Annotated in this window: 51 protein-coding genes, 1 tRNA gene and 1 riboswitch (2 of these 53 running past the window's edge); of the genes, 5 read left to right on the top strand and 47 right to left on the bottom strand. The window is 41.2% G+C overall.

The window, feature by feature from the left end; translation table 11 throughout:
• The 20 genes from KCX82_RS06460 to KCX82_RS06365 all read right to left on the bottom strand — a co-directional run.
• Positions 1-238, bottom strand: partial view of a BMP family ABC transporter substrate-binding protein gene (locus KCX82_RS06460; protein ID WP_227017629.1) — the 5' end (the start) only. It extends 875 nt beyond the left edge of the window; the window shows 238 of its 1,113 coding nt (coding positions 1-238); it begins with the start codon at positions 236-238; its stop codon lies off the left edge, out of view.
• Positions 239-420: 182 nt separating this feature from the next.
• Positions 421-993: a xanthine phosphoribosyltransferase gene (locus KCX82_RS06455; protein WP_227017628.1), complete on the bottom strand. Its 573-nt coding sequence runs from the start codon at positions 991-993 to the stop codon at positions 421-423.
• A 258-nt stretch (positions 994-1,251) separates the two neighbouring features.
• On the bottom strand, positions 1,252-2,004 hold the full coding sequence (locus KCX82_RS06450) for an amino acid ABC transporter ATP-binding protein (RefSeq protein WP_227017627.1): 753 nt from the start codon (positions 2,002-2,004) through the stop codon (positions 1,252-1,254).
• Entirely contained in the window at positions 1,991-2,716 is a 726-nt protein-coding gene (locus tag KCX82_RS06445) for an amino acid ABC transporter permease (protein WP_227017626.1), read from the bottom strand. The genes KCX82_RS06450 and KCX82_RS06445 overlap by 14 nt, the downstream gene beginning before the upstream one ends.
• An 18-nt stretch (positions 2,717-2,734) precedes the next feature.
• Positions 2,735-3,565: a transporter substrate-binding domain-containing protein gene (locus KCX82_RS06440; RefSeq protein ID WP_227017625.1), complete on the bottom strand. Its 831-nt coding sequence runs from the start codon at positions 3,563-3,565 to the stop codon at positions 2,735-2,737.
• A gap of 89 nt (positions 3,566-3,654) precedes the next feature.
• On the bottom strand, positions 3,655-4,461 hold the full coding sequence (locus KCX82_RS06435; RefSeq protein ID WP_227017624.1) for a mycofactocin-coupled SDR family oxidoreductase: 807 nt from the start codon (positions 4,459-4,461) through the stop codon (positions 3,655-3,657).
• A 120-nt stretch (positions 4,462-4,581) separates the two neighbouring features.
• Complete coding sequence (locus KCX82_RS06430) at positions 4,582-5,106, bottom strand: carboxymuconolactone decarboxylase family protein (protein WP_227017623.1); 525 nt, start codon at positions 5,104-5,106, stop codon at positions 4,582-4,584.
• 278 nt (positions 5,107-5,384) lie between these two features.
• Positions 5,385-5,849 (bottom strand): chemotaxis protein CheX, encoded by a 465-nt coding sequence (locus KCX82_RS06425; RefSeq protein WP_227017622.1) that lies wholly within the window; start codon positions 5,847-5,849, stop codon positions 5,385-5,387.
• Positions 5,846-6,265, bottom strand: coding sequence for a bacteriohemerythrin (locus tag KCX82_RS06420; RefSeq protein ID WP_227017621.1), 420 nt, complete (start codon positions 6,263-6,265; stop codon positions 5,846-5,848). The genes KCX82_RS06425 and KCX82_RS06420 overlap by 4 nt, the downstream gene beginning before the upstream one ends.
• Positions 6,266-6,367: 102 nt before the next feature.
• On the bottom strand, positions 6,368-7,939 hold the full coding sequence (locus KCX82_RS06415) for a ClC family H(+)/Cl(-) exchange transporter (protein WP_227017620.1): 1,572 nt from the start codon (positions 7,937-7,939) through the stop codon (positions 6,368-6,370).
• A gap of 105 nt (positions 7,940-8,044) precedes the next feature.
• Positions 8,045-9,841 (bottom strand): hypothetical protein, encoded by a 1,797-nt coding sequence (locus KCX82_RS06410; protein ID WP_227017619.1) that lies wholly within the window; start codon positions 9,839-9,841, stop codon positions 8,045-8,047.
• A gap of 68 nt (positions 9,842-9,909) precedes the next feature.
• Positions 9,910-10,854 (bottom strand): hypothetical protein, encoded by a 945-nt coding sequence (locus KCX82_RS06405; protein WP_227017618.1) that lies wholly within the window; start codon positions 10,852-10,854, stop codon positions 9,910-9,912.
• Positions 10,855-11,989: 1,135 nt separating this feature from the next.
• A complete protein-coding gene (locus tag KCX82_RS06400) occupies positions 11,990-13,006 on the bottom strand; it encodes a PDDEXK nuclease domain-containing protein (RefSeq protein ID WP_227017617.1) in 1,017 nt (338 codons plus the stop codon).
• A gap of 93 nt (positions 13,007-13,099) precedes the next feature.
• On the bottom strand, positions 13,100-14,269 hold the full coding sequence (locus KCX82_RS06395) for a hypothetical protein (RefSeq protein WP_227017616.1): 1,170 nt from the start codon (positions 14,267-14,269) through the stop codon (positions 13,100-13,102).
• 196 nt (positions 14,270-14,465) lie between these two features.
• A complete protein-coding gene (locus tag KCX82_RS06390) occupies positions 14,466-15,653 on the bottom strand; it encodes a Wadjet anti-phage system protein JetD domain-containing protein (RefSeq protein WP_227017615.1) in 1,188 nt (395 codons plus the stop codon).
• Positions 15,654-15,679: 26 nt separating this feature from the next.
• On the bottom strand, positions 15,680-19,042 hold the full coding sequence (locus KCX82_RS06385; RefSeq protein ID WP_227017614.1) for an ATP-binding protein: 3,363 nt from the start codon (positions 19,040-19,042) through the stop codon (positions 15,680-15,682).
• Complete coding sequence (locus tag KCX82_RS06380) at positions 19,020-19,700, bottom strand: DUF4194 domain-containing protein (RefSeq protein ID WP_227017613.1); 681 nt, start codon at positions 19,698-19,700, stop codon at positions 19,020-19,022. The genes KCX82_RS06385 and KCX82_RS06380 overlap by 23 nt, the downstream gene beginning before the upstream one ends.
• Positions 19,697-21,079 (bottom strand): Wadjet anti-phage system protein JetA family protein, encoded by a 1,383-nt coding sequence (locus KCX82_RS06375; protein WP_227017612.1) that lies wholly within the window; start codon positions 21,077-21,079, stop codon positions 19,697-19,699. Before KCX82_RS06375 ends, KCX82_RS06380 begins: the two co-directional genes overlap by 4 nt.
• A 77-nt stretch (positions 21,080-21,156) precedes the next feature.
• Positions 21,157-23,190, bottom strand: coding sequence for a UvrD-helicase domain-containing protein (locus KCX82_RS06370; protein WP_227017611.1), 2,034 nt, complete (start codon positions 23,188-23,190; stop codon positions 21,157-21,159).
• Positions 23,172-25,178 (bottom strand): ATP-dependent nuclease, encoded by a 2,007-nt coding sequence (locus KCX82_RS06365; protein ID WP_227017610.1) that lies wholly within the window; start codon positions 25,176-25,178, stop codon positions 23,172-23,174. Before KCX82_RS06365 ends, KCX82_RS06370 begins: the two co-directional genes overlap by 19 nt.
• 413 nt (positions 25,179-25,591) lie before the next feature.
• Between KCX82_RS06365 and KCX82_RS06360 the strand changes: the two genes are divergently transcribed.
• On the top strand, positions 25,592-26,728 hold the full coding sequence (locus KCX82_RS06360; RefSeq protein WP_227017609.1) for an IS3 family transposase: 1,137 nt from the start codon (positions 25,592-25,594) through the stop codon (positions 26,726-26,728).
• A gap of 199 nt (positions 26,729-26,927) precedes the next feature.
• On the opposite strand, the gene KCX82_RS06355 is transcribed toward KCX82_RS06360, so the two are convergent.
• Positions 26,928-27,014, bottom strand: a tRNA-Leu gene (locus KCX82_RS06355).
• 98 nt (positions 27,015-27,112) lie between these two features.
• A complete protein-coding gene (locus KCX82_RS06350; protein WP_227017608.1) occupies positions 27,113-27,685 on the bottom strand; it encodes a hypothetical protein in 573 nt (190 codons plus the stop codon).
• 315 nt (positions 27,686-28,000) lie between these two features.
• Here KCX82_RS06350 and KCX82_RS06345 point away from each other — a divergent pair, with 315 nt between their 5' ends.
• A complete protein-coding gene (locus tag KCX82_RS06345; RefSeq protein ID WP_227017607.1) occupies positions 28,001-29,752 on the top strand; it encodes a sensor histidine kinase in 1,752 nt (583 codons plus the stop codon).
• Positions 29,753-29,771: 19 nt separating this feature from the next.
• Here the strand turns inward: KCX82_RS06345 and KCX82_RS06340 are convergent, their stop codons facing one another.
• Positions 29,772-30,203, bottom strand: a complete 432-nt coding sequence (locus tag KCX82_RS06340) for a hypothetical protein (RefSeq protein WP_227017606.1) — start codon at positions 30,201-30,203, stop codon at positions 29,772-29,774.
• Positions 30,204-30,398: 195 nt separating this feature from the next.
• On the opposite strand from KCX82_RS06340, the gene KCX82_RS06335 reads away from it, so the two are divergent.
• Positions 30,399-30,989 (top strand): flavodoxin family protein, encoded by a 591-nt coding sequence (locus KCX82_RS06335; protein WP_227017605.1) that lies wholly within the window; start codon positions 30,399-30,401, stop codon positions 30,987-30,989.
• Between the two features lie 120 nt (positions 30,990-31,109).
• On the opposite strand, the gene KCX82_RS06330 is transcribed toward KCX82_RS06335, so the two are convergent.
• The 4 genes from KCX82_RS06330 to KCX82_RS06315 all read right to left on the bottom strand — a co-directional run bounded on the left by KCX82_RS06330 (position 31,110) and on the right by KCX82_RS06315 (position 35,639).
• Positions 31,110-32,489 (bottom strand): NAD(P)/FAD-dependent oxidoreductase, encoded by a 1,380-nt coding sequence (locus tag KCX82_RS06330; RefSeq protein WP_227017604.1) that lies wholly within the window; start codon positions 32,487-32,489, stop codon positions 31,110-31,112.
• Positions 32,490-32,660: 171 nt separating this feature from the next.
• The gene (locus KCX82_RS06325; protein ID WP_227017603.1) at positions 32,661-32,957 is read right to left on the bottom strand and encodes a LysR family transcriptional regulator; all 297 of its coding nucleotides are present in this window, start codon (positions 32,955-32,957) and stop codon (positions 32,661-32,663) included.
• Between the two features lie 26 nt (positions 32,958-32,983).
• Positions 32,984-33,928 carry a thioredoxin-disulfide reductase gene (gene trxB / locus KCX82_RS06320; protein ID WP_227017602.1) on the bottom strand — a complete coding sequence of 315 codons (945 nt, stop codon included), beginning with the start codon at positions 33,926-33,928 and terminating at the stop codon, positions 32,984-32,986.
• Between the two features lie 129 nt (positions 33,929-34,057).
• Positions 34,058-34,162: riboswitch (glycine riboswitch) on the bottom strand.
• Between the two features lie 70 nt (positions 34,163-34,232).
• Entirely contained in the window at positions 34,233-35,639 is a 1,407-nt protein-coding gene (locus KCX82_RS06315; protein ID WP_227017601.1) for an alanine/glycine:cation symporter family protein, read from the bottom strand.
• Positions 35,640-35,869: 230 nt separating this feature from the next.
• Here KCX82_RS06315 and KCX82_RS06310 point away from each other — a divergent pair, with 230 nt between their 5' ends.
• Positions 35,870-36,043 carry a hypothetical protein gene (locus KCX82_RS06310; RefSeq protein WP_227017600.1) on the top strand — a complete coding sequence of 58 codons (174 nt, stop codon included), beginning with the start codon at positions 35,870-35,872 and terminating at the stop codon, positions 36,041-36,043.
• 69 nt (positions 36,044-36,112) lie between these two features.
• Here KCX82_RS06310 and KCX82_RS06305 read toward each other — a convergent pair whose 3' ends face one another.
• From KCX82_RS06305 to KCX82_RS06220, 18 genes are all read right to left on the bottom strand, one after another.
• Positions 36,113-37,276, bottom strand: coding sequence for a glycerate kinase family protein (locus KCX82_RS06305; protein ID WP_227017599.1), 1,164 nt, complete (start codon positions 37,274-37,276; stop codon positions 36,113-36,115).
• Between the two features lie 28 nt (positions 37,277-37,304).
• Complete coding sequence (locus tag KCX82_RS06300; RefSeq protein WP_227017598.1) at positions 37,305-38,420, bottom strand: C4-dicarboxylate TRAP transporter substrate-binding protein; 1,116 nt, start codon at positions 38,418-38,420, stop codon at positions 37,305-37,307.
• Positions 38,421-38,490: 70 nt separating this feature from the next.
• Positions 38,491-39,831: a TRAP transporter large permease gene (locus KCX82_RS06295; protein WP_227017597.1), complete on the bottom strand. Its 1,341-nt coding sequence runs from the start codon at positions 39,829-39,831 to the stop codon at positions 38,491-38,493.
• A 2-nt stretch (positions 39,832-39,833) separates the two neighbouring features.
• Positions 39,834-40,364 carry a TRAP transporter small permease subunit gene (locus tag KCX82_RS06290; RefSeq protein ID WP_227017596.1) on the bottom strand — a complete coding sequence of 177 codons (531 nt, stop codon included), beginning with the start codon at positions 40,362-40,364 and terminating at the stop codon, positions 39,834-39,836.
• Positions 40,365-40,445: 81 nt separating this feature from the next.
• Entirely contained in the window at positions 40,446-40,841 is a 396-nt protein-coding gene (locus KCX82_RS06285) for a 4Fe-4S dicluster domain-containing protein (protein ID WP_227017595.1), read from the bottom strand.
• Entirely contained in the window at positions 40,838-42,676 is a 1,839-nt protein-coding gene (locus KCX82_RS06280; RefSeq protein ID WP_227017594.1) for an aldehyde ferredoxin oxidoreductase family protein, read from the bottom strand. The genes KCX82_RS06285 and KCX82_RS06280 overlap by 4 nt, the downstream gene beginning before the upstream one ends.
• A gap of 4 nt (positions 42,677-42,680) precedes the next feature.
• The gene (locus KCX82_RS06275) at positions 42,681-43,676 is read right to left on the bottom strand and encodes an amidohydrolase family protein (RefSeq protein WP_227017593.1); all 996 of its coding nucleotides are present in this window, start codon (positions 43,674-43,676) and stop codon (positions 42,681-42,683) included.
• 52 nt (positions 43,677-43,728) lie between these two features.
• Positions 43,729-44,001 carry a MoaD/ThiS family protein gene (locus tag KCX82_RS06270; protein WP_227017592.1) on the bottom strand — a complete coding sequence of 91 codons (273 nt, stop codon included), beginning with the start codon at positions 43,999-44,001 and terminating at the stop codon, positions 43,729-43,731.
• Positions 44,002-44,208: 207 nt separating this feature from the next.
• The gene (locus tag KCX82_RS06265; RefSeq protein WP_227017591.1) at positions 44,209-45,318 is read right to left on the bottom strand and encodes a C4-dicarboxylate TRAP transporter substrate-binding protein; all 1,110 of its coding nucleotides are present in this window, start codon (positions 45,316-45,318) and stop codon (positions 44,209-44,211) included.
• Between the two features lie 107 nt (positions 45,319-45,425).
• Entirely contained in the window at positions 45,426-46,763 is a 1,338-nt protein-coding gene (locus tag KCX82_RS06260) for a TRAP transporter large permease (protein WP_227017590.1), read from the bottom strand.
• On the bottom strand, positions 46,760-47,293 hold the full coding sequence (locus tag KCX82_RS06255) for a TRAP transporter small permease subunit (RefSeq protein WP_227017589.1): 534 nt from the start codon (positions 47,291-47,293) through the stop codon (positions 46,760-46,762). The genes KCX82_RS06260 and KCX82_RS06255 overlap by 4 nt, the downstream gene beginning before the upstream one ends.
• A 58-nt stretch (positions 47,294-47,351) precedes the next feature.
• Positions 47,352-48,044 carry a cyclase family protein gene (locus KCX82_RS06250; RefSeq protein WP_227017588.1) on the bottom strand — a complete coding sequence of 231 codons (693 nt, stop codon included), beginning with the start codon at positions 48,042-48,044 and terminating at the stop codon, positions 47,352-47,354.
• Positions 48,045-48,309: 265 nt separating this feature from the next.
• Positions 48,310-49,281, bottom strand: coding sequence for a cyclase family protein (locus tag KCX82_RS06245; RefSeq protein ID WP_227017587.1), 972 nt, complete (start codon positions 49,279-49,281; stop codon positions 48,310-48,312).
• 119 nt (positions 49,282-49,400) lie between these two features.
• Positions 49,401-51,197 carry a sigma 54-interacting transcriptional regulator gene (locus KCX82_RS06240; RefSeq protein WP_227017586.1) on the bottom strand — a complete coding sequence of 599 codons (1,797 nt, stop codon included), beginning with the start codon at positions 51,195-51,197 and terminating at the stop codon, positions 49,401-49,403.
• A 364-nt stretch (positions 51,198-51,561) separates the two neighbouring features.
• The gene (locus tag KCX82_RS06235; RefSeq protein ID WP_227017585.1) at positions 51,562-52,533 is read right to left on the bottom strand and encodes a transketolase family protein; all 972 of its coding nucleotides are present in this window, start codon (positions 52,531-52,533) and stop codon (positions 51,562-51,564) included.
• Entirely contained in the window at positions 52,527-53,393 is an 867-nt protein-coding gene (locus tag KCX82_RS06230) for a transketolase (RefSeq protein WP_227017584.1), read from the bottom strand. Before KCX82_RS06230 ends, KCX82_RS06235 begins: the two co-directional genes overlap by 7 nt.
• A 33-nt stretch (positions 53,394-53,426) precedes the next feature.
• On the bottom strand, positions 53,427-54,203 hold the full coding sequence (locus tag KCX82_RS06225; RefSeq protein ID WP_227017583.1) for an SDR family oxidoreductase: 777 nt from the start codon (positions 54,201-54,203) through the stop codon (positions 53,427-53,429).
• 23 nt (positions 54,204-54,226) lie between these two features.
• Positions 54,227-55,012, bottom strand: a complete 786-nt coding sequence (locus KCX82_RS06220; protein WP_227017582.1) for an SDR family NAD(P)-dependent oxidoreductase — start codon at positions 55,010-55,012, stop codon at positions 54,227-54,229.
• A 461-nt stretch (positions 55,013-55,473) separates the two neighbouring features.
• Here KCX82_RS06220 and KCX82_RS06215 point away from each other — a divergent pair, with 461 nt between their 5' ends.
• On the top strand, positions 55,474-56,295 hold the full coding sequence (locus tag KCX82_RS06215) for a sugar phosphate isomerase/epimerase family protein (RefSeq protein WP_227017581.1): 822 nt from the start codon (positions 55,474-55,476) through the stop codon (positions 56,293-56,295).
• A gap of 380 nt (positions 56,296-56,675) precedes the next feature.
• Here the strand turns inward: KCX82_RS06215 and KCX82_RS06210 are convergent, their stop codons facing one another.
• Both KCX82_RS06210 and uvrC read right to left on the bottom strand, forming a co-directional pair.
• Positions 56,676-56,984, bottom strand: a complete 309-nt coding sequence (locus tag KCX82_RS06210; RefSeq protein WP_227017580.1) for a DUF1292 domain-containing protein — start codon at positions 56,982-56,984, stop codon at positions 56,676-56,678.
• A 78-nt stretch (positions 56,985-57,062) separates the two neighbouring features.
• On the bottom strand, positions 57,063-57,671 hold the final stretch of the coding sequence (gene uvrC, locus KCX82_RS06205) for an excinuclease ABC subunit UvrC (protein ID WP_227017579.1). The gene runs 1,248 nt beyond the window's last position; 609 of the gene's 1,857 nt are visible here — the last part of the coding sequence; its start codon lies off the right edge, out of view; its stop codon occupies positions 57,063-57,065.

Genomic DNA, 57,671 nt, shown 5'->3' with positions numbered 1-57,671 from the left:
TTTCTGCTGTTAATGTAGCAACTTTTCCGTCAAAATAATCTTCCATAGCCTGTCTGCCACGATCCTGAGCTTCGGAGAAACCGCCATCAGATTTAGGTCCGATATAAATGAAACCAACGGTCAGTTCCGGTTCACCCTTTGCAGTTGGATCTTCTGTGTCGTTTCCTTTTCCGCCGCAGCCAGTGAAAGATGATATCGCCAGAACAAGAACAAGTAATACTGCTAAAAACTTTTTCATAACATTTTTCTCCTTCGTAAATTAATGGGCTGTTTAATAAAATTTATGCCTTATTATAACCTTGTCTGTCTATACTCGTAAATAGATTCAGGCAAAAATCTTTATGTTTTTCGCCATAAAATACATTTAAGTTCGTATATAATCGAACGTTATGTAAAGTTTTTATGTTCTATGTTCGTTTTCTATAAAAAATTGATCTTACCTTCCTTTATTGAGTCAATGATGGCAAGAGATTCAACGTGATACCCTTTTTCCTTTAACCGATGGCTGCCGCCTTGAAATCTTTTCTCGATTACCGCACCGATTCCCACCAGCTCAGCACCTGCCTGCTTTACTAACTCGGCCATTCCTATAGCAGCCTCTCCATGTGCAAGGAAATCATCCAAAATCAGGATCCTGTCTTCTTGTGAGATATATTTTTTAGATACCTTTACGATGGATGTTATGCCTTTGGTAAAGGATTTGACCTCTGCACCGTAAAAATCTTCCGTCATCGTGTTAGGCGTGGCCTTCTTCGCAAATACCACCGGTACATTTCCGAAGTATTTTGCAGCCATACAGGCAATCGCAATACCGGAGGCCTCCACAGTCAGGATTTTCGTCACACCCTGCCCATGAAATCTTCTTTCAAATTCCTTTCCGATCTCATCGACCAAGGCTACGTCGATCTGATGATTCAAAAAGGAATCTACCTTTACTATTTCTGTTCCGATGGCAACACCATCTGCCTCAATTCTATCCTTTAAAGCCTTCATTTAATCCTCCAAATTCGCTCGCCTGAGATTGTCTGCGAACTGCTGCTGTCTATAGTATGTCCTATGAACATTGAATCATCCTGCTCATAGGAACCAGTTACAAAAAATACAGTTTTATTCTACAGAAAATCGGGGTGAAAATCAAGAATATTGTCAAATTAAATCTAAGAATGTCACAGCAGCATTCGTTATATCCTAATTTATGGATTCAAAAAAATCCGCAGAGAAATTTCTGCGGATTTTCCAAAGTTCTTATTTCTAGATATAATAAATGGACCTTTGAATAAAATGGTCGATAAATTTTCTGGTCCTCTCTTCCCGGGGGCTTGCAAAAAATTCGGATGCCGAGTTTTGTTCCACGATCAGGCCTTCATCCATAAAGACAATCTTGTGAGCCACATCTTTGGCAAACTCCAGCTCATGAGTCACGATGATCATGGTTACCTTTTCTTTTGCCACATTTCTGATTACCTGGAGAACCTCCTGCACCAGCTCCGGATCTAATGCCGATGTAGGTTCATCAAAAAGGATTACCTTTGGGTTTAAAGCCAAGGCTCTTGCTATGGCTACCCTTTGCTGCTGCCCTCCGGAAAGTCCGTAAGGATAATGGTGTGCCCTGTTTTCCAACCCCACTTTTCCCAGAAATTCTTCTGCTATTTTCATGGCACCCTTTTTGTTCATTTTCTTTACCGTAATCAAGGCTTCCGCAATGTTCTCGATGGCCGTTTTATTTGCAAATAAATTATAGTTCTGAAATACCATAGCAGTATTTCTTCTTGCAGCCAGCAATTTTTCCTTGGTAATATGATGCGCATCAATCACCAGATCGTCCAGCTTCAGGATCCCATCGGAAGGGGTTTCCAGTAAATTGATACATCTCAGCAACGTGGACTTCCCGGATCCGCTGGGCCCGATAATGGCAACGGTTTCTCCTTCTTTTACAGAAAGATCGATGCCCTTCAGCACGTGATTTTTCTTAAAATGTTTATGCAGATTCTTAATTTCTATCATTCTGCACACCTCTTTCATTTCTGCGCAGCCGCTTCTCCAGAAGCGCCATCAGGCGTTCCAAACCAATACAAATTACCCAATAGAGCAGCGCTGCCACAATATAGGCTTCTAAAATTCGTGAAGTCCTTCCTCCTACAATTTTTGCCAATCCCATGATTTCCGGAACGGAAGCGGCAAAAGCCAAAGAGGTATCTTTCAACATGGCGATAAAGTGGTTTCCGATATTCGGCAAGCCAACTTTCAAAGCCTGGGGAAGGATGATCCTCTTCATGCTTTGATAAGTGGTCATTCCCACAGAATAAGAGGCTTCCAGCTGTCCCCGGTCAATGGATAAGATGGCGGCTCTGATGGTCTCTGTCAGATAAGCTCCTGCATTCAGGGCAAAAGCCACGTAGATATAATAGATCGCAGGAATGAAGGAAATGTCCATAGCAGTGCCGAACTCCGCATTGACCGCCCTCAATACGATGGGTATTCCAAAGTAGGATAACATGATCTGCACCAATAAAGGAGTCCCTCTCATAAAAGAGATGTAGACTGCCGTTATTTGCTTTAATACTGGGATGTTATAGATTTTGATCAGCGCTCCGCAAAGACCGATCAGGATCCCGGCTGAAAAAGCGATCACTGCAATGCTGAGGGATACCGGTATTCCCTTAGCAATTGCCGGAATGGATTCTATTGCATAAGAAACATCGAATATCCCTTTCATTTTTCCCTCCGCTGTCGTTTATTTTGTATAGTCTACACCAAACCATTCGATGGATAGTTCGGATAATCTTCCGCTTTCGAGAAGTGTGGCCAGAGCCGCGTCTACTTTATCTCTAAGCGCTTTGCCTTCGTCATTTTTCTGGAATATGAAGTAAGTAGGATCTGCTGCGATTCTTTCTCCAACTACGTCAATTTCAAGTCCCTGTACTTCCGCTTTATCCTTTGCCATAATAGGATCGTTCACCGTTGCATCGATACGTCCTGTTTGAATATCTTCCAGAATGGTTACGATATCCTGCTCGTAATATTTGATGGTCAGAATGTTTCCGTTTTCAGCATTCCAGTCCTCTACCAAACGGGTAAAGGAATCCCCTACCGTAAGTCCAATGGTTTTTCCCTGCAGATCTTCCAGGGACTGAATGTCGGTACGGCCTTTTTTCACGATGATCTGAGATACGCAGGTAAAGTATGGATTTTCTGTCAGGTAGTACTTTTCTACTCTGTCAGGGTTGGAGGTGATCTGGTTGGCTAACATCTGGAATTTATTCGCATCCAGGCCTACAAAAAGGCTGTCCCATGGGCCGGCTACAAAATTAAATTTTAAGCTGTTGTCAACTTTTTCAATCTCTCTGAGTACCTCCAGGTCATAACCCGTCAGGGTTCCGTCTTCAGCCGCAAAGCTGAAAGGATTATAGGTTCCCATGGTTCCTACGTTGATGACATCCTGTCCCTGAGCATTGCCATTTTCAGAATCATTCTTTGATTCTTCTGCACCGCCGCAGGCTGCCAGACCAAGTGTGAGTACGAGGATGAGTAATGCAATAATTGGTTTTTTCCACTCTTTTTTCATGTTTCTGTCTCCCTTTAACATTTTTTAGATAATATTCTTCTATTTATAAATTTCATTTATATTTTACTTGCTGCTGTGTTTTTTCAATCCTATCTTGTAAGAAGACCTGCATCCAGAACATATTGGCTTCCGGTAATATATCTTGCTTTTTCACTGGCAAGGAACAGGACGGAATCTGCAACATCTTCCACCTCAACCCAGGGCACAGGCAGCAGGTTTCCGGCTGAACGCTCGGCAATTTCTATTGGGGTAGATCCTTCAAGCTCCGCCAGCCCGTCATTCATAGGGGTATTCACCCCGGTAGGATGGATGCTGATGACCCGGATATTATATGGAGCCAATTCTATGGCCTGGGATTTTGCCAGGCCTACAAGGCCATGCTTGGATGCGGAATAATGTGAAATCCGGTTCATCCCTCTGAGACCGGCAACTGAGGAATTATAGATGATTACGCCGCTTTTTTGATGAATAAGATGCGGAATGACATATTTGGATGTCAGCCAGCTCCCCTTCAAATTGATATCAATCATGGCGTCCCATTCTTCCTCGGTTAATTCGTGTGAGGATCCATAGGCACAGATACCGGCGTTGCTGAAGAGAATATCAATGGTACCAAAGGATGTAACCCCATTTTCCACTGCTCCTTTGATATCCTCTGCATTTCTCACATCTCCGGCAAAGATTTCAATCCTGCCGCCCAGCTCCAGCACTTCATCTTTTAAGCGCTCCAAATCTTCATTAGAAGAACGGTTATAACTAGGGTAAGCGATTTTTTCTCCAAGGTCGAAGGCGATGATGTTAGCACCTTCCTTTGCGAATGCCAGGGCGACACCTCTTCCCTGTCCTTTTGCAGCGCCCGTTATAAATACCGTCTTATTCTCAAATTGTTTTGTCATAGGTCACGATCTCCTTGTTTTTTTAGTAATTTTTGTTGTTTTCTGCCGCTTTGTATCAGGCTCCGGATCTATCGCTTTTTATCAGGCTCCGGATCGATCGTTTTTTATCAGGCTCCGGATCTACCGCTTTGTATACGGTACCAGTTCTTCATCCAGTTCCACTTTCAAAGCGGTGTTAATCAGATTGGTGGCTATCATTATGCTGCCAAATGCAGTTAAGGCAACGATTTCTTCCTCATTGAAGAATTTCTTTAGTTTTGAAAAAAGTTCTTCGGAAATTCTATGGGGATTGGAGACCAAAGCCCTGCCGTATTCGATCACTGCGCTTTCCTTTTCTGTAAAAGCAAAGGAATAAAAATCAATTTTCAAGTCATCCAGAATTTGCGCGAAAAAGGTAGAACAAATCAGGCAGTCGTTTTCCGTAGAAATGGCATAACAGAAAAAATTGACTCCTCTTTCCCCCAAAAACGGTTTCACCACATCTCTCAATGTGTACCATTCCATCAGGGCTTTATAGGCAGGCACCGAATGAAGCAGTGTTTTCTTCATATTCGTGATTCGCCCGTTTCGTTCAATCTGATCTTCAAAATGCTCTTTTACTTCTTGGGAAGCATCTTCATAATTTACTTGTGATATGTAGGCCATTTCCCATTTCCTTTCTATTTTTATTTCATAGTATTCCCATATGTATTATGTATTTCGATTATAACTGCCCCCTGGACCTTTGTCAATAGCTTTTATCGTATTCATATAGAATTAATATGATATTTCTTCGGATGTTTTGCAAAGCAATGTGGACGTCCTTTTGATTTCCGTAAATATATCGCTGAAAGCGATATTGACTACATAATAAAAAAGCACCCTTTGGCAGTGTGCTCCATCCACACTGCTAAAGGGTACTTCCTAAATTTGCTTTTTAATTTCTAATTGTTGCTTGTATCTACTTTTAATCTTAATTCTACATTACCGATAGGAGTTTTCATTCTGGTTTGATAGACAGGACATTGGCTGCTCTCCTTATCGGAATTGTTTCCTTCCATAAATTTAGGAGGAAGGATATCACAGATGACTTTCTGCTGGGATAAATCGGTCAGGGCATTCCCGCTGATAATGTTTGCCAGTTCTCCGATTGCGGATTTTACAAATTCATCAATTTCATCGAATTCCATGCCGCACATGGTCTTTACGATTTCCAGGGTAGTATCCTTGGGAAAGCAATAGAGAATTTCCCCGGAATAGTCTCCGATAATGCCTATTGCAATTTCAACATTGCCTTGGGAATTTTCCGAAAATGCTTCTGGCGTATCCTCCATTACATCAATATCTAACAAAAGCTTAAATGTTTGACATGCTGCTTTTGAAAAAGGGGCAAGAATATTTTGGCTCATTTTAATTCCTCCTGTCTCTTGGCGTATTCAGCGATTTTTTGATCCGCGGCTGCCACGTGATTGATCAGCCAGGTCAGCAATTTTCCGGCAAATTGCTGCATCAGTTCTTCCTTGCAGCCTTCTTTTTCGTATTGCTCAGAGACAGAAACAACATAGGCAACCATATCGTTATGTATTTTGCGGTGTTCTTCACGCCCCGGGTATCCGATTTCATCCTGATAGGCCTCTTCATCTTGAAAATGCGTCACCACATAATCCTTCATGAACGTCAGGGTATCATTTACTTTTTCTACTTTCTGCTCCCATTTTTGTTCCGATCGCAGGGTCTTCACAAAAGTACTTACACGGCGGAAAAGCTCTTCATGCTGTTGATCAATGACTGAAACTCCTACTTTGTATTTTTCTTTCCAAATCATGTTGTCATCATTCCTTTCTGCGTTATTTTCTTCATCTCCAGAATATATACACAGCAATCAGGCTCTTAAAACAGTAATCTGAAATTCAATAGTACTCATTTTCTACAAGGAAGTAATCTTTCTAAGGCATTCTCTGGTATTAGCCTCTTCTTTGATGCTGGTTAAAAACACCAGGTAGTCCTCTGCCATTATCTTTGTATCTCCTTTGGGGATCAGTTCTTTCCCTCTGCGCTTTACAGCGATTAAAAGACAATTCCGGGGAAGTTCCAATTCCTTGACAAGCCTGCCTTCGGCCGGAGCCCCATGGTGAACAATCATTTCAATCGTGATCCTTTTGCTGTCATCATGTTCTCCTTCCACAACTTCCTTTTCTTTCAGCATATTCTCCAACAGCGTTTCATAAATCGGCTTACTCTTTAATAAGTCAGCTACAATAAAAGCAACTACCGAAACGACTGTAAGAGATAAAAGCTGGTGAAATGAACCCGTCATTTCGATCAGCAGAATGACCCCTGTGATTGGAGCTCTCACAATTGCAGTAAAATAGCCGGCCATTGCAAGTACCACGAAATTGTAAAACAAACCGGAATCAAAGCCGAGATAATTTATTGCAATATTTCCAAAGACTGCACCTATAATAGATCCCAGAATCAGCAATGGAAAAAAGATTCCGCCAGGAGCACCCGATCCAAAACTTATCATGGAGAATAAAAATTTCACTGAAAAAATGATTAATAAAAATAGAATTCCATTTTCTAGCTGAAGCTCACCGATGATATGATGTCCTCCGCCCAATACCATAGGGAAAACCAGTCCTATAATACCTGCGCAGACAAATGGTATCACGGGCCTCCTTTCAGCAGTCAGCCATTGTGCTTTCTTATATAGTTTTTGGGTATACACTAAAATATAATTATAGAAGGCACCCGCTGCTCCCAGCGTTGCGCCTATCAGAAACAGGTACCAGTAACCTGACAAGGGTATGCTGCTATCGATCGTAAAATGAAAGATTGTTTCGGTTCCGAAAATCAATTTAGAGATAAAATCCGCAACAATTGCAGACACCATCGTTGACAGCAGGATGACCGGCGAAAAATATTTAAAAATTTCCTCAAGAGCAAACATAGTACCAGCTAAAGGAGCGTTGAATGCAGCGGCAAGCCCTGCGCTTGCGCCGCTGGCAATCAGAATCTTTTTCTCTGTTCTCGAATTAGCCAGCTTATCGCCTATGCCCTGGGCTACACATGCACCTAATTGAATGGAGGGTCCCTCCCTGCCTAAGGATAATCCTGCAAGAATAGAGATTGCTCCTCCTAAAAATTTCGCAATCAAAGTACTCAGCCAACTATTTTTAAAATATCCTAACAGAAGACCTCTTACTTGCGGAATGCCGCTTCCGCCGATCATGTGGTATTTTGAAGTTAGCATACCGATAAAATAACCTGTCAGACCAAGACCTGCAAAGACCAGCGGTAAATAGGCCATATGTGCTCTAAGTAACGCATAAAATTGGAAGGAATACTCCTCTGCCTGTGTTAAAACGATTCGGTACAGACAGGTTACGATCCCTGCCAGGATACCAACCAGAATGCTTTTCAATAAAATAGACTCTTTTTTAGAGTCAATATTGATTACCGCCTTGTAATTATTATGATATTGAACCTTATGTAGCATTTTATTATCCTGTCCTATATTCCATTAAAAGAAAAATACACAAAACTATAGCTTCAGTATACCACAGCTATTGAATTGACTCAATCTGTAACATGTTTGCAATGATTATGTATCAAAATTTTCAAAGGTTACGATTTTACCGGCTTCGTCAATATAGAAGTTTGCTTCGTATACACTGTTTATGAAACTATACTCAGCGTTGTCATTATACTGCTTTATGATCGCAGCCTCGCCGACCCCGCACTTTTTTGCGTACTGCCTTGAGGACAGCACATTGCCAGTGTCACAATCGTAATACCAAACGGTCCTGTGTCGTCCGCCTCCTGCCTCAGCGATGCCATAAGCTTCGTTTATCACAAGGGCAGCAGCGCCTTTCCTTGTGTGCACCTCGTAATCAACCGAATATTCAGCCAGCCTTTCCTTGTAAAGCAGAGAATAATCTCCCGCTTCAAATTGGCGGATTGCTTCCAGATGGTGCTCCAGATTGGTATTTGAGTTAATGGCATCCCCATTGCAGACATTGTCCGAAACCCTCGGCAATTTGATATTGACCCGGGAGATATATGGCTCCCCTGTGTTCCAGGACATTCCTATTTTCTCCCAGGGCAGCTCTATTTCTCTGGAAAACGCCGCAGCTGTCTCAACACGAAACTCACTTTTTTCATTGGCCGGTTGATTGACCAAATTCTCAAACTCACTGGCGCCGCCATAAACATATCTTCTTTCATACGCGGAGATCATTTCTATAAAGGATACCTTCCTGTCCTTGATGTAAAAAGTAATATCCCTGGACGTCTGATCCTTTGGAAAATAAAAATAAGCATAGTCAAAATCCTCATTCCGCTGATAAATTTCGTTATAGCCCGACGCCTCGCCCTTGTCGAGATAATACAAATCGTCCGGGTACAAGCGCAGCAGGTCTTTCTCGGATGAACCGGCGGCAATGCCTCTATAGGTTTTCGGCTCCCACAGTCCATCGGTACACATATAAATGACGACTGCAAGCGCATCATCTGCGTCAGGCATATTGTAATTCAAGGTTCTCATGAAAAACCCGGCCTTTCCTCCCGATTGTCTGCGAGGGCCGGGGCCCACATAGGAAATACTGGTCCAATAATCCGCATAATAATCAGTATAGTCCAGTTTTCTGCCGGTTTCTTTCATATAGGCCGGTAAGGCAAATTGCCTGTCGTCGAGACTGATTGTCCGGAAATCCTCACCATCCGTAAAAATAAAAGAATATTCATCAATGACCCGGAAGCTGTCCTCCGTAAACTCCGCATCGTAGTCAAGCAAGTGCTCCTTTACATACCTTTCGCACCATCCGTCGGAGAATTCATGGGTTCTTGTCATACCACTGCTCCCGTTAATCTTGTCATCCACATAGCTTGCAATTAAAAGTAAATCCCCGGGCGCTGAATCAGAGGTATACGGAGTTATTTTTTCAAAGGAGATCCAGCCGTCCTCGTCCAACTCAAAGGATAAGCTTTTCCCCTTCAATTCATTTTCATCAGGAAGAAGCCTATAGGAGAAGAAATAAAAATCGTAATAACCTGATTTGATGCCATCAATGACCCTTTGTCCTACCAGCCTGTCATAAACGTCGATTCTCTTTGCAAGCTGCAGGTTGGTAATCTGGCTGTCCAGGATTTTAATTTTTGCAAGCTCGTCATTATCGTCGAGAAGGTACCAACCGCTGCTGTAAAACTGTATCATACGGTCGACTTCCTGCTGGGCCAGTTCAAGAACCTCCGGCGGCGCATCCACTTTTTGTTTCGTCGGAGCAATAGCTTGATTGCTGTCCTCTTTCTGACTGCAGCTGCAAAGCCCAAGGCCGGAGAAAATAAATATGCTGCACAATAAGATACAGAGTATTCTTCTTGTATATTGAGGTCTAGACATTGTTCATACCTCCTTGCTTACAGTAAATTTTATACAATTATATCATAATTTGCAGCAAGTTATTAGTCTTATAAATAAACCATCTTGGTGCAAACAACGCAGCTTCGCCTGCTCGACGATCCAACCGCTCTGTCTTCTTCAACAACAACCTTGCCAGTATCCAAATTGATTTTTAATAAAACCCTGCTCTCACCAGAATCTGAAGTGTATTTTTTACATTCAACCGAGAAAATATTATCGGTTATGGAAGGCTCTGAGGTAACATTAAAATAACAATCTCCCTGAATTTGGTTTCCCAGACTGAATTCGCGTTCCGGCTCACCGCGTTTTCTCACGATAAACTTATCATTATTACCAAAAGGTGATAAGGGGTATTCTACATAATACTCTTTTCCATAATAATAATCCGTCCACGTTGCCCTAGGCAATGTTGAGCCAATTATGCCGTCGGAAATAATAGGCCGGAAAGGATTCCCGCTTTCAATCCGCAGTCCATTCTGCTTATCGTATGAATATTCCCATCCAAATTCTTCCACGGCAAACTTCCAGGTCAGCGGGAAATAGGTTATGCCGCGAAAGTTTAGGATGGGATATTCTTCTTTCCGATTATCGAGAAATTTTTTCGGATTTGTCGTATTTAACGCAATGCCGTATTCAGCAACTGTGGCAGTATATCGTTTCTGATTTGGAGTTTTCGTTGAAATAATTTTTAATTCCTTCGCACGTTCCTCCGCTACGCCCACGAATAAAACGCTTTTCTCGCCATACTCGCGGCACGTCTCATACCAATTCGCCTTCACTCCTAAAAATCTGGCGTAATCATAGGCCATAGGAAAATACGTAATATCCTTATACAGCAATAATGGATATTGGTTATACATGCTCTCCATCGTCTGCCTGTTGACGGTAACGGGAAAACTCGGAATTGTAACCGGTACAGATTTCGCATATACCGCTGTTGGAAACAGTAGCATGCATAAAATGCACAATGGTAAAATACGTTTAATTTTCACTGTTTATTTCCTCCCTCCAATGCAAGCACGATAATCTGATTTATTATAGCTTGAAAGCCCCTAATTTGAAAAGTATTTTATGAAGAATGACCTACTTATTCGCTGAGTAGCTACTTTATCCTACTGAATTTTTTATTCAAACAGACAATTTGCATCTTACATTGGAATTTAAATTATACTATGTTTCGCTAACATGTTATTTATAAAATTTTTCATTTCAATATCCTCTTTTCTTACAAAAAAGCCTATCTTGGTGCAGGCAAGAGGACTTTACAGCTGCTCCTGCCGTCGCATCTGCCGCCCTACGCCGGCTCGTTCAGCCGGCTTGTGCCGCTCTCTGCAAAACAGTCCGGCGGACTGTTTCGCCACGTTCGCGCCTGTTCAGGTTCTCTTTTTAGTTGAGTTTTTAGGTGGATATAGATGGCACTTATAATTATAATTTTTAATTTCAATTTATTTCCATGTATTCCTATATTTATATTGATCATATCTTTACTTCCTCTTATAATTAACTTAAGGATTGCCGCTGGCGGTTAGTCACTTTCCTGTAAAGGAGGTGATGCCTCATGATTACATATTCAGAACTTTTTCAGTTCTGTTTAGTAATGATAGGAGTTATTACTTTGAGTTTTAAGCTCAAGAAATGACAGAAAACCGCCACTAATGGACGGTTTTCTAAACAATCGCGTTTAGGACTAGCCGCCGTCAGAAAAGCGGCAATCCTTTTTAATACATTATAACCTCTTATCTAGATATAATTCAAGCCAAATATTTTTTTAAGTATAATAACATATTCAGCGTTCTCATTTTTCCATTTTAACACCTATTGGTGCAGGCAACGCAGGCTTCGCCTGCTCCTTCGCTCACTTTGTTCGCTACGCTGTCGTATTTTACATTACAGCTAAAGCTGCGTAAAATACGCAATTTAACTCTCACCTCCGTCGGTTCGAGTCCTCCTGAAAGCAATAAAAAATGAGATGCTCGAAAGAACATCTCATTTTTTATGTATTGTGCATGGAAAAATGATATCAATTCATTTTTGAGGGGGAGTCGAACTATCACTCAGATATCTGTTGATACTTCATTGTAACATAGCCTTTGCGTTTCACTTTTAAGGTTAATGAAACTAGTAATTTTATTGCAAGTCCTGTTCTGATTCTAATAGTTCTTGTTCTTTAGCTAGCTCACGTTTTAATTCTTCCTCCGTCGGCATATATAATTTATACTTAGAAGCAAAAATCTGATTATTATCTTCGGGCAAGGTATATTTAACAACTGAATCACTTTTATCGGCACACAGGATAATACCAATTGGAGGGTTGTCTCCCTCATTCATAAGTTCACGCGTATAATAGTTTACATACATTTGCATCTGACCAATATCCTGATGTGTAAGTTTTCCAACCTTTAAATCAATAATAACAAAACACTTTAGAATATAATTATAGAAAACAAGGTCAATGTAATAATGTTCCCCATCGAATGTAATGCGTTTTTGTCTCGCCACAAAAGAAAAACCCCTGCCTAGCTCTAATAAGAAGTTTTGCAAGTGGTTAATTAAACCTTGCTCGATATCCTTTTCATAAAGATTCTGAGACTGTTGCAAACCCAAGAATTCAAGCACATAAGGATCACGGATAATGTCCTTTGCATCGATGCCTTGTTCCAAGGTCTGAATTTCATTTCTTACGCTATCTTGATCTTGACTGGACAATAATCTTTGGTAATAAAAACTATTGATCTGCCTCTCAAGCTGCCTTGTACTCCAATGGGATTTCGCGCATTCATCCAAATAAAAAGTCCTTGCTGTACTATCTTCCACTTTTAAAAGTAAGCGATAATGCGTCCAACTCAAATTAGTACGCAGTGCGTTCCAATTTGAGAAGGAACTATAAAATGCACGCATATTACTAAGGTTGCGAACCGTATATCCTTTTCCAAATTCTTCTGTTAATTTTTCAGATAAAAATTTTAATAAACCTGCTCCATACTCTGCACGTTCATTTTCACCCTGTGCTTCGTATATCTGCTTACCTATATTCCAATAGGTTTCTACCATTACAAAATTAACCGTAGAATATACTTTTTTCTGAGCTTCCGTTACCGTGAGGCGTATATTTTCATAAACATCATTTTCTAATACATGAGTCAATTTTTCTAACCTCCTTCGCTAAATCAAGGCTTACAATTGTTTAAAATAAGCCAAACTTCATCTGCATTAACACTTACATAAAGTATTAGCCCGTTAAGCGTTGCCGGAATTACTTGCTTTTTTCTTTCTAGTTCTCGCTTCTTTTGCTGCTAGTTCACGTTCAGGTCTATAGGCATTATAAATGAAATGATATAGATAAAAATAAGTACCTTTATGCTCAGGATTTTCATGCTTGGTTTTTAGAACATTGTTAAATCCCTCTACTTCTTCAATGTCTCCAATTATTCTAAAATCATTATTTATATTAAAACTCTTAAGAGTATTTAATCTGCTTTTTAAAATTGAGCCTATACGAGTTGACTTATTATAGATGATTGTAAAACCAAATAAGATATTGCTATCCATATAACCGATTAACTGTTTTATTGACTTTTCAAAATTACCCCACTCTTTGTTTTCACCAACAGCGATCGGTTTGTAAATCCCGTTTTCATATTTATAAAGGTAAAAATCCAACTCTCCTATTCCAACTTTGGAATATCCTGCTCTAGCTTCACGTTCAATATATAAGCCCTTTTCGAGAAAAAGTTGCTTTAAAGAATCATGTATGGAATCACTAAAATCAACCTCCGAACATTGCTTATTAAAAAAACGAGAACGTCTTTCATACAGCTGTAATAAATTATAAACGCTCCTAATAATATAAGTCTCATTATCAATAAATGAATCTTTTTCTAACATTGATGCATTTTCCTGTCTTAATTGTTCATACTGCTCTTTTATATCATCAGGCATTAGGTCCGTATACTCATCCAGATCAATACTAAAAATTTTTTCACAGACTTGAGGATTTTCCTTATACTGCTCAAAGAATTGCGGTATATCTAAAAAGTCAAAGTCTTCAAATAAAATAGCTTTATAATTATCTACATCGTTTAGATAGTCTAACACGTCAAAATCATCTTCATCATCAACAACAAAAGTGGTCTCAGCATCAATATCCTCTAGGCTAATCTGTTCTAGCAAATCGCCTTCCATCTCCGCAGTTACCTCGACCCACCATTCAATCAGCATAAAAAGAGCATATCCATATATGGGTTTCAAATATTCCCTCTTGTATGAGTCCCTAGTCATCTCCTTCAGTTCAAAAACAATATTTTTGCAAACATCAATACTATTTCTTACACAAAATGGCGGAAAAATCTCTATTAAAAATGTTTCATAATCCCAAGCTTCGCAGTCGGTTAACAATAGATCTATCATATAATAGACATTGTTGTTTATTTTCTCTATTACATTTTTTGATAGCTCTATGGTTATTGGAAGCATTATGATCCCTCTCTCTTTTGTAAGTAATATTATATTATATTTCTCCAACATTTCTGAACCAAAGAGAAAATTAGATAGCTAAATCTAACATATCAAGAGGTTTTTTAATAATATAAAATACACAGTTGAGTTATATCATTAAGAAACACTCCTGCTCGATTCCATATCTCTCGGCTACTAATGAATCGATAAGCTCCTGAAGTAACGGCTCTTTCAATTTTTTTAATTTTTCTAATGTCTGTAACTCTATGGGTGTACCATATCCCAGATCCCGATATTTTCTATATATTTCACTGTCCATCATAAAGGGCTGAATCTCTGGGAATACTTTTTTTCTTATATATTTAAAGATTCTTATGCCGCCATAATCCAAATCACTACTATGCAAAAACGTAGTTGCTTTGTTATTACCTTTCAACTCAGATTCGCTATAAAGCACGTTTCTTAGGTTTACTAAAAAATCTCTCTCTTTTGGTGAAAAGAAACCATGAGTGAAGATAAACAATGTCCCTTCTTCAATTTCTGACGATTCAAAGTTTGCTTTATTTTCAATTGTAACGATACGATTAATACTTTGTTCCGGGAGAATTTTCACATGCTTGAGCGTTTTGCTATTTAAAGTAACACCATATTTGTAATCAGATAATTCTAAACGTTTTGCCTCCAATTCAAGGCTTAGATTACCTTTTACATACAACTGTTGCGCATAATCTTCCAAAAAAATCTGTTCCAGCACTTGTGAATCATCCATGGCATCATCAACATCCGGGCAATGCTTACAAGCAATACTTATAATAACCTTCTGTAGATGGTTTTCAAATTTTTTAGAATCAGATAAAAACTTTGCGCTGAATATTCGTTTATAGGTGGGTTCATTTAATGAATCTAAGCCTTTCATACATTCAAGAAATTCTGATTTTTTTAAGTTCAGCGGAATATTTCCCTTCTCAAGTTGGATAAGCAGGCTTTGATAATAAGCTGCAATCCAATTTTTCTGCAGCTTTGGAAGTTCATTTTTAACCCTGCTATAATAATCTGCAAGAAGTTCCTGTGGCCTTACCTTTCCCGTCATTTCATACAGCACGGGCATACTATCCATATTGTACCTTATATTTAGAATCTCGCTTTTTCCGTCATACCATTTGACAGTCAGGAGGCCCATCTTTTCCAATTCTTCTGCCTGCCTTAAAAAGTTTGATTTTCCAATTCTATCATAATCTAATTGCTGCGGTTGAAAATTTTTATTTCCGCTAAGCTTACCCAAGCGGCCCTGCGGACTCTTATCATTTTTTTCAATTAACAAATCCACTAATCGCATAAAAGTCCACCTTTCTCATCAAACGTTTAAACATCTGAACGCAGTTCCATAAAGTCTTTCTTTTCAAATTCCTGGATAGAAATATGCTTTTTGCTCGGATTCGCGTAGACAAAGGTTTTGTCTACGCTGTCCAGATAGCTTTGAATTTTATCGTTAGTGGAGCTTATAATTGCCTGAAAGCCAAAGTCTCGGATCAGTTCTATACAGCTTGCCACCTTTTCCGCGTCCATTTTAGAAAAAGCCTCATCAAGAATAACCAGCCGGATCGTTGGGTTTCTCTGGAGTTTAGGCGACAGATCGATTCGATAGGCCTGCACAAAGCTGGCAAGCAAAGCCACATACAGAGGGTTTTGCCCTTCCCCTCCTGAATTTTTCCGGATCATTTTCCCTAGTTTGATATTGATCTGTTCATCATCATTTTTTACGATCTGTTCCATATCAAATGAAAGATAGGTTCTGTAGTCCGCATACTTTTCCATATTTTTCTTGGCCTCTTCCAGTTCCTTGACTGTGGCGTTTTCCGGAGGTATGAAGATATTAATCAATTCTGCAATCAAATCTCCGTACTGCTCTTCATGAGACATGGAGAAAATATCCAACTGATTCTCCAGACTGTTCTTCAGGGAAGAAGGCTTGATTTCGAGGTTTTCATCCATAAACATCGGATAAAACCGCCCGTCTGCGCCTTTATTTTTTTCAATCACAAATTTATAGCAGTCTTTGCCGAATTCCAGTCTGCTGATGATTTTATTCAACTGATCCTTTTGTTCCATCGCGTTCTTTATGGCGCTTCTGATTTTAAATACAAAATCATTTTTAAACATTTCAATCGCGTCTTTCGCCTGCTCGGATGCTTTTTGGTATAGTGCATCCAGATCATCGTATTGCAGCTTTTTCAGCAGCTGTTCATATTCCGTATTTTCTCTGGCTTCTAAAGCAAACGATCGATTGGGGCGTTTTTGGAGGTATAAAAAGCGTTCTCCTCTTAGCTTTTTCATAAGTTCTTCTGCTTCGTTTAGTGCAATTGAATGCTTGTCCTGATAGTTAATGCGTAAGCTCCCATAGTTCGTGCTGACCTTTCTATCCTTATTGCCAATACATCGGAGCACCTCATCTTCCCAATCAACTATTTTGTTGAACTCTTTTTCTTTCTGAGTCAGAAGTTCAGCCTTTTCAAAACGTTCATCATTGTTTTTATCTATTCTTTGCTTGATTTTATCAATTTCTATTAAAAGACCGTCATTTTGTTTATTTTTTCCCTTTAGTTCTACGTCTATTGCTAGCCTTTCCAGTTTCCAGTTATCGATATTCTTTTCTTTTAAATCGTTGATTTGCTTTTCCAGCTCTTTCCGTTCTCTTTCTTTTTTATTTATCTCCTTTATGTCGTTCAGCCAGCCGGCGTAAAGACCTGCCTCTCCCTGGAGGTGCTCCAAAGAGAGGATTCTGTCCGCCTCCTGACTCGTCTTTCTAAGTGGCTCTGTTGTCTTGTCAAGACTTGCGATTCGCTCTTCTATGATTCTGATTCTCTGCTTTCTGCTGATTTCGCCGATAGCGGCATACCGTGTATAATGAGCCGGGTTGATATGCTGGTATTTGAATCCGGAATATAATTCGCAATTTCGGGTGATTCCCGTGTGCTGTCTGCGAAGTTCCTCTATGTTGTCACATTTGATCACTCTACCCATCAAATAATCGATATAGGGCTGTACGTAATCAATTTTGGTACTGACTTCTCTGGATAAGGCTCCCTGTTTGACCTCCCAGCTTCGTCCTGAAACCTTTTCGGTATCCAGCACGGAAACCCTGTAGTACTCCTTTTTATCAAGCTTTCGATAAAGCTCCATGGCGGCCTTGGCACAGTCCGGCGGCACAATAAGCATTAATTTGTTACTGGCCATATAGCCTTCAACCGCATCTCTCCATGCTTCATCCTCCACTTCAATTAGATCTGCCAGAACCTCAACCTTCATGTTTCTGCCCATCTTTTGACGAAGCCCCTCCTGAATCAGCCTGCGGGCGTTTTCCAGTTCTTTTGGATAAGCGGTTTTCCCCTGCTTGAGTTCTTTCAGTTCCTCCTGAAGCTCCCTTTTCTCTCCGATCAGCTTTTCAATTTCTTTGTCCGCTCCGATTTTTTGCCTTCCTACATCTCTTCGAATTTCCTCTAAAGCTTCTTTTAAAGGTGGAATTCCTTCCTTTTTTATCTGAAAATTCTTAAAATCTTCGATTGCCCAAATCACAGGATTTGGAGTTATGTCCTGATCCTCCCATTCTTTTAACCTCTCTGCAGCTTTAATCCAGTTTCCTTTGCTTTCAGTTAATCTTTGAATTAGCTGATTCAATGTGTTTAGTTGGTTCAGTAAAGTATCATAGCCTGAGGCTGAGATTTTTACGATCAAGTCTTCATCTTTATCTTTCAATTCCTTTATTTGCTTCTCAAGCCCGTCTTTTCTTTGTTTCTGGGCAACAAGATCTTTATTATAACTTTCATCCTTTAATTTGCATGTTTCTTCCTGCTGACGTATTTCCATCAGCTCCAGTGAGTCTACAAAGTATTTCAATTTCTGTGTTTCTGTTTCTTTAGAAAAAAAAGCATCAAAGGCATGCTGAATCGCAGAAAGCTCTTTTACCTCTTCCTGGATATCTTTGATCTGTCGGCACATACGTCCGTATTGCGTTACGCTTTCCTGCATATCTTCGATATTGGTATCCTGTTCGATACAAATATATTCCTTGACAAACTCCGAGAGCTTCATATCCATTTTAAACGGAATCGCCTTTTTAAAAAGCTGCGGGAATCGCTCCTGATTTAAACCTCCTAAATAAGCATCATAGAGCTTTGTTCGAAATCGCTCATTTGTACTTTCAAAATAATACTGATCCGCCGGATAATTATTCCTGATAAATTCTTTCACTTCATCTATGGACATGGTTCTTTCAGCAGTTCTGTAATAAGAGTCCGGCAAAGGGCCTTTATGCCAGAAGAACGTTTTGCTGCATTCATTATTAGCCGTAATCACATCGAACGCTGTGCCGATACATTGTTTCTCACCGGTATCCGTACGCCGCAGTTCCATAACGATCGTAGTGGAAAAGTTTCTGTTGCGAAGATACGTATATTCGTTATCCTCCTTTATATTGACCATTCCCCTCAGATATTCAATCAATGTGCGGTCAGAATCGTCCGTAGCCGCTTTATTAAAAAAACTCCTGCCGTCGGTATTCGCGTACAGTAAAACCTGCAAGGCGTCAATAATTGTAGATTTTCCGCTGCCCGAATGCCCCGCAAAGAAATTGATCATCTCATTGAATGACAACACTTTTTTATCGATATAATGCCAGTTATTCAGGCATAATCTGCTTAAAGCTTCAAATCTCTGATTCTGTTCCATTCATTTCCTCCTCGTCGGAATCCATTAGTTCCTCTTCTGTTTGATTCAGTTGCGCTTTTTCCCCATTGACGCAGTAAGTTTCAACCAATTTTCGGATATCTTCCCCGAGTAGAATCATATTTATGGTAGGATATATCATGAATCTGGCAGTCAGATCACTTTCATCACTGTTATCCAGAGGTTCTATTATTTGATATTTTTTCAGTAATCTGAATGTACTCTTGATATCATTTCCGGTAGGCTGACGCGTCAGCAGATTAAATCCTGCCATCTTTTCCTGCACTTCTGCCCTGCCGGTAATGACAAAGCTGCTGGTAGATGCAGTTGACATCTGCTCATCAAATATAACCTTCAATATTAAGATGAACTTGGTCGTATACTCTGACAGCCTCGCTCCGATCTCCCTCTCCCCACCGTCCAGATAAATAACACCATTGGAAAGATCCTGTCTGACCTGTATATCCGCAATACTGAAATAATCCCGAATAAACTCCATCAGTCCGCCATCGCAGGCCCGAAAATCTTGATTGACCTGCATCCGTTTCTGTCTTTTGTCATATTTCCTCTCCAACAGATAAGTCTGGCTAAGCAGTGTCTTGATAACATGTGTGACCTTTTCTTTCTCTTCGGAACTCAGTTCCTCGTACTCGTTTATCATGCACCTACCTGCTTTCTCCTAAAAGTTATTTTAGGGTAACGATATCTTTCCGTTTCTATTTCCTGGCCTTCTTCTATCACTTCAAACCGGCTGTTTCGCCGAATTGAATAGTCGTAAGCTAAAATTAATTTTTCAAAGTCTATATCACTTTGAACGGTATTGTCCGTTACCTCAAACCGATCTCCCTTTATACCCGACTCTATAAATTCTTCAATTTGCATTTTGCTGTATTTATTGTGGGTCCTGTTCATGCGCAGAATTTCTTCTTTTGTCAGGTCCTGCTGGATTTCTGTATCGGGCTCCAACTGAGCGGTAAAGTCCGATTTCGTTTTCCTCTTCTTGTAAAAGCGCCGGCTCGACATAATTTCCATATTCGTAAGATGAACAAAAGAAGCCGCATCACGTAATGTGTCGGCGGCATTGCTGCAATTTTCCGACGAGACATAATTTAAAAATTGAATGATCAGCCCCTTTGTATCCCTGTCTTCGTTTATAAGGTAATTTAAACGGGTTACCGTTGCGCGGACATACTTCGTATGCTCCTTATCCATAAAAAAGATCCGCCGTTCTATTTCGTCAAAGCCTCTGCTGATTTCTTGGACCAGATTTAATTCCTTAGTATAACGGTCCAGAAGCAAACGGTTCTCGTCAGAATTATCTAAAGTGAATACTTTCTCAGACGTGCGCTCTTCGATCCCTCTTAGCCAGGACTTGATATCGTTTTTGTATAGATAAAAATTATCCGATGTTTTAAGAATATGATATTTTTTCTTTACCACTTCTTCCACATAGACGTTCAAATGCTCTGCCAACAAATTTCCGTAAAATTCCTGATCCAACAGATTGGAAAAAAAGCGGTTCATATTATGTAACATATTTTGCAGGCTTTTATTCAATATCCTCGTATTTTGCATCGCATTATTCAGAAAACTGATATCTCCACGAGAATCATTCATATAAGAAAAAACTGAAGCATATACATTGCGAATATATACCTCTGCTTCGTCGTCGTTCTCATTATAAAGCCGCTCGAACGCATCGATCATTACAGCGGAATAATCCGGAATTACAATATTGGTGATACCCTGACTATAATCCTCTAATTTTTTCAGCCATCCCATCTTAATAAGTAAATTCAGTGTCCTTGTGGCAGGCGGCTGTGTTTTGTCGATATCCGATTCCTGATCTTCATCCTCCAGATTTATTATTCGTACATGAAAAAAGTTTGAGATCACTTGCACACATACGTCCCAACTAATGAAATAATTGTTGTATTGATATTCTTCATTAAGATTCATCAAGACCTCAATATATAAAATCCTATTCTTAGTTCTGAATAAACCCCAAAAACTGTCTGGCACGTTACTGATTAGCTGCATAATCAATCCCCTCCTCCCTCACTTAATCCAAACGGTGGTACCCGATTTCGGGTTATAGAAATAATCCACATTATTTATTAAGGTTGTTCCAGTTTTACTTCAACAGCATCAGGGAAAACTCTCAAGAAGTCTTCAACCTCATCTTCCAAAAGCAGTCTAATACAGCTAAGAGCTTTACGAGCTCTAGAGCATGCAACATATATCAACTTCTGTGAATTTTCCCATTTTTCCTGTTTTGAATTATCGGTATAAATAAGAGAGAAATCGTATTCGTTCCAATAAAATTCTTCCATAACAACAATAACTGAGTCAATACTAGAACCTTTAGTTTTATGCATAGTGATATAATTAGAATTTTCATTCAGATATCTAGTGTAATTAAGTGCATCTGCAAACTTAATAGATTGCGAGAAAAACGTCTCTATGAATATTTCCTTTTTATAGAGATTTTTATAGTAATCAAATTCTTCTTCTGATGCAACTGCGAAAGCATCCTTAATTCTATTGTAGGTATTCATCCCATCCAAATAAAGTTTTTTAAATTTCTGATATTGGACGTTGGAGGCTAGCTCTTGAATAAATTTCTTATTTGAATTTAGAGTATTCTGGCAAGCTTCTGTAGGCTTGATAAGTTTATTTGATACTGCATATTGGAATGCTTCATATATTGATAGGGTTTTGTCAGTTAAGAGTTTCCCAATGATATCTTGAAGCTTAGCCTTATCTTGAAGTGAATGAATAACATAGCCACCCGATCGGATGGTTTTGATTATTGGATTATAGTTTTTCTTTTCATAGTAATTACAGATTTCACAAATATCCGATATATGGATGCGTTTTAAGTAATTATCCATTCTATCGCTGACTTCAACATACCTATCATCAAATACTTTGTAGAGATACTTAAATCCTTCTTTTTCTGCAATAGCTTTATTTGTTAACATCAGTATTTTAGCATTTTCACAATCTTTCTTCGCTTCATTGATTAATTTATTAACCCGTAATAAATGCTTTTCCTTGTCTTCCAGTGAACTAAAGCCGCTGGGGCGTTGATCACAAATAGAATAAAGAATTCTAACATTACCGTGCCTATCCATTTCCGTTTGATATTCGCCTGTGGGCAGTTTTGCAAATGCAACCTCTTGTTTAATGTCATCCAGACGCAAGTTGTTGATAAGGTTAATAATTTCATATGAGCATCTATAGTTATCCGCTTTAGGGATTAATACCAGATCGCCAGCATCAGTATATTTGTTAACACTCCCGATTCCATCACTATAGATGGCCTGCATTGAATCACCAAATAAGCACAGCGCTAAGTTTTTTTTATCTCCATCTTTTTGTTTGGTAAGTGCTAGCAAATCTTGAATTACTTCCAGTTTTGTATCTTGATACTCGTCAATGAATATATAATCGTATTTATCTTTAATAATTCTGCCTAAAACGGGGTAAGATTTTAATAATAAATGTGCAATGATAAGCAACCCATCATGACCGTATGTAAAGTCTCCTAAACTATCAAATTTAGTTTCGTTATAATGAATTTTTGCTTGATCACTTGCTTCGATAATGCTTTTAATGTATTCATTTAAACTATCAATTTGGTCGTTTAAAGTATTATTGTAAAAAGATGAGTCGTTATCATACTCTTTTTTACCTATAACCTTTCCGCAAGTCTCCTTCTTTACCGAATACAACTTATCTGCAAATTTGTTATAAATTTTCTTATAGCGCTCATATTCAGCTTTTTTATACTCTTTTTCATTGTTATCGTCACCCAACTCTAATCTCTCCATTTTAGAGACCATATATAGCGCTGGAATGACACATTTAATATTCTTCTTGTAATCTTTTATAAGACCATGCAAAAAAGCGTGGATTGTACTAACAGGGTATCTGTCGCCAATTCTCTCTTGAATTTCTTGAACGGCATTATTTGTATGAGTTATGCATACTACACGCGCAGATGGATTTTTGATGGATAAATATAAGAGCAAATCTTTGAGCGATTCAGTTTTACCGCTGCCAGCGCCACCTTGCAACACAAAACTTATTTGTTTGTCAATACAATCCTGACATAGTTCTAATGGATTTATCGTTTTTGTAGCCATTCGAATCCCTCCCAAATGTAAGAAGGCACTATCCACCCCTTATTATTAACATGCGCCATGAATAGTATTGACGAAGCAAAATCTGATTTTTTATCGATAATATTTTGGGTTAAATCATAAATATCAGAATAGCTTTCAATTTCGTCTATATTTTTAAGCCCGCTGATATTTACACACTCTTTTTTAATCTGATCTAGATTCACATTTATAAAAGAATCTTCAAAACTTCTGGGGTGATAATTGTTTTCTGATTGCTGATAAGCTACACTGATATATTGATTTGAGCAAGGTAGGTTGTGATCGATTAATTTTTGCAGCCATGTTTTAAATTCATTTTTGTCATTTATATCAGGTGCATCAAGATAATACTTAATTGTTTCATTGCTAGTATTGTCAGGCGAATCTTCAACAGAGCATGCCGTATATCGAATTGCTCCTGACTTTGTTACAGTCGATTTTGTAGTATCTATATCGGTAATGATAACTGTTGGGATCTGAAGAAACTCGAGAAAATGTCTAAATGCCTTTGCATTAGCACCTACCTGAAGAAATGAGACATTTTGCGAAGCAAGTGGAATATACGTACTTTTTTCTTCAGTATGTTCTTTAATGAACTTTTTTTCGTCATCGGTTTTCTGAGTATCATATTTTGATACAAAATAAGGCATAAGCATATTTTCTGATACGCCTTCAATAAATATTGCCTTATCTGCAAAGAAAAGTTCCGCTGATTCTATCGTGAGATACTGCTTAAGAAACTGAAACTCATTCATTTCATTCTGGTACTTAATCCTTAAATCTTTATAGAAATTTTTGATTTCAATATTTGTATATCCACAGGAGTCCTTCCCAATCAGCATGTACCGAATATTTTCAAAAGGATGATTAGCTACGATATGTGGGGAATGTGTTGTAATAATTGTCTGTACACCCGGCAATTCATCTACAATTTCACTAACTTTACGAGCAAATATATATTGAAGCTGGGGATGTGTATGAGCTTCAGGTTCTTCGATGAAAAGCAATTTTATGTCCTTGTTGTTAGCTATGAAAGTGCTTTTTTTGATTTCCATATTTAAAAGTAAATACAGTATGTTCATATGACCTAAGCCATTGAGATATTCAGGAAGTTGATTCACATCACTACCATATATAACTTCGGAAGAATCATTAATTATTTCATGTGCCTTAAGGTTGGATACAATCTTAAGACCATCTAACCCCAAAAAATCTTTTGCATTACGAAGAAAATCATTAAAGAACACCTCATAATTTACTCCTAGTTTTGAATCCATATCCTCGATTAATTTGTTTATAGCTTCAAATTTGTCTGGAGAGTTAACATTTTTATTGTTAAAAAAGCTAGTTGCTAAAGCAGAAAGGACTTTCGCGCCCGTTTTTTCTTCGGAACTAGACACGCTTCTTTTGGCATGTATTATTTCGAAATCAATTAGCTTTTTTACATCTTTCAATTCTTTTTTTATTAATCGATGCCTATTTTGCGGCTTAAGATCATCCAAACTGTCAAAGGTATAAACACATTTTTCCAAATAATCACTGAGATATTTTTTAATGAATTTTTCTTTCGACATATCATTTGCAAGACTAATAGACTCTAGTAATTTTTCCTTCTTTACGCAACACTCAAAAAGTAGATTAACATCCTGGCGTGCTGGATCCAGATCCATGATAAACTCTGATAAATGACAAAGATCATCAGATTCCTCATACTTAATATTTAATATAAGTTGTATAGAAAATTCGGTTACAACCGAGCTTTCATCTAAAGCTAATAGCAGTTGTCTTTTGCACAGAGAAAAATCGTTAAAATCAAAAGACAGACCATTTATGAATTTCTCAAACAATACGAAAAAGGATGTCTTTCCACTATTGTTTCGCCCAATCATTAGACATAGCTTATCTTTAAAATCAAGTGTGGATTGAGATAAGATTCTAAAGTTTCGAATGTGAATCTTATTAACATACATAACTTTTCCCCCTTTTACTCATATAACTGCAGTTGAATTATTAATGTTTTTACAGTCTATAGATGTCTTTTTAACACCAGAATCAACTCTTAACTTAATTTTTCTATAACACAACCCCCTAAAAACCGTGCAGGAATATCCCTGTACGGTTTATAAGTGTCGAAATTATGCTTCAAGAGGAAAGGCACTTTGGCCTCCCGTTGTCTAATTATACCAAATATTATCGAAACCTTCAATAAAATATAGTTTTTAACAGTATCACATAGAAAGTAGTTAACAACCCCTTTTATGCATCTGTGTTTAATTCCACCTTATTGGTCTGGTCTCGGCTGCATTTGATGATTTCACTTCCTGTCTATACAATTTTAGTCATATCTATATTTTTTCCAAATAACGAAGGAGGAATTGAAATCATGAAACTAAGTAAAGAAGAAAAGTATCAGTTGGTCCAAAGATATCACAATGGCGAATCGGCAGCGGATATTTGTATGGGGGCAAGCATTGCCAGAAGCACGTTCTATGCCTGGATTAAACCATACAAAGTAACATATACCGATGCTGGATATGCTGTAAGCGCAAATGAGTTTATCAAAATGAAGCAGCATATAACGAAGCTTGAACAAAAGCTAGAGGTGTTGCAGAAAGTAAACTGTGCCGTATCCTCTCCACTGAAAGAAAGACTGCATGAACTGGCTCTGCTTCATGGTCAATACAGCGTTTATGTGCTCTGTGAAGCTCTGAATGTGGACAGAGGTACTTTTTATAATCATATCCTTCGGAGCAAAAAAGACAATAGCAGTTACCAATTCCGCAGAAATCGGTTAAGCGAACTGATCAGACAGGTATATGAAGAGAGCAACCAAATCTACGGAGCGAAAAAAATCAAGGCAGTATTGGCAGAACGAGGCATAGCAACAAGCGACAAAATGGTCGCCGAATTAATGCAGGAGATGAATCTGCATAGTATTCGAACTAGCGCAAAAAAGGATTATTTGCAGTTCAACCATGAAAAGAAGAAGGATTCTCTAAAAATGCAGTTTTCTGTTCAAGCACCCAATCAAGTCTGGGTAAGCGATGTAACGTACTTTAAACTCGGGTCAAAATTTCAATACATCTGTGCCATTATAGATCTTTATGCAAGAAAGGTCGTTGCCTATAAGATTTCACAGAAGCACAGTTCACAGCTCATCACAGCTACCTTTAAACAGGCTTACTCTTCTCGCAAGCCTGAATCCGGATTGATTTTTCACAGTGATCGTGGTGTGCAATATACGTCGCATGCATTTCAGAACCTGCTCAAAAGCTGCAATGTAAAGCAATCCTTTTCGCCATCGGGCAGGCCGCATCATAACGCGGTCATGGAGTCGTTTTTTGCAACGATGAAAAAGGAAGAACTTTATCGAACCAACTATCATTCATTAAGTGAATTTAAAGAGCGAGTTGAGAGGTATATCGACTTTTATAATAACGAACGTCCGCATATAACTTTAAACTATAAAACCCCAAACACGCATGAACGCTTGTTTTACGACAAGAAGAGCAAGCAATAAAATTGGACATGTGTGTTCAAAAGTCGTGTTTTTTGGTTTTTATTCGCCGAAATTTTACTGTTTCGCTAAAGAGAAACCAAACGACTCAATACATATGAAATGCTCAATCCCTCATAAATCCAGGGTCTGAGCATATAAAAAACAGTATGATTCTGGACATTTCGAAAAAAATGTTCAGAACTCATACCGTCGTTCAATATGGTGCAGGCAAGAGGACTCGAACCTCCATGAAGGAACCTTCACACGGACCTGAACCGTGCGCGTCTGCCAATTCCGCCATGCCTGCATATTACACCATGTGCGGCACAATAAATATAGTACAATTATATGGACAGTTTGTCAAGCATAAGATTTGCTTTTGAAAAAAAAGGTAAAGCTGATGCCTTACCCTCTTGCATTGATGCTTGAAATAACGCCTCTTGACATGTAATCTGCCATAACTAAAGCGTGGTATTGTAATCTGTCATAAATATCGATTCCTCTTTCGTAATCTCCGGAAAATATTGCAACAGCCTCATCGATCAACATTCCTATGTAACGGGAAATTAAATAGCTCCATTGTTCTCTGTCCCAGTATAAGTTCCTTTCGGCTAAGAAATTGGCCATCTCTTCTACTTTTTGATACAGTTCGGAAAGATTCCTGTCTACTGCCTCGTTGTCACCGCTGTTTAATGCATCCACTATTTTCGTAAACAGTAAAATATTTTGAAACATCAGGTTTTGAAATTCTTCTGCAATGATGTCCCCCATATAAGGCCTCAAAGAATTATAGAAAAGTACCGGTACCGTATGCAATTTTTTTGTGTTGCCCTCGACACTACCAAAGCCGGAAGCCACTGCGTTTATATAGGCCCGCGTCCACATGGCTAACTGAAGCACGTTATATCTGAAATCATTGATTAAATTCATTTGTCCATAAGTGAGATATTCGCTTATTTCCTGGCATTTACCGCTCATCTTGATGCTCCTTCATGTTTTATTATTTATAATATGTGTTTCTTTACATATTTGTTAACCGCTTTAAGCCGTGGTTTCACAGCTCCGCCATGGTATATTGTTATCAGCTCTTTCATAAGATTTCAACAGTTCTTTCATAAGATCATTTTCATAAGTTCATCACATTTCATAAGATCATAATTGACAATTATAGCCAGCAGAGGTAAGCTATTTTTATAGGCGGTAGATATAAAATCAGGGGGAGTTTTTTGAAACTCCTTTTTTTGTTTATAAGGAACTAGAAATTTAGCAGATATTTATCAGAGGTGACATAAATTGAAGAATTCAGATTTCAATGTAATAAAAAACAAAACTAGTGCAGACAAAATCGGGAATACGGCAGATCCGGTCATCAGACAGAAACTAAAAGATGTTCAGGCAATTAACCAGCAGATTCAAGGATTAAAAAGGATTGTGGCAAGTATATCAGACGGCCTGATTATACTATCCAAATATAATAAATTCTATTTTTTAAACCAGGCGGGCAAGGACTTCTTTTATAGGCCGGAAACGATAAAATTTAACGGAGATGGTTTTGTACATACTAAATACTATAATATGCAGGAGAAGCAGCTGACTGTCGATGAAATGATCGGCTCCAGAGTCCTGAAGGGTGAAGTCATCAAGAATGAAAGAATCAAAGCGGTAAGACCGGATAAAACACTTTATTACAGTATGAGCGGAAACCCTGTATATGACGAAAACCATCAGGTATTAATGGCCGTGATATGTGCCCGGGATATCACAGAGGCAATTGAAAATGATAATTTGATCAAGGAGCAGAAAAAACAGCTGGAAGCAATATTCGAGAATATTTCCGATGCAATTTGTTTATTTGATCAAAATGATCAGGTTATCGTAAATAACGAAGCCAGGAGGCACCTGTTTCCCCATGGTGTCGAAGCAGGTGCCAGGGATCAAAACTATAAATTTTTAGATGCAGAAAAAAGACCCCTGCCCCTGGAAGAATATCCTTTATCTTGTATCAAGCGCAAAGAAGCGTTTAAGAACAAAGTATTCCGTTTAGATGAGGGAGGCAAAATCAAATATATTCATGCCAGCGGTACCCCCATACTCGATCAGGATGGAAATTTCGAGAAGGGCGTATTAAGCTTGAGAGATATCACGGAAAATATCCAAATCTACGAAAAATATGCAGAACAGCAGGATCAATTACTAAAAATTGAAAAAGAGAAAAACGAAGCCCTGGAATCCTCTATGAAATTAAAGGATGAATTTCTGTACCTTATCACCCATGAGTTTCGGACACCCATGGCCGTCATCAACAGTGCGCTGCAGGCAATTGATTTATTATACAGTGACGAAGTATCCGAAAAAATTGCAAAATATCTCAACACGATAAAGCAGAATACCAATCGTCAGCTGCGGTTAGTAAACAATTTACTCGATAACATTCGCATCAGCTCGGGTCTTACAAAGCTGAATTACAGCATAGTTGACATCGTCTATGTGACACGGCAAATCGTAAAGTCTGTTGAGTTATTTTCAAGACAAAAGAAGGTTGATCTGAGATTTTGTTCGAAGATACCTGAAAAGCTGGTGCTGCTTGATGAAGAAAAGTACGAACGGATTTTACTGAATCTCTTATCCAATGCATTGAAATTTACACCGAAAGGTAAAAAAATAACAGTAATCCTGGCCGTTAAAAAGAGAAACAAGAAAAACATGATCTGTGTAAGCGTTAGGGATGCAGGAATCGGAATCCCAAAAGATATGCAGCAGGTTATTTTTGAACGGTTTGGGCAAGTAGACAGCAGCTTATCCCGAAAAGCGGAAGGAACAGGCTTAGGCTTGCATCTGGTGAAACAGATCGTGGAGGTATTGGAAGGTGAGCTTATTTTAGAAAGTAAAGAAGGGACCGGCAGTACTTTTACTGTTTTTCTTCCTATCATAAAAATTCTTGACCATGATAAAGTTCAGCAAAACCATCAGACCGCTCAAGGTGATAATAATCGTATCGATCAAGCCGTATCCATTGAATTCAGCGATATTTACTATGATAAATAAAACAGAATCATTTCAAATTCTAATCCTGAGCCGATAATTTTCTTAATATCGATAAATCAAACTTGTCGCCAAAGACCTTCACGGTTTCACTGCTCCCGTTATGAAAGAATGTGGCATACTCGTCACCGGCCGTAACAATCCTGAGTCCATCTCCGTCATCATCGGCAAAAGTAACAGAAAAACTTTCCGGAATACCATCCAGCTCCTTATAGCTGATGTAAGCCCTCCTGTATTGATAAGACTTAAAAAAATCCAATATTTTTTTTGAATTCTCCCCATCTTCAATTGTAACTGTTGTACCTGGACTGATTCTAAATTCCTTTTGCTCAATTGCAGAAGCCTGTATAGATGAATCCTCTTTTATTCCCATTACCTGATGAAAACTTCTTGGATAGAAAGTAATGACAACAGCAACAAGAATTAAAAGCAGAATGATAATGCCTCGTTTCATCGATTGAGTGATCTCCTTACATGAAATATTTCTTATTACAAAGAGGTTGTATGTACCTGTCACTGATCATATTTTAACACCTGGATGCTGGGTTCGTCCAGCATCATAAGAAAGAAATTATTGATTCTTTCCTGCAAAACCCTTACAATTAACGGTGTAAAGTCTAGAAATATAAATATATTACAGGAGGTCTGTATGAAGGTTTGTATCCTGATGGGAAGTCCAAGACTGAACGGCAACACGGCTTCATTGGTGGAGCCGTTTGCAAACGAGCTGAAAAAGCACGATGCTGAAATAAATATCATCAATTTATATACGAAAACGATCCATCCATGCGTCGCCTGCAGAAAATGCCAGGATGTTTCGGGCTCTTTCGGTTGTCCTCAGAAGGATGATATGCAATTTATATTTCATTCAATAATAGAAGCAGATATCTTCATTCTTGCAACCCCGATTTATTCCTGGTACTGCACACCGCCGATGAAAGCTGTGCTTGACCGTTTAGTTTACGGAATGAATAAATACTACGGGAATATTGAAAAGAAAGAATGCCTGTGGGAGAATAAAAAATGTGCCATTATTTCAACCTGCGGATACAGAGTAGAAAAAGGCGCCGACTTGTTTGAGCAAGGGATCATCAGGTATTGCAAACATTCTAATTTGAATTATATCGGTATGCTGGCAATACGGGATGAAGGCTACCATACCCCATTTATAAATGATCAGAAAATTGAACAAACCAAGCTGTTTGCAGGCCATCTCGCTGACCTCTTTTCAGCCAAGTAAAAAAAATGCACCTCCAAATGCGTCTAACATTTGGGGTGCACTTCAAGCATCCATGGTATTTTCATATGCAAATTTGCTTGGGATAGTCCGGTAAGCATTCCGGGGAATATTCCTATCCGGTTATTTGTACTTTTCTATCAGCGTGCGTGCTGCCAATACTCCGCTGGCAGATGCCTGAGACAGAGAGTGTGTCACGCCGGAACCGTCTCCCAGTGCATATAAGCCTTTCACCTTGGTCTCAAGATTCTGGTCTACCTGCACCTTTGAGTTATAGAATTTAACTTCTACACCGTATAAGAGCGTATCCTCATTTGCGGTACCGGGAGCAATTTTATCCAGGGCATAGATCATCTCGATAATATTATCCAGCTGCCTTTTTGGAATCACCAGACTCAGATCTCCCGGAACAGCCTTCAGTGTCGGTCTGGTAAAACACTTCTCCATTCTTCTTGCACTGCTTCTTCTTCCCTTTACCAGGTCGCCGAACCGCTGCAGAAGTACGCCGCCGCCAAGCATGTTGCTCAGTCTGGCAATGGATTCACCATACTCGTTGCTGTCTTTAAAAGGTTCCGTAAACTGGTTGGAAACCAGCAAGGCAAAATTCGTGTTTTCCGTTCTCAGGCTTGGGTCGGCATAACTATGGCCGTTTACCGTAACGATCCCGTTGGTGTTTTCCGCAACGACCTCTCCATAAGGGTTCATGCAGAAAGTTCTTACCATATCGTTATATTTATTTGTTTTATAAACAATTTTACTTTCGTATACATCATCGGTAATATGTTTAAAAATCTCAGCCGGAAGTTCTACTCTTACGCCGATATCAACCCGGTTTTTTTTCAGGTCTATGTGGAATTTATCACAGATATCTGAAATCCATTTGGAACCGGAACGGCCGGTAGCCAAAACCAGATCCCTGCACTCAAACTCTTCCCCTTTATCCGTAATAATGCGGAAGCCTTCGTCCAGCTTTTCTACATCTACTACCAAGGTATTGAATTGTGTCTCGATTCTATTTTTTGTATAATCAAAGATTCTCTCCAGAATCTTTACATTTCTGTCTGTACCCAGATGACGTACCTTCGCATCAAGAAGATGAAGATTATTTCTTAAGGCAAGGGTTTTCAGGTCGGAATTGCCTGTAGAGTAAAGCTTTGCATCTTCCCCTCCCATGCTGCATAATACCTGGTCTACATACTCCATTAAGTCCAATGCTTCTTCCGTACCTACATAGTTGTGAAGATCACCGCCAAATTGCGTTGTGATATTGTATTTACCGTCGGAAAGCGTTCCGGCACCGCCGTAACCATTCATAATGTGACATGGCACGCAGCGAATACAGTTTGTAACCTTTCCGCTTTTAATAGGGCATATCCTTTTTTCAAGCCCAGCCCCTTTGTCTATCATTAGAACTTTTGCATTGTTTGGAATCTTCGTCAGCTCGTAGGACATAAATACGCCGCTGGCTCCGGCCCCAACAATGATAATATCGTATTTTTTCATTTTCATACTCCACTTTCTAATCTTAGTTCGCCCAAACTGTGAAGCAAAAAGCTCACAGAGATATTATATGCGGTAAGGACAAGACTGACAATCATTTTTTTACCGGTAGTCAGTTAGAAAAAGCTAGTCATAAAACAGTAAATTTCTGTTTTATAACTAGCTTCTGTCCCGTCAGGCGATTTGTATATCCACCATTCCTTTGATCTCCTTTGAAAGATCCTGTATGGAACCTGTGGCTCTGTCCCTCGTATCCAGCATTTCAGCAGCATATTTATAAAATACTTTGCCATAATCGGTAAGGAATGCTTCCCTGCCATTTCTGTCTATGAGCCTTACCCCCAGCTCCTTTTCCAGCGTTGAGATTCTTGCGCTGATGGTAGGCTGTGTCAGAAAGCAGGCGTCTGCTGCTTTTGAAAAACTTTTATAATCCACCACGGTAACAAAAGCTTCTATTTGTTTAAAATCCATAATATCGTCCCCTTTCTTCGATATCCTTACTTACTCTCTAATTCTTCAATATATTTGCCTGCCTGGACTGCGGCTATAGCTCCGTCAGCGGCTGCGGTGACCACCTGTCTTAGACTCTTCTCCCTGATATCACCGGCAGCATAGACACCCGACAGGTTTGTCTTCATATTTTCATCCGTAATAATGTAGCCTTTTTCATTCAGGGTAAGCTTTCCCTGATAGAGCTGTGTACTTGGATCATATCCGATAAAGACGAAAACGCCAAAGGTTCCGTCATTGGGGTCTGCCTTGATTTCCGTAATGCTTCCATCTTTTACATTTTCAAGGATCATGGATTCAATAAGATCCTCTCCCTTAATTTCTTTCACTACGGTATGATAAAGGAAGCTGATTTTATCATTTTTAAAAGTTTTCTCCTGAACGGATTTGGCTGCTCTTAAAATTCGTCTTCTATGAACCACGGTAACTTTCTTCGCAAATTTGGTCAGAAACATAGCTTCTTCAAGTGCCGCATCTCCGCCGCCGATTACAAATACTTCCAGATTTCTGAAGAACGGTCCGTCGCAGGTTGCGCAGTGGGAAATACCTCTCCCGATAAATTTGTCCTCGCCGATACAGCCGATGGGTTTCGCTGATGCCCCTCCGGCAATAATTACGGTCTTTGCCCGGTAGGTTTCCCGCTGACAGATAATTTCCTTAATATCTCCGTCTAAAGAAACCGCCGTCACGTCATCATAAATCTTTTCTACCCCGAACTTCTTTACCTGAGCCGCCATACGGTCTATCAGTGTCGCGCCGCTTTCTTCCGGACCGGAACCCGGGTAATTATCAATCTCTGCAGTTTGGAGGATTTGACCTCCATCCTGACCCTTTTCCAGAATCACAGTATCCAGCATGGCTCTGCCGGCATAGATACCTGCAGATAATCCGGCAGGGCCTGCTCCGATAATAATCAAATCATAAACTTTCATCTCTTCCTCCAATCAACCTTTCGACAAAAATAAAAAGAACAGAAAGCAAACGCCTTCTGCTCTGTTATTAACCTGAGAGATTCTTCCCATTGGGAGTTGCCCCTTCGGTGCTTACGCTTTCCAGAGTTCTGTCCGCCTACGGTCCCCTTTACCTGAGATCATCACATGAATTATGGCCTAATACATGCTTATTCCTTCGGTGTTGCACGATGCAATCTCTCCCGCAGACATCAACCAGTTCTATTAATATTTTCTATTATAACGCATTTTTTAAATTATATCAGTAATTTATTGATAGATTCAACTATTTTTTATTCTTGTTCTGAATAAAAGGTATCGGGGTATCATCGATCTTATCAATATTATTGCCAGTTAGATAATACTTTGTATCTTTTGCGATAACTCCGCTCAACAATAGAATACAGATCAAATTCGGAATCGCCATCAGCATATTCAGTGCATCGGCAATGTTCCAAACTGTAGATAAGCTCATAACAGCTCCGATAAAAGTGATAATGACATAGATGGCTTTGTAAGGAATGATAGCCGCTTTTCCGAAGAGATATTCCGCTCCTCTTTCTCCATAATAGGACCAGCCCAATATGGTGGAAAAAGCAAAGGTAATCAAGCCAAAGGTCAGTACGATTGGACCAATCACCGGAATTTGATTAAAGGCATGGCTGGTAAGCAAGGCTCCGTCAGCAGCACCGCCGGCTCCGTCAGCACTTACCGCAGGGTTTGAAATCACTGTGCTCACCAGAACAAGACCTGTCATGGCACAAATGACTACGGTATCCCAGAATGTTCCTGTAGCCGATACCAGCGCCTGTCTTACAGGGTTTCTGGTCTGTGCTGCCGCAGCAACGATAGGAGCGGATCCCATTCCGGATTCATTGGAGAAAAGGCCTCTTGCCACTCCAAATCTCGCCGCCATCATGATGGAGGCTCCGATAAATCCGCCTCCTGCAGCACTTGGAGTAAATGCAGCTGTACAAATCAATACTACAGCATCCCAAATATAATTTCTGTTCATAACCAGAATAATGATACATCCAATGACATAAAAGACTGCCATAAAGGGAACCAGTTTTTCACAGGTTTTCGTAATGGACTTTACGCCGCCTAGAATAACTACCGCTACCAGAACCGCCATAATGGCTCCGGAAACCCATAGTGGAATGTCGAAATTTTTTAAAACTACTTTAGAAACTGCGTTGGCCTGAACGGTGGCTCCGATTCCAAAGGCAGTAAGGGCTGCAAACAAGGCAAACAATACGCCAAGCCATTTCATTTTCAGTCCTCTTTCCAGGGCGTACATGGCGCCTCCCAGCATGGTTCCGTCAGAAGTTTGCACTCTGTATTTTACAGCCACCAAAGATTCGGCATACTTGGTTGCGATACCGAAAACACCGGTGAGCCACATCCAAAGAACGGCTCCGGGGCCTCCCAAAGCAATGGCAGTACCTACACCAACGATATTACCGGTACCGATGGTAGAAGCCAAAGCGGTTGTCAAGGCGCCAAACTGAGAAACGTCTCCTTTGCCGTCTGCATCTTTCGTAATGGACAGGCGAATGGCCAGACCAATTTTCTTTTGAATAAAACCTGTTCTAACAGTCATAAATAAATGCGTACCAAACAATAAGATCAATAATGGCGGTCCCCAAAGATAACCGTTAAGCCAGGTAAAAAAATTATTTAATGTTTCCATAGGTGCTTTTCTTTCCTCCTTATAATAATACTTATGCTAAATAACACCGTCTCATTATTATATAAAATTTTTCTATATAATGCTAGTATTTTTATTCCAATACTATTTTTTTATAGAAAAATACTGTATGCAATAAAAAAACCGGATCCATTTAAACGGAAAAAGGTAGAACAAGCCAGCAGTTGCATGTTACTATGTACTTATCAAATATAAGCAATCAGGAGGGAAATATGAGTAAGAAAATCAATTATAATCATTTGGCTGCAGCAATTATTCTGCTGGGCGGAGGCGCCTATGGTCTATACGCGGGGCTTATCGACGGTTTTAATGGCTATTTCTTCATTCCCAGCTGCGCTTTTGTTTTTTTGGGTGCCATCTACGCCCGAAACGTGAAAGTAAAATGAAAATACCTTGCATAACGCAAGGGTATTTTCATATATGATAAAAAATTAAGAGGAAAAAGCTTTTCCATATTATCGGCAATTGCCTTCATTTTTATTTCCTGTATTCATAAAATAAGTGATACATTTCAGGATTCTTTCCGCAGCGGAAGCGAGCAATTCCTTTCCATTGGCCATGGCATACTCCAGTGTCACCGGGCCGTCAGTTAAGGAAAATATTCCCGTTACGCCATGCTCATACAACGCTTCCGCACCCTTGCCTATGTTCCCCGCAATAATGATGACCGGTATGTTCAGCTCCTGAGCAACCTTTGAAACACCATACGGGGTTTTCCCGTGAACGGTTTGAAAGTCGCACCCGCCTTCACCAGTGATCACAAGATCGGCATTGGCCATCTTTTCTCTTAGTCTGGCAGCATCGATTACAATGTCTACACCAGGATTTAATTCCGCATTTAAATATGCCATCATACCGCCGCCAATCCCGCCTGCTGCGCCGGAACCCGGCAAGTCAGCGATATCTGCGTTTAAGCAAGTTTTCAAGATATTGGCATAATGTGCCAAATTCCTGTCAAGGACCTCTACCATTTGCTCAGTGGCCCCCTTTTGCGGTCCAAATACTCTGCTTGCGCCCTTTGGGCCGCATAGAGGGTTGCTTACATCACACGCTGCCACAAATTTTGATTCATAGATACGAGAATCAACGAAATCAGTATTGATCATACACAATTGATCTAAAGCGCCGCCGCCGAAATCAATTTCCTTTCCGTCAGCATTCAGCAGACGGAACCCTAAAGCCTGTGCCATACCGGCACCGCCATCATTGGTAGCGCTCCCTCCTATGGCAAGGATAAAATTTCTGCATCCTTTATCCAGCGCATCGACGATCAGCTGCCCGACACCATACGTTGTCGTCTTCAACGGGTTTCTGTCCGCCTGACCGATCAGATATAATCCGGCGGCTTCTGCCAGTTCTATCACTGCGGTATTGCTTTTTAAAATTGCATATCTGGACACTATATTTTGGCCCAAGGGATTCAAAACATCGCATTCAACCAGCATTCCACCGACAGCATCCAGAATATTCTGCATGGTCCCTTCTCCGCCGTCAGCCATAGGGACACATACAACCTCCGCATCCCGATCCACTCTGCGAATGCCTGTTTCCATTGCCCTGCAGGCCTCCATAGCCGTCAAGCTTCCTTTATACGTATCCGGTGCCAATACTATTTTCATAATTCCTCCCCATTATTTTTAATAAGTACTATTCGTTAAGCCAATCTCGCAAATAAACATGTCCTAACTCTTCTTGTGCTTTAATATAGGCTTCCATGATTTCTCTTCCCGGGAATCCCTGTTCATTGGCGGCTGCAATCCACTTTTCAGGCAGATTTTCAATGCTGTCCAGCCAAATCGCTTTTTCTTCGTCACTTAATTCAGTTACTTGAAGTCCGTTGTTTTTCTCCATTACGGCAAAAGCTTCTTCATCCCAGCTTTTTGCTGTTTCTGCTGATAATTCTTCATATTCTGCGGCCACTTCCAGGAAAATGTCCTGAACTTCTTTAGGCAGGCTGTTCCATGTATCAAGGTTAACTGTGATGCCTTGAATTGCTGCAGCTCCAAAACCAACTTTCGTATAGTATTTAGCGATCTCATCCCACTTATATCTCATGGCTGTATCTGACCATACAACATATCCTTCGTAAACACCTGTCTGTAAATTGGTATATACTTCATTAAATGTTGATTGTACAGGAGTTGCACCGACACCGGCAAGCCAAGGCATTACGCTGCCGGCCCCGCCAAGCTTGTGTCCTTTAACATCGGCTGCTTTAGCAATTGGGAACTTGCTGATCAGTTCATAATCTCCCGTCGGACCAAAGGCTAAGAACTTCTGATTATACTGCTTCCATAACCCATCATACACCTCCGGGAACTGCTCGGCAACCATACGTGAGGCCTTTGTTGCAATCACCGGGTCCTGAGATGAAAACGGTACGTAGTAAGGGAGATTCATCAGTAAAAGCTTCTTCGTATCAAATGCAAAGGTTGAAGCAAAAACATCTAAAAGTCCGTTTTGAGTTGCAACCAGAGCTTCGTCAAGTCCTGCAACGGTTCCGCCGTAAGCGTCAATCCATTCTATATCGTAATTCGTTTTTTCCGCACAGCGCTTTGTGACCTCAGGCTGGAAGAAATCAGCAGCTACCTTAGTATATGACATGGTATTCGAAGGATGACCTCCGCCGATTGTCAAGGTAATGGTTTTACGTTCACTGCGGCCTTGGGTATTATCTGTTGCTCCGCCACCACCACACGCTGCCAGGGAAAAAATCATGCATAAAACCGTAACCAAACATAAGATTCTCTTTGTCTTTTTCATTTCCTTCTTTTCTCCTTTTGTTTTTTGTTTATGTATTAAGCTTTTATTGCTAATACACGTGTCTGGTAAATTATATTAAGCTTGGCAACCAAGTTACCAACGGTGGGAAGAAGATACATAGTAAAATTACTATGACCATCATAAAGATAAAAGGTGCGGCGCCTCTGAAGATTTCCTCGACTTTTACTTCATCGCCTATTGTAGATTTCATTGCAAATACTACCATACCAAAGGGCGGCGTCAGGATTCCCATCTCAACAACAATAATCATTACGATACCAAACCACAGTAAGTCCCAGCCATATACTGCTGCTACAGGAAGGATCAAAGGTACCATGATCAGTAAAATGGAGTTGGAATCCAGCACACAGCCTAATAAAACCAACGCTGCGCAGATCAGGAAAAGAACCATGCCGCTGCCCAATCCGGAATCAGCGATCATGCTTGCCAGCGTCACCGTAACACCGCTCATTGCCAGCATCCTGGAGTACATTTTTGCTGCGATCAGCAAAAACATTACAGTGGCGATTGTACCTGCGGAATCCATGAAAACAGCCTTGATTCCATTCCATCTCATGCCGCGTGCCATACTGATCAGGAAGGTTGAAAATGCACCCACAGCACTTGCTTCCGTAGGGGTGAAAAAACCGCCCCAAATTCCGCCGATAACTAACAAAACGACTCCAAATATGGGCGCAGATTTTATGAAAAGCTTTAAAAATCCCTGGGCATCTGTTTCCCCTTCCTCGGATTTTGCAACCCATTTTCCATGCTCATTTTTGAATCTGCCCCCCAGCTCCGGATTGATTGTGCACATCAGTATGATACCGATAGAGTAAATAAACACCATGACCAGTCCAGGAATTACGCCGGCCACAAAAAGCTTACCAATTGAGGTTTCGCTCAGCATTCCGTAGATGATCATCAAAACACTTGGAGGTATCAGCATTCCCAGTACGGAACTACCCGCTACGGCACCCAATGCCAGAGAGGTTTTATAATTGTAGCTTTTCATAGCCGGAAAACTGATTTTGCTGAAAACAGTAGCGGAGGCAACACTGGCTCCGGTAACGGCCGCAAAGACTGCATTGGAGACTACCGTAGCGATCCCCATGCCTCCCGGCAGCTTCTTTACCAGGTAATTCGCCGTATCGAACAAGTCCCTTGCGACTCCGGATCTTCCCATAAAGCTTCCCATCAGAATGAATAACGGTATCACCGTAAAAGTATACTCTTTCACTCCCGAAAAAGACGTCGTCCCCAGTAACGACAATGCGATGTTGAAATTACTGGTCAAAAGCCAGATGCCGATAAAGCTCATTAAAGCTAAAGAAAAAATAACATGAACCCCTAAAAGAACCAATACCAACAACCCTACAATAGATAATGCTGCAATGACAGCTGCTTCCATGCCTATTCACACCCTTCCCGATTCGTCTTTATCTTGCTTGAATTTCTAAATAAGGCTGCCACTGCTTCGATAAACTTTCTGAAGCACTGATATAGACTCATGGCAGAACCAAAAATAACGATCCACCAGATGGGGTAAAGCGGGAAGGAAAAGACCTCACCCTGTACATCTTTGATTTTCGTTGCATGAACCATAGGATCCCAACTAGAGACTATAATTCCTATAAACAAAATAATTCCCAATAGATATGAAGCCGCATTCATGAATTCAACTCCCTTTTTAGGCAGCTTTGATAAAATCATTGTCGATCTTACATGCTGCCCTAGCTTTGTTGCCCATGGCAGCATCAAAAAGACGATAGCTGCAGTCATATTTTGAGCGATCTCCGTTGTCCCTATGATGGGTTTGTGGAAGAAAACACGCCCGCATATGTCTCCGCAAATCAGGAACATAAGGCCAAACACGATCAGCGCTCCCAGAAAACTAGTGCCAAAACACAGGTTGTTCATAAAATGATTAAGTTTTTTAAGCATTTAACATAACCTCCAAGTTTCGTAATTGATGAAACCTTTTCATTATTTATGCCCTGCCGGAGCAGGGTCAAATACCTGCTATTATTTTACCTCTAAAGCTTGAAACGGACATTGCTTGACACATTGTGATTCTCCGCCGCACAAATCACATTTCATCGGGAATCCATCTTGTCCATCAATCAGCACCATATGAAACGGACAAGCTTTTACGCAGGCCAGACATTTGGTACATTTATCCCGGTTTATCGTGAGTACTCCCTCGTTGGCAGTTTCTTCGAAGGCATCAAATTTGCAGGCCTCCTTACAGAATGGGCGTTTGCACTGTCTGCAGAACATTGCCGTATTGGGTACAATTTCCCCTTCTTCCAGATAGCAATGTCCCCTATGCACGTTGAACTCTCCATATTTTTTGACACTGCAAACCAGCTGGCACATGCGGCATCCTGTACATTTTGACTTGTCGATATACATTCTCATGGCAAAATACGCTCCTCAATTCTATATCTGGCAACGGTTTCCTCCAAAGGAACCCCGTTTTCATCCCATCCACGCAATTCATAATACCGATCCAACATGTAATCCAGATCTTCCTGCTTAATATGGATTCCTTTCGGAGGGCCATCGGGTAAATCTTCATTCAAGATCCTCCAGGGCAATGTATCATCCTTTCTGCCGAATCCTTCTCTGATATTAAAGAGCCTTGCCAACGTTTCCGTTCTGTCGACCACCTCTTGAATATCTTCAATTTTATAATCGATGCCTGTCACCGCATTGACGTACTCAAGTAAAGGCTGCATCCCCATTCCGAGGCTTTTATGAGGGATATCGCAGATCATTAGGCTGTGCAGAATACAATTGTCGTCCTGAAGCTTTTTCACGATTTCCGCTTTTCCTTCAGCAATGTATGGCGGCACTTCCCGGAGTATTTCTTTTGAAGGCGGCCAGCATCTTCTATGACAGGCTCCTCTCGGCGTAACCGCATAGGTGAGGCCTGCGCCAAAGGATGCTCTGGGATCATAGCCCGGAAATTCCAGACCTTTCACTTCCAGCGTAAACTTATAGGAATCCTGGCCAATGATTTCGCTGGCTCTCTTTACGCCCATGGTTAAAACTTCCCCAAAGCCTCTTCGGTATCCGATATCCTCCATCAGTTTCAATGCTGCTTCATAGTTTCCAAAGCTTAAGTCCATGCCATCCAGATCAAAGTCTTTCAGCAATCCTCTCTCATAGCATTCCATAGCAAAGCCCACTGCAACTCCGGCAGAAATCGTATCGATTCCCACTCTGTCACAGACTTCGTTTCCCTTCAAAATAGCCGGGAGATACGTGATTCCCAGGTTGCTTCCGAGCAAAGCTATGGTTTCATATTCCGGACCTTCTACCACCAAGCCTTCGAAGGGTCCTTCCGTTACTTGGGTCACTTTGCTGCAGGCAATAATGCATCCCAGGCAGCTTCTGCTCTTTACCATTGCCGATTCTACTGCTTCGGCACCAATCAGTTCTTCCGCATTTTCGGTATATCCTGTCTTGAAATTTCTCGTTGGGAGCATCCCGGCTGCATTGGTGACGGTCAAGGTGTAAGGAGTTCCAAAACGCTTTCGGATTCTTCCCATAAAGCTTTCATCGGACATCTTGATATGTTCCCGGTTCAATCTTAATACCGCTTCGGGATCATGGCACTTGACACCTTGTTTCGTGCCGCGGGCAACGACTCCTTTTACATTTTTGGATCCGAGTATGGCCCCGGGACCGCCCCTTGCGGCTTGCCTTCCAAAATCACTGTTAACGGAAGCCAGATTTGATAATTTCTCTCCCGCAGGACCGATAACAATACGTCCATATTCCGGGCCATGGATTTCCTTCAGGGCTCTCTCCGCTTCATAGCAGTCCAGTCCCCAGAGTTTTCCGGCATCTCTGAAATATACATTGTCGTTATAGATTTCTATGTAACATGGGTTCTTGCTTTTTCCGGCAAGAATAAAACCATCATATCCGGCATATTTCAATTCCTGTGTGATGTATCCACTGGCATAGCTTTCTAAAATGGTTCCTGTTGCCGGTGATTTTGACACGATCACATATTTGCATCCGGATGGTACCGGAGTACCCGAAACCGCACCTGTAGTTAAAATGAATAAATTCTCAGGGGACAGCGGATCAACTCCAGGCGGCAGTAATTCATACAGCAGCTTCATGCCCAAACTTCGCCCGCCGATATATTTTCTGTACACATCTTCGGACAGTTTTATCTCAGACCAGCTTTCCGTAGTCAGGTCTATTTTTAAAATCTTTCCTGCAAAGCCTTTTAGCATCTCCTTACTCTCCTAAAAACAATTTTCTTGCATTTCCATTGACAATTTTTATATAATCCTCTTCGGGTAAATTCAAATTCCGTACCGTTCCATAGGGATCGTGGTCGGCCATATCATAGGGATAGTCAGTTCCAAGCAAAACCTTATCCGCACCTACAAGATCAACCAAAGCCCGCGTTCTCACCGGATCGTGCAAAATAGTATCAAAGTAAAAATTCTTTTTAAAATAATAGGATGGCAGCTTGTCAATATTCTTCTTAGATTCGCTTCTCTCAATATATCCGTGATCAAATCTTGCAATTTGATAAGGAAGAAATCCGCCGCCATGGCAAAGGACAAATTTCAACTCGGGCAGCTTTTCAAGGATTCCGCTGAAAATCAAGTGTGCTGCTGCTATCGTCGTATACATAGGGTTTCCGATAAAGTTTACAAGATAATAGTCTTCTAAAAATTTCTGGGGTCCATAGAAAAACGGATGTATGATAATTGTCATTCCCAGTTTTTGAACCTCCTCATAAAAAGGGAACAAGGCAGGATCCGCAATACTGCTTCCGTTTATTTCCGTTCCGATTTGTATTGACCGAAAGCCATACTCATACCGGATTTTTCTTAGTTCTTCTATAGCTGCTGCCGTATTTTGCAAAGGTACCGTTCCTACTCCAAAGAAACGTTGGCTGTCATTTTTTACGATTTCATAAATTGCATCATTGCTTACTTCTGCAACGTCTTTTGCCAAAGACAATGGGGCATCGTAATACAGCAATCTGGGTCCGATGGATATGCCCTGCAAATCAATATGTTGTTCATCCATCTCTTTTTTTCTGGCTTCCATATCAAAGAAAACAGCATCACAAGGATGATAATCACCATTGTCAAAGATCATATACTTTTCCCCGTTATCTGGTTTTGTCTTCAGATGGGCCCCAAAGGTTTCTCCCTTTTTCGCTTTTTCAATAAATTTTAATGGTAAAAAATGTGCATGAATATCAATAATTTCCATTTCAAGTTTCCTTTCCGAATCAATTTAAAACCAGTTCGACTTTTGCCATCGCTTAACCGCCTGAAACAAGTCCGGTAAGAAGGACTTTATCACCGTCGCGGATGAAGGTTTCCAGCCCCTGTGCCTTGTCAATGCTAACCCCATTAATCAATATCACCAGTTGGTGGTGCAGCTTTCCCTCTTCCGTAATGATCTCTTCCAAAGGAAAATGATACTGCTGCTGGAGCAATTCCAGACCATTTCGTAAAGAGATATAATCCGCATCCATAAAAACTTTGCTGGGCATTTCATTAAAAATTCCAAGCTGATACAATAATATTGCCAATCCATTCACCTCCTTTTTACGAGAGTTTGTTTTTCCATCAACACCAGTCATTAAAATTTCGGCTTATCTCCGCCCTGTTTGGTTCATGACTCACAGGGCGGAGGCTCTTTCCATATGCCGCATAAATTTAGCCGCATTTAATCAAAGGGGTTATCTATACTGTCTCTTTATTTTAATTGTTTTATTTACAAAAGGGAACTCCGCATATTACTGTACGATCCAGTCACGTGCAAAAGTGTGGCCCAGTTGCTTTTGCGCATCGATATAAGCATTCCAGATTTCGATTCCGGGGAAGCCCATTCCTTCTGCTTCGGAAGCTCTCACCTGAGGAATATTCGGCAGACCGGCGGCCCATTTTTCAATGTCTTCTTTTGGCATCTCACAAATCGTGAGGCCTTCTTTCTGCATGGCTTCCAGAGATGTAACATCCAGTTCCTTGGCAGCTTCCGCCGACTTTACTTCATACTCGGCAGCTACCTCTTCCATAATTGCCTGTACCTCTTCCGGCAGAGAATTCCAGACATCCAAGTTGATGGATATTCCCTGGATCGCATCGGCACCAAATCCTATCGCCGTAAAATACGGGGCTACCTCATGCAGCTTATATCGGTAGGATGCATCCGGCCACATAATCCATCCATCGTACACGCCTGTTTGGATGGAAGTATAGGCTTCGTTAAGATTAGATTGAACGGGAATTGCTCCTGTTCCTTCAAGCCAAGGAAGATTAGCGCCTGCTGCTGCAATTTTATGTCCTTTTAAGTCAGCCAGACTATTGACAGGGAAATTTGTGATCAATTCATAAGCTCCGGTTGGGCCAAGTGCCAAAAACTTTTGATTATAGGTGGCCCACAGGTCTTCATAAACATCGGCATATTCGTCCATTACCATTCTGGAAGCCTTTGTTACAATGGTCGGATCTGTTGATGAAAATGGTACATAATAGTTCATATTCATCAAGAAAAGCTTGGCATTTTCAAAGGCGTAGGAATTTACAAGCACATCCAGCAATCCATTCTGGCAAGCTGTCAAACCTTCCGGGAGCTTGGCAATGGTTCCGCCATATGCTTCGATCCATTCAACATCATAATTGGTTTCTTCGGCACATCTTTTGCTGATTTCAGCCTGGAAGAATTCCTGGGCAACCTGCGTATAGGCCATACCGTTTACCATATGTCCGCCGCCGATTTTAAGGGTGATGGTTTCTCGTTCACCGCCAGAAGATTGCGCGTCTTTTCCGCCGCAGCCAACGGCTGTCATGATGATCAGACAAATGATTAAGAGTAAATTGATATACTGAAATACCTTTTTTTTCATAATTCTTCTCCTTCATAATCATTTAGAATTTTATTATTATTTTCTTTCCCTCGATCAAATGCATAAATATCGAAGATCCGTATATTTACACAGCCAGTGTATCCTTTCTATTGCAGACTCGGAAGCCAGGTAGTCAATGATGGAAATGCAATAATAATCACTACTGCCATCGCCATCATCAATAGGAAAGGAATGACTCCCTTAAAGATATCTTCGACCTCAACGCCTTCCCCTATGGTTGCCTTCATTGCAAATACCACCATTCCGAAGGGAGGTGTCAAAAGTCCCATTTCAATAACGATAATCATAACGATACCAAGCCAGATCAGATTCCATCCAAAGGCAGCCGCAATGGGAAGAATCAGCGGAACGGTAATCAGTAGAATGGAAGTGGAATCCAATACACAGCCAAGTAAAATCAATACAAAGCAAATCATAAACAAAACGATCCCAGCTCCCAGACTGGAGTTTTGAACCATATTGGCCAGTGCCACTGTGGCACCGCTCATGGTCAGCATGCGTGAATACATCTGTGCGGAAATCAGCAAAAATAATATGGAAGATGTAGTCCCTGCAGTCTCCAGCAATACTTTTTTCAAGCCTTTCGGCCGCATTCCCCGTGCCACGCTCAAAATCAAAGTGGCAAAGGCACCCACCGCACTTGCCTCTGTCGGAGTGAAAAAGCCACCCCAGATTCCTCCCAGTACCAATATCACAATGATAAAGATCGGAAGCGCTCTTAACGATACCATCAGGAAGTTTTGAGTTGCCTCTTCCTCTACGGATGCGGAAATAACCTTTCCTCCGGCATTTTTTGCCCGCCCAGTTAGTTCGGGCTTTGCGATACTCATACCGATAATGCCGACACAGTAGATTCCTGCCAGAATCAGTCCCGGAACGATGCCAGCCAGAAAAAGCTTTCCGATGGAAGTCTCGCTCAGCATTCCGTAAACGATCATAAGCAGGCTGGGAGGGATCAGCATTCCCAAAACAGAACTTCCTCCCACAGCACCCAGTGCAAAACCTGGTTTGTATCGATGCCTTGACATTTCAGGAAGACATATTCTGGCGAAAACCGCAGCCGAAGCGACGCTGACTCCCGTTACCGCTGCAAATACCGCATTGGAAACGACGGTAGCAATTCCCAGTCCTCCGGGTAATTTTTTTATAAAATAATTCATTGCATCAAACAGATCCTTGGCAACACCGGATTGGCTCATAAAGCACCCCATCAATACGAATAGCGGTATGACGGCGAAGGTATAATCCCGGATGGCTTCAAAGGATGTGGTGGCCAAAATCGATAGAGCAATTTGTATTTTTTCCGTCATGAGCCATATTCCTATGAAGCTCATCAATGACAAAGAAAAGCCGATATGTACACCGAAAAGAATGAGGGTAAACAGACAAATCACGGATATAACCGCTACAGTGATCATGCTCATACCTGAATACCTCCTCCGTCATCCTCTGTTGTAAAGGTTGGATTTTTTATAGCTGCTGCTGCTTTAACGATTTTACTGATACACTGATAGCAGCTTAAAACCGATCCATAGATAATTACCCACCAGACTGGGTAAATGGGAACTCTCAGTCCTTCACCCTGAAAATCTTTTATTTTGGTTGCAAAAGTCATTGGCTCCCATGCTGAAAGGATTACCCCCAGAAACAGGCAGGCACCTACAAAATAAGCCGCTATTTCGGCACTGTAGGCCAGTTTAACAGGCAATCGGTTTTTAATCATCGTCGATCTGACATGCTGGCCAAGATAGGTGGCCCAAGGCAGCATCAGAAATGCAATGGCAGCCAGGGAATTCTGTACGATTTCAGGAGTTCCGATATTCGGATGATTGAAGAAGATTCTGCCTGTGACATCGAAGCAAATAACGATCATGATGATAAGAATTCCCACAGCTCCGATATAGCTTGAGACTGAGGCTAAGATATTCATAAAGCGATCAAACTTTCTTATCAAGATTTCCCCTCCTCTTTTCACATAAAGACAGTTGGCCTTTTTTATTACGATTCATCATTTAGTCTTCATCGACCACTGCAACCGCTCTGATCGGCGACCCATGGGCGCCCCTGATATTGAGAGGGAACCCAATGAACTGGAATCGTTTCCCGACAACCGGCCTTAAATCTGCAAGATTTTCCATATGGATCAGCCAATGAGCTCTGGAAACGAGATGGGATGGGAACGTCTTATCCTTTGGATTGTCCGTACTCGGCGCATCAATACCCATATTCACAATTCCTTTATCAACCAGCCATTGGGTTGCTTCGCCGTCGAGTCCGGCATATCTGCTCAAATATTCAGGAGTTCCGTATTGATTCACGTAATGGCCTGTATAAAGCAATACCGTGTCGCCCTCTTTGATCTCAATTCCAGCCTTTTCACAGGATTTTTCCAGGATTTCCTTTGTGATATAACCGTCGGGATCTGCTTCAGATGCATCGATGCAGACACCGCTTGTATAGAATTTCTCCAGCGGAATCAGATCAATTGTTGGTGCCGTAGGATCCGCATCCATGTGGCTGATGGCATCGACATGCGTAGGGCCGTGGTCGCAGAGCATAATTCCCTTTGATGCCCAGGAATACCCACCGGGGACTTTTACCGTACCTTCATGAGTATCATGATCCCAGATCACGGTTCTTACATGGCCTGGCCATACCGGCATACCATTATAAATCTGCTGTGTTAAATCATAAATTTTAGTCATCTCTTATCTCCTTTTCTTCTTAAGTTGGTATTACTGATACTGTTGATTATCGCAATTATCGTGCCATAATTTAAGTTTCCATGTTCACCTGCTTCCGGGGAGCCCAAGGCGTCCAAGAGGATTCCACGGCAGTATTGTTGTTTACTTTTTGTTATACGCCTCGTTTATTATGTAACATCTCTGACGTTGCAGGTAATTTCACGTATTTAAAACATCGGCATGGTATTTTGAATAAAATCATGTTTACTTTATGTAAATTCTTTTTCTATTTAACGGCAAGAGGGTTTGTCGGAGAACCTGCTCCGTTGGTAAACGGAAGAGAAGGAGCCACAAATAGAAACTCGTAGGAACCGTCTTTTGCACATTCTTCCGCGATTCCATCCAGGAAGAAGTTTTCTCCCATTGTAATTCCAAGCATAGGGATTGCCAGCCAGTGCCATGGCTGCAGGAATTCATCGCTTCTGTTAGGTCTGACCTCAACGCCCCAGGTATCTGTGGCCACTGCTGCAACTTCGTTCTTATGGAGCCATTCCAAGGTTTCAAACTCAAGGCCCGGAGCATCTCCGCCGGCATATTTGCCCCATACTCCCTCTTTCATATGCTTTCCTAAGAAGCCGGTTCTTACCAGCACAAAGTCTCCTTGTTTAACCTGTATCCCAAATTTTTCGGCGCAGGCAGTCAGATCTTCCGAAGTGATTCCCTGGCCCGGATCCATGGATTCGACTCCATGGAATCTGGCCATGTCCAGAAGAATCCCTCTTCCGATCAGCTTATCCCTGGTATTCTGAATCCCGCACTTATGACAGCCATAACTGTCAACATTTGCTGCAGAATAGCCGTTCCACATGATGACCTTTCTCTCATCGCCCTCATAATACTCATAAAACACATGCCCTAAAGCATCCCAGTGAGTCGCGCATTGCAGCGGCATCGTTACCACATCATCCGCATAACGCATATTAATGAAATCCTGCCTTCCAAGAAGGGCATCGGTTCCGGTATAAACCATGGTTCTATGCGGGTTGGTTCGTCCTCGTTCTCCCCATTGAGGACCGTTTACATCCAGAGGGATAGCCATAGGGAAAACCTTCCCCGTTTTTACCAGTTGGGCTGCATAAACGATATCCTGGGCATCAATATAATTTAACGTACCAAGCTCGTCGTTTTCCCCCCACTTATTCCAATTCTTCACTTTTTCCGCGTAAAGTTCCATTTTCTGCTTATCTACTTTACTCATTTGTTTCACTCCTTTACTTGACTGTAAGATATCCTATATAACAATCATTAAGCAAGGATAGTGCCATATAAAAAACATTCCAAAAAAATTTGGAATGTTTCATATTTTTATGAGTTTCATTATGAGATATTGTATTTATTTAATTTATAATAAAAAGCTCTCCGGCTCAATTGCAATGCTTCCATTGCTTTGGACTTATTGTTGCCGGCTTCCAGAATCGCCCTTTTGATTGCCTGCTTTTCGCATTCCATAACAAGCTCCTCCAGCGGCTTTGTATTTCCTATGATGACCACCGACTGTTTTTCCTCCTCAAAATCGTTCAGCCATAAATTGGAAGGCAGATGGAAAGGCTGAATCACACCGTTCTCAGCAAAGACAACGGAACGCTCTATCACATTTTCCAGCTCCCTTACATTTCCAGGCCAATCATAGAGCTCCAGAAGCTCAAGCGCTTCTTTTGAGATTGTGATGGGATCCTCTTCAGATTTGGAATATTTTTTCAGAAAATAATCCGACAACATTGGAATATCGCCTTTTCTTTCCTTTAAATCCGGCACGGTAACCATTACCACATTCATTCTGTAATATAAATCTTCCCGGAATTGTCCATCCACGATCATTTGCTCCAGATCACGATTGGTGGCCGAGATAACCCGTACGTCAAGTTTTTGCACTTTGGTCCCGCCGATTCGCTCATTCTCCATATTCTGCAGAATTCGCAAAAGCTTGGCCTGCATATAGACGGACATATCCCCAATTTCGTCCAGAAATAGGGTGCCGCCGTTTGCCAGTTCAAATTTCCCAGGCTTGCCCCCTTTTTTGGCTCCCGTAAAGGCTCCCTCGTCATATCCGAAAAGTTCGCTTTCCAATAACGCATCCGGGAGTGCTGCACAATTGACTGCAATAAAGGGACCTGTGGATCTGGTACTGGAAGCATGGATTGCTCTGGCAATCAGTTCTTTTCCTGCCCCGTTGCTTCCCCGTATCATGACCCTGCAGCTGGTAACGGCCGCTTTGGCGGCTATGGTCAATTGTTCCTTTAAACAGGCGCTATTGCCGATAATGGTTTCAAAAGCAGTAGGCAATGCCTTCTGGCGGTATATTTGTTTCTTGAAATATTCAGCCATATGTGTGGTACGCTCCAACCGCTCCGTTAAGGTCTGAACAACGGTAATATCTCTGATGATACAAATGCAGCCTACCACTTCTTCATCTACGATAATAGGAAAGGAAATCACTTCAAGCTGCATATCTTTGGAAGACAGCAGATTGTCGTTAATGGACTTCGCATTACGCAGCGTATTCATCGCGATGGTTCCCAAGCCCTCAAATTTCAGCTTATTTTTCAAGACATTTTCCATATCCTCACCGCAGATCTGAAGATAGGCGGAATTAGCGTAAACTACCTTTCCCATGGTATCCACGGCGACAATGGCTTCCTGGAGATTATTAAAAATCAGCGAAAACCGTTCATAAATACTTTTAATACTTTTTACTTCAATGGAAAATTCCCGGTAATCTTCAATGGCCTTTACAAAGGCCAACGAGCCGATAAGATTATTATCTCCGTCTACGATAGGAGTATATTTAGGCCTGACCGTGGCACCTGTAGTATTGAACTGAATTTCATCCTTTGTACTTGAAATCCCGGTTTCCAATACGTCAATATGACCTGTGCCAGGGAAAATTTCGCCTACCTGTTTTCCGAGAACCGATTCCATGGTTAAATTATGTATATTCAGCTGTTCTTTATTGACATATATGATTTCCTTTTCCTTATTTACAAAACATACGCCAACATCCAGGGAATCCAGGATTGCAGTAAGAAATGCATTCTGATATAACAGCCTTTCGAGGGCATCCTGGGGTACGTTGGGCCCAAAGTTATGTTTTGAATCCTGATGTAAGACTTTCATACTATCAACTTTGATTTTACTATCTTTACACATACCATTACCGCTCATGACATTACCTCACTTTCGCCATTGAAAAAGAGATGATTAACAAAATCTGACTGCAGAAACTTAAAGAGTCAGCCTGGTGATTGAATGATATTATAACACATTTTAAAAGCAGAAAAATAGCATATACTTTCTGGAATTTTTCTATACTTCTCTTCCTGCTGTTATATGCAATAACCGTACCATAATCAATGTCCGAGAAATCATATAGGGATCTTACCGAAATCAAAAATAGCGTTTGAGAATCCTCAGAACGCTATTTCTGAAAAAAGTATTGATTTATGTAAACATCGGAACCGGTCATGAGGAGGAATAAATGCTAGAGTCCTTTTTTCCGGTTCAGTACTTTTTTTGCTTTTTCACAGATCACTTCAGCAGTAAGTCCGAAACGTTCCATCAGATAATCTTGCTGACCGACTTCCCCGAACTGATCCTGAACCCCAACCCGCTCCATAGGGCAAGGCCGGTTCTCAGCCAGGACTTCCGCCACCGCAGAGCCAAGTCCGTTAAAGATATTATGGTTTTCCGCCGTCACAATGGCTCCGGTCTTTTCGGCACATTCCAAAATGCAATCTCTGTCTATGGGTTTGATGGTAAACATGTCTATTACTTTGGCCCTGATGCCCTCTTTTTCCAGCTGGTCTGCTGCCTTCAAAGCTTCCGGAACCATAATGCCGCTGGCAATCAGGGAAACGTCCGTACCCTCGCGTAGGATCACAGCTTTTCCTATTGTAAATTCGGAGCCTTCTTCATAGATTTGAACGTTGCCTTTTCTGTTGATTCTGAGATAATCCACACCGTAATGTGCAATCATCTGGGGAATTAAGTTCTTCAACATCACAGCATCGGATGCTTCCAGGATATTGACACCCGGAATGCAGCGCATAACGCCCACATCTTCAAAGGCCATGTGGGTTCCCCCGTTATAGGTGGCCGTTACCCCGGGATCCCCTCCCAGAATCTTGACATTCAGTCCAGCATAGGAGCAGGACATAAAGATTTGATCATAGACTCTGCGTGTGGAGAAAATGGCAAACGAGTGAAAAAAGGGGATCATTCCTGCTGCGGAAAGCCCTGCTGCAACACCTACGCCATTGGACTCCATAATGCCTACGTTCAAGGAGCGTTCAGGGTAAGCCTTTGCAAAATCTGTGATACCCATGGAACTGCACAGGTCGCAGTTAATGGCAGCAATTTTTTCATTGCCGGCAGCCGCCTTCATAAGCGACTGGCAATAGGCTTTTCGTAATTCAACGGGATAAACACCCTGCTCTTTTAATACTTTTACCATTTGAAATCACCTCCGGGATAAGTTCCTTCCGCATATCGCTTTTCAATTTCAGCAATGCCTTTTTCCGCCATGGTCCAGTCGATATTCAGATAATGGTTAAAGGCTTCCGGTTCGGCAAAACTAATGCCAAGGCCTTTTATGGTATCTAAAACGATGACCGAAGGCTTTCCTTTTACGGCTTTTGCCTCTTCGATCGCATGATAAATCTCTTCCACATCGTAACCTTTCACTTTCCGGCTGTCGAATCCGAAAGAGCGGAATTTCTCGGCAATATCGAAAGGTTCGCATACTTGTTTAATCGGACCATCAATCTGCTTCTTGTTGTCATCAACAAAGGCAATAAAGTGGTCCAGTTTAAAATGGGCCGCAGTTTGTGCTCCCTCCCACACCTGTCCTTCCTGAGTCTCACCGTCTCCCAGAATACAATAGGTGTAGCTGTCACGTCCCTGAATGGAATTGGCAAGAGCGATTCCTACGGCGGAAGACATGCCCTGGCCTAAGGAACCGGTAGTCATGTCAATACCCGGTGTTTTAAGCCTGTCACAGTGGCTTGGCAGGCGGGTTCCGCCCTTGTTCAATGTGGTCAGCACTTCCATGGGGAAATATCCCTTAAGAGCCAACGCAGCATAAAGAGCCGGCCCGCTGTGGCCTTTGGAAAGTACCAGCCAGTCACGGTCTTCCCATCCTGGATTTTCAGGGTCTATCTGCATGGCTCCGCCATAGAGTACGGCCAGCACATCGGCTATAGAAGCGGATCCGCCGATATGTCCGAATCCCGCCTCTGCCAATTCCTTAATCAGTTCAATCCGGATGTCCGCGCTTAAACGCTTCATTTTTTCAAAATCAGGTTTCTCATACATGAGTCAGTTCTCCTTCCTTTTCTACCGTCTTCATTAAGCACCCAAAAATCCGCCGTCGACCGGAATCGTTGCTCCGGTGACATAGTCGGATGCTGCCGAAGCCAGAAATACGATGGTTCCGTCCAGATCTTCCGGATATCCCCAACGCCCCGCAGGGATTCTTACCGTATAGCTTTGTCCCTGTTCTGTGTTTACCAAATTTGTCGTCTGTTCAGTAATCATGTATCCCGGAGCAATGGCATTGATATTCAAACCTTTTTCCGCCCATTCATTGGATAAAGCCTTGGTCAGCTGCACGATCGCACCCTTGCTTGCCGAATAGGCCGGAATTCGCTTGCTGGCATTGAAGCTGGTCAGGGAAGCCACGTTGATAATTTTCCCTTTACCCCGTGGGATCATCACCCTGGCTGCCATCTGGCTCAGGAAAAACACAGCGTTCAAGTTGATATCTATGATCTGGCGCCATTTGTCATCCGGATATTCAATCGCATCACAGCGATATTGCATGCCGGCGCCATTAAGAAGGATATCCAATTGATTCTCAAAGATTTCCATCGCTTTGTCAAAACCAGCTTGCAAGGAATCCATGTCACATAGATTTGCCTTCACTGCATAATATCCCGCAGCGTCTCCTCCCAATTCCTTTGCCAATTCAAATACATTATCGGAAACATCCATCAATATAATTCTTGCACCTGCGTCATGAAGAGCCTTCGCCATTGCATAGCACAAACCGGTTGCCCTTCCGGCACCTGTTACGATTGCATTTTTACCTTCCAGTGAAAACTGGGTTAAGCTTTGTATATTCATCAAAATCCTCCTTTCTTACGGCCTTACTGCATGGCGTAAATTCCGCCATCCAGAAGAATTACCTGCCCGGTAATGAAGCAAGATGCATCGGACACAAGAAACAATGCCAGATTCACCAAATCATTCATGGTTCCGATTCGTCCCAGAGGGATGCGGACTTCCAGGCTCTTTCTGAATTCTTCATCCTCCAGCTGTTCGGCATTCAGGTCGGTTTTAATATAGGTGGGTGCAATGGCATTGCAGTTTATATTGAATTTTGCCAGTTCACAAGCCACCTGCTTCGTAAGCATGTTGATCGCACCTTTCGAGGCGCAATAAGCAGAAAACCCTTTTACGGTTCCGAGAACGCTTTTCATCGAAGACATGTTGATAATTTTTCCGTACCGCTGCTCCTCCATGACCTTGGAGACTTCTCTGATGACGGTAAAGGTGGCCGTCAGATTCGTGTCAATGACATTGTTCCACGAATCATCATCCATCTCTTTCAGAGGTTTTATCTTTATGTTCCCTGCGCTGTTGATAAGAATATCTATGCGTCCTAACTGCTCTTTCGCTGCATTGACCATTTCCTTTACAGATTCAGACTTTGTTACATCGCAAGAATAGAGGACAAGCTTTCTGCCCATTTTCTCGGCAAAGTCCTGAAGTTCATCTGCCCCGGCTACATTCCGGCTGGTTACAAAAACGTCGCACCCGTTTTCCAAAAGTCCTGTAACAATGGCTTTTCCCAAGCCTTTTGTTCCGCCTGTTACCAACGCCTTTTTGCCTGCAATACAAAATATCTCGCTGCACATTCCATATGTTTCCATACCGTATCTTCCTTTCCTTTCCTGTTCTTATTTTTGTTAAAATACGTATCCATCCAACTATCGGCGATGGAATAACATCTCCTGGCTGCAACTATCATGCCAAGCTCAGAACCCATACCCCTTGTGCAAGGATGCCGCCCTGCCGAAACTGCTCAGAATCATCGTTGGTTGTCTGATTAAAATTTAATGCCTGCCGTTAACGCAAATCTGTTCATGCTGTTCTCACCAGGAGCATGCTGCTGCCGATATGTTTCCAACACGTAACAATACCGGAGAAACGTAAACAAAAAGTATACACTTTGCCCGAGATCCTCCCCATACATGTCTGCGAAAGCTTGGAATATCAATTTTTTTGTTGATTGTTAACAGTTGGCAGGTTTTTTGCTTTAAGAAATAGTAAATGAAAGAAAGGGTAGATATGTTTTCATGTGCCGGGCACATCTGCATATCGAAGAATGCGTATGAAAAACAAATATGGAGTATGCGAATGGTATCTTGCAACGACAGGCCCCTCAGCCATCAGGACTGCTTCACAGCTTGGATTTGAAGGTATTCAAATCTCGGATCTGGGCGGAGTCAACCAAAATTTTCCGCTGAACGATGAACGAATACAGGCTCATTATCTGGAAGCTGCGGAGACTTATGGAGTTCAGATCCAAGGTCTCCAGGGGGTCGTTTCCATGACACAGCATGGCGGGATCAAGTACCCCATGGATAGCGTCAAAGGGCAAGAGGCGATTTTTAATTTTAAAAAAGGTTTGGAAGTCTGTGCTGCCCTAAAAATCCCTACTTACCTGATTTGTTCTTTCGTGGCCAGTAATTTTACCAACGATTATGAACAGAAAAATACTGCCGCCATGTTAAAGTTGTTTGTGGAATTAGCATCCGAAAAGGGAATCCAGATTGCCTACGAGTGTTTTGCCCCCGTAGAAAAACTTTTTGCCATCCTGGATTACGTGAGAGAGGGATTAAAGCTTTGCTACGATACTTTAAATCCCATCCGGTTCGGGAACGGCAATCCTCCTGATGAAATCCGCAGAATCGGCATTGATTTGATTGACCACATCCATGTAAAGGATGCTCCCGAGAATCTTACAGGCTGCTGGCCTTTGGGAAAAGGTGCCGGAAAAGTCGAGGAGACCATCGGCGTTCTAAAGGAAAAAGGCTATCAAGGCTGGTATTTTATTGAGAATTACTTTTATCTTCCACCAATGAATGAACTGGGGAAAGGGTGGGATTTAGCAAAAATGGATTTAGACTATTTACATCGAATCTGTGAATAAGGCACTAAAAAAAGCGGCTGACGCCACCTCCGTTATTTCCTCTCAGACTAAAAAAGGCCTCTGCTCGGCAGAGGCCCTTCCCCAGTCATTATTCTTCATCTAATTCCGCTGCAGAAGATTCCAATCTTTTATGTAACTTATCGACATAAGAAGACCAAAATGTTAGGTGATTTTTTGTATAACAATCGACGAGTACCTGCATAACGGATACTTTATTGTTTCGGACACTTCGTACGTTCAACTGGCTTATAAAATATAATTAAAACAAGCCGGCTCCCCGGCTCTTCATATATGGATACTACAGTACTTCAAATTACGTATCCCAATAAAAAAATGAGCCTGCAAACCCATTGTTCTAAGGTTGGCAGGCTATTTCCTCATTATTCTTCTACAGTAAGCTTTTCAAACTCTTCCACTACTCTCTTGAACTCCTCATCGTCTTCGATATCGATGAGTTCAAATTCTTCTTCACTCGTTTCTTTGTATCCATAGATGTATACATCATCAGTGCCATCCTCAGGGATCAGAGCTATATATTCCTTACCCTCAAAGTCGAATACACCCATAATTTCACATTCAACTTCTTGTCCATCGTCAAATTCAAGTGTCAGGAAGTCCGCATCATCTCCGTCACCGCAGTTACATTCGTCACTGCATCCGCCAGGCATGCATTTTTCTTTATCTTCCATAATCGTCCTCCATTATTTTCTAATTTGATAACATATGCTTACTATACCATTATATTGAACTAGAATCAATTGAATTATTCATTTTTTTGAAGCCCACTCTATTACCTTTTCCGCAGCCGGGCGGTTTATTCCGGGAACTTTACAAAGCTCTTCCAAAGTAGCTTCCTTAATTTTTTCAATGCTTCCAAAGTATGACAGCAGAGAATTTCTTCGTTTTTCACCGATACCCTGAATTTCATCAAGGGCAGACCGCTGTAACGATTTGTTTCGAATTCCCCGGTGATATTCAATTGCAAAACGGTGAACCTCTTCCTGAACGGCAGCAATGTATTTCAAGAGCACCGGATTGTTTTTTAAATCCAATTCCTGATCCTTATAAACCAGACCTCTGGTTCGATGCTTGTCGTCTTTCACCATACCTGCCACAGGGATCGAAAGCTTCATCGCTTTTACGACCTGCTCTGCCGCGGTAACATGACCCTTACCCCCGTCCATGAGGAGCAAATCCGGCATTCTGGCAAAACTGGGATCCTCCTGAACCCCTCTTTTCAACCTTCTATAAAGAACTTCCTGCAGACTGCCGTAATCATTGGGGCCTTCTATCGTTCTTATTTTAAACCTTCGGTAATCCTTTCGCTGAGGAATGCCTGCCTGAAATACGATCATGGCGCCCACAGAATCCACTCC

The organism is Sinanaerobacter chloroacetimidivorans (genome assembly GCF_018128545.1).
Classification (GTDB): domain Bacteria; phylum Bacillota; class Clostridia; order Peptostreptococcales; family Anaerovoracaceae; genus Sinanaerobacter; species Sinanaerobacter chloroacetimidivorans.
Note: the sequence above shows the minus strand (reverse complement) of the source record. Positions and strands in the feature narration are given on the sequence as shown.

Excerpts from the sequence above, each read along its gene's own strand:
- KCX82_RS06455 (WP_227017628.1), bottom strand. The coding sequence starts at position 993 with ATGAAGGCTTTAAAGGATAGAATTGAGGCAGATGGTGTTGCCATCGGA.
- KCX82_RS06450 (WP_227017627.1), bottom strand. The coding sequence starts at position 2,004 with ATGATAGAAATTAAGAATCTGCATAAACATTTTAAGAAAAATCACGTG.
- KCX82_RS06445 (WP_227017626.1), bottom strand. The coding sequence starts at position 2,716 with ATGAAAGGGATATTCGATGTTTCTTATGCAATAGAATCCATTCCGGCA.
- KCX82_RS06440 (WP_227017625.1), bottom strand. The coding sequence starts at position 3,565 with ATGAAAAAAGAGTGGAAAAAACCAATTATTGCATTACTCATCCTCGTA.
- KCX82_RS06435 (WP_227017624.1), bottom strand. The coding sequence starts at position 4,461 with ATGACAAAACAATTTGAGAATAAGACGGTATTTATAACGGGCGCTGCA.
- KCX82_RS06430 (WP_227017623.1), bottom strand. The coding sequence starts at position 5,106 with ATGGCCTACATATCACAAGTAAATTATGAAGATGCTTCCCAAGAAGTA.
- KCX82_RS06425 (WP_227017622.1), bottom strand. The coding sequence starts at position 5,849 with ATGAGCCAAAATATTCTTGCCCCTTTTTCAAAAGCAGCATGTCAAACA.
- KCX82_RS06420 (WP_227017621.1), bottom strand. The coding sequence starts at position 6,265 with ATGATTTGGAAAGAAAAATACAAAGTAGGAGTTTCAGTCATTGATCAA.
- KCX82_RS06415 (WP_227017620.1), bottom strand. The coding sequence starts at position 7,939 with ATGCTACATAAGGTTCAATATCATAATAATTACAAGGCGGTAATCAAT.
- KCX82_RS06410 (WP_227017619.1), bottom strand. The coding sequence starts at position 9,841 with ATGTCTAGACCTCAATATACAAGAAGAATACTCTGTATCTTATTGTGC.
- KCX82_RS06395 (WP_227017616.1), bottom strand. The coding sequence starts at position 14,269 with ATGATAGATCTATTGTTAACCGACTGCGAAGCTTGGGATTATGAAACA.
- KCX82_RS06390 (WP_227017615.1), bottom strand. The coding sequence starts at position 15,653 with ATGCGATTAGTGGATTTGTTAATTGAAAAAAATGATAAGAGTCCGCAG.
- KCX82_RS06385 (WP_227017614.1), bottom strand. The coding sequence starts at position 19,042 with ATGGAACAGAATCAGAGATTTGAAGCTTTAAGCAGATTATGCCTGAAT.
- KCX82_RS06380 (WP_227017613.1), bottom strand. The coding sequence starts at position 19,700 with ATGATAAACGAGTACGAGGAACTGAGTTCCGAAGAGAAAGAAAAGGTC.
- KCX82_RS06375 (WP_227017612.1), bottom strand. The coding sequence starts at position 21,079 with ATGCAGCTAATCAGTAACGTGCCAGACAGTTTTTGGGGTTTATTCAGA.
- KCX82_RS06370 (WP_227017611.1), bottom strand. The coding sequence starts at position 23,190 with ATGGCTACAAAAACGATAAATCCATTAGAACTATGTCAGGATTGTATT.
- KCX82_RS06365 (WP_227017610.1), bottom strand. The coding sequence starts at position 25,178 with ATGTATGTTAATAAGATTCACATTCGAAACTTTAGAATCTTATCTCAA.
- KCX82_RS06360 (WP_227017609.1), top strand. The coding sequence starts at position 25,592 with ATGAAACTAAGTAAAGAAGAAAAGTATCAGTTGGTCCAAAGATATCAC.
- KCX82_RS06350 (WP_227017608.1), bottom strand. The coding sequence starts at position 27,685 with ATGAGCGGTAAATGCCAGGAAATAAGCGAATATCTCACTTATGGACAA.
- KCX82_RS06340 (WP_227017606.1), bottom strand. The coding sequence starts at position 30,203 with ATGAAACGAGGCATTATCATTCTGCTTTTAATTCTTGTTGCTGTTGTC.
- KCX82_RS06335 (WP_227017605.1), top strand. The coding sequence starts at position 30,399 with ATGAAGGTTTGTATCCTGATGGGAAGTCCAAGACTGAACGGCAACACG.
- KCX82_RS06330 (WP_227017604.1), bottom strand. The coding sequence starts at position 32,489 with ATGAAAAAATACGATATTATCATTGTTGGGGCCGGAGCCAGCGGCGTA.
- KCX82_RS06325 (WP_227017603.1), bottom strand. The coding sequence starts at position 32,957 with ATGGATTTTAAACAAATAGAAGCTTTTGTTACCGTGGTGGATTATAAA.
- trxB (WP_227017602.1), bottom strand. The coding sequence starts at position 33,928 with ATGAAAGTTTATGATTTGATTATTATCGGAGCAGGCCCTGCCGGATTA.
- KCX82_RS06315 (WP_227017601.1), bottom strand. The coding sequence starts at position 35,639 with ATGGAAACATTAAATAATTTTTTTACCTGGCTTAACGGTTATCTTTGG.
- KCX82_RS06310 (WP_227017600.1), top strand. The coding sequence starts at position 35,870 with ATGAGTAAGAAAATCAATTATAATCATTTGGCTGCAGCAATTATTCTG.
- KCX82_RS06305 (WP_227017599.1), bottom strand. The coding sequence starts at position 37,276 with ATGAAAATAGTATTGGCACCGGATACGTATAAAGGAAGCTTGACGGCT.
- KCX82_RS06300 (WP_227017598.1), bottom strand. The coding sequence starts at position 38,420 with ATGAAAAAGACAAAGAGAATCTTATGTTTGGTTACGGTTTTATGCATG.
- KCX82_RS06295 (WP_227017597.1), bottom strand. The coding sequence starts at position 39,831 with ATGGAAGCAGCTGTCATTGCAGCATTATCTATTGTAGGGTTGTTGGTA.
- KCX82_RS06290 (WP_227017596.1), bottom strand. The coding sequence starts at position 40,364 with ATGCTTAAAAAACTTAATCATTTTATGAACAACCTGTGTTTTGGCACT.
- KCX82_RS06285 (WP_227017595.1), bottom strand. The coding sequence starts at position 40,841 with ATGAGAATGTATATCGACAAGTCAAAATGTACAGGATGCCGCATGTGC.
- KCX82_RS06280 (WP_227017594.1), bottom strand. The coding sequence starts at position 42,676 with ATGCTAAAAGGCTTTGCAGGAAAGATTTTAAAAATAGACCTGACTACG.
- KCX82_RS06275 (WP_227017593.1), bottom strand. The coding sequence starts at position 43,676 with ATGGAAATTATTGATATTCATGCACATTTTTTACCATTAAAATTTATT.
- KCX82_RS06265 (WP_227017591.1), bottom strand. The coding sequence starts at position 45,318 with ATGAAAAAAAAGGTATTTCAGTATATCAATTTACTCTTAATCATTTGT.
- KCX82_RS06260 (WP_227017590.1), bottom strand. The coding sequence starts at position 46,763 with ATGAGCATGATCACTGTAGCGGTTATATCCGTGATTTGTCTGTTTACC.
- KCX82_RS06250 (WP_227017588.1), bottom strand. The coding sequence starts at position 48,044 with ATGACTAAAATTTATGATTTAACACAGCAGATTTATAATGGTATGCCG.
- KCX82_RS06245 (WP_227017587.1), bottom strand. The coding sequence starts at position 49,281 with ATGAGTAAAGTAGATAAGCAGAAAATGGAACTTTACGCGGAAAAAGTG.
- KCX82_RS06240 (WP_227017586.1), bottom strand. The coding sequence starts at position 51,197 with ATGAAAGTCTTACATCAGGATTCAAAACATAACTTTGGGCCCAACGTA.
- KCX82_RS06235 (WP_227017585.1), bottom strand. The coding sequence starts at position 52,533 with ATGGTAAAAGTATTAAAAGAGCAGGGTGTTTATCCCGTTGAATTACGA.
- KCX82_RS06230 (WP_227017584.1), bottom strand. The coding sequence starts at position 53,393 with ATGTATGAGAAACCTGATTTTGAAAAAATGAAGCGTTTAAGCGCGGAC.
- KCX82_RS06225 (WP_227017583.1), bottom strand. The coding sequence starts at position 54,203 with ATGAATATACAAAGCTTAACCCAGTTTTCACTGGAAGGTAAAAATGCA.
- KCX82_RS06220 (WP_227017582.1), bottom strand. The coding sequence starts at position 55,012 with ATGGAAACATATGGAATGTGCAGCGAGATATTTTGTATTGCAGGCAAA.
- KCX82_RS06215 (WP_227017581.1), top strand. The coding sequence starts at position 55,474 with ATGAAAAACAAATATGGAGTATGCGAATGGTATCTTGCAACGACAGGC.
- KCX82_RS06210 (WP_227017580.1), bottom strand. The coding sequence starts at position 56,984 with ATGGAAGATAAAGAAAAATGCATGCCTGGCGGATGCAGTGACGAATGT.